At 71.5% G+C, this 57671-nt stretch carries 43 protein-coding genes and 6 pseudogenes (1 of these 49 running past the window's edge); 23 read left to right on the plus strand and 26 right to left on the minus strand.

Features of this window, described 5'->3' with window-relative positions; genetic code table 11:
* A partial coding sequence (locus tag ACIP5O_RS29925) for a DUF6531 domain-containing protein (RefSeq protein ID WP_401299070.1) occupies nucleotides 1-2720 on the minus strand: 2720 nt, incomplete at its 3' end.
* 506 nt (nucleotides 2721-3226) lie between these two features.
* Between ACIP5O_RS29925 and ACIP5O_RS29930 the strand changes: the two genes are divergently transcribed.
* From ACIP5O_RS29930 to ACIP5O_RS29950, 5 genes and pseudogenes are all read left to right on the plus strand, one after another.
* Entirely contained in the window at nucleotides 3227-3976 is a 750-nt protein-coding gene (locus tag ACIP5O_RS29930) for a transposase family protein (RefSeq protein ID WP_401298746.1), read from the plus strand.
* 119 nt (nucleotides 3977-4095) lie between these two features.
* A complete protein-coding gene (locus tag ACIP5O_RS29935) occupies nucleotides 4096-4518 on the plus strand; it encodes a hypothetical protein (RefSeq protein WP_401298749.1) in 423 nt (140 codons plus the stop codon).
* Nucleotides 4518-5036: a hypothetical protein gene (locus ACIP5O_RS29940; RefSeq protein ID WP_401298752.1), complete on the plus strand. Its 519-nt coding sequence runs from the start codon at nucleotides 4518-4520 to the stop codon at nucleotides 5034-5036. The genes ACIP5O_RS29935 and ACIP5O_RS29940 overlap by 1 nt, the downstream gene beginning before the upstream one ends.
* A 19-nt stretch (nucleotides 5037-5055) precedes the next feature.
* A pseudogene (locus tag ACIP5O_RS29945) lies at nucleotides 5056-5469 on the plus strand (2-phosphosulfolactate phosphatase); the annotation flags it as partial.
* A 145-nt stretch (nucleotides 5470-5614) separates the two neighbouring features.
* The gene (locus ACIP5O_RS29950; RefSeq protein WP_401299073.1) at nucleotides 5615-5845 is read left to right on the plus strand and encodes a Shedu anti-phage system protein SduA domain-containing protein; all 231 of its coding nucleotides are present in this window, start codon (nucleotides 5615-5617) and stop codon (nucleotides 5843-5845) included.
* Nucleotides 5846-6037: 192 nt separating this feature from the next.
* Here ACIP5O_RS29950 and ACIP5O_RS29955 read toward each other — a convergent pair.
* A pseudogene (locus ACIP5O_RS29955) lies at nucleotides 6038-7040 on the minus strand (IS630 family transposase).
* A gap of 488 nt (nucleotides 7041-7528) precedes the next feature.
* Between ACIP5O_RS29955 and ACIP5O_RS29960 the strand changes: the two are divergent.
* The gene (locus tag ACIP5O_RS29960; RefSeq protein WP_401298755.1) at nucleotides 7529-9793 is read left to right on the plus strand and encodes an FG-GAP repeat domain-containing protein; all 2265 of its coding nucleotides are present in this window, start codon (nucleotides 7529-7531) and stop codon (nucleotides 9791-9793) included.
* Between the two features lie 76 nt (nucleotides 9794-9869).
* Here the strand turns inward: ACIP5O_RS29960 and istA are convergent.
* Nucleotides 9870-10897 (minus strand): annotated as a pseudogene (gene istA, locus ACIP5O_RS29965) (IS21 family transposase); the annotation flags it as partial.
* 8 nt (nucleotides 10898-10905) lie between these two features.
* Nucleotides 10906-11723, minus strand: a pseudogene (locus tag ACIP5O_RS29970) (IS5 family transposase).
* Nucleotides 11724-12546: 823 nt separating this feature from the next.
* Between ACIP5O_RS29970 and ACIP5O_RS29975 the strand changes: the two are divergent.
* The 4 genes and pseudogenes from ACIP5O_RS29975 to ACIP5O_RS29990 all read left to right on the plus strand — a co-directional run bounded on the left by ACIP5O_RS29975 (nucleotide 12547) and on the right by ACIP5O_RS29990 (nucleotide 19873).
* A complete protein-coding gene (locus ACIP5O_RS29975) occupies nucleotides 12547-16176 on the plus strand; it encodes an NACHT domain-containing protein (protein ID WP_401298758.1) in 3630 nt (1209 codons plus the stop codon).
* Between the two features lie 199 nt (nucleotides 16177-16375).
* Nucleotides 16376-17125 carry a transposase family protein gene (locus ACIP5O_RS29980; protein ID WP_401298761.1) on the plus strand — a complete coding sequence of 250 codons (750 nt, stop codon included), beginning with the start codon at nucleotides 16376-16378 and terminating at the stop codon, nucleotides 17123-17125.
* A 65-nt stretch (nucleotides 17126-17190) separates the two neighbouring features.
* A pseudogene (locus ACIP5O_RS29985) lies at nucleotides 17191-18015 on the plus strand (radical SAM protein); the annotation flags it as partial.
* Nucleotides 18016-18244: 229 nt separating this feature from the next.
* On the plus strand, nucleotides 18245-19873 hold the full coding sequence (locus tag ACIP5O_RS29990) for an alpha/beta hydrolase (protein WP_401298764.1): 1629 nt from the start codon (nucleotides 18245-18247) through the stop codon (nucleotides 19871-19873).
* 29 nt (nucleotides 19874-19902) lie between these two features.
* Here ACIP5O_RS29990 and ACIP5O_RS29995 read toward each other — a convergent pair whose 3' ends face one another.
* Complete coding sequence (locus ACIP5O_RS29995; RefSeq protein WP_401298766.1) at nucleotides 19903-20541, minus strand: HEAT repeat domain-containing protein; 639 nt, start codon at nucleotides 20539-20541, stop codon at nucleotides 19903-19905.
* Between the two features lie 329 nt (nucleotides 20542-20870).
* Between ACIP5O_RS29995 and ACIP5O_RS30000 the strand changes: the two genes are divergently transcribed.
* The 9 genes from ACIP5O_RS30000 (at nucleotide 20871) to pssA (ending at nucleotide 31838) form a co-directional block, all read left to right on the plus strand.
* Nucleotides 20871-22652 (plus strand): 3-hydroxyacyl-CoA dehydrogenase family protein, encoded by a 1782-nt coding sequence (locus tag ACIP5O_RS30000; protein ID WP_401298769.1) that lies wholly within the window; start codon nucleotides 20871-20873, stop codon nucleotides 22650-22652.
* Nucleotides 22653-22767: 115 nt separating this feature from the next.
* Nucleotides 22768-23610 carry a TetR family transcriptional regulator gene (locus ACIP5O_RS30005; protein ID WP_401298772.1) on the plus strand — a complete coding sequence of 281 codons (843 nt, stop codon included), beginning with the start codon at nucleotides 22768-22770 and terminating at the stop codon, nucleotides 23608-23610.
* Nucleotides 23611-24040: 430 nt separating this feature from the next.
* Nucleotides 24041-25402, plus strand: coding sequence for a crotonyl-CoA carboxylase/reductase (ccrA, locus tag ACIP5O_RS30010; RefSeq protein ID WP_401298775.1), 1362 nt, complete (start codon nucleotides 24041-24043; stop codon nucleotides 25400-25402).
* A 15-nt stretch (nucleotides 25403-25417) separates the two neighbouring features.
* On the plus strand, nucleotides 25418-27430 hold the full coding sequence (locus tag ACIP5O_RS30015; protein WP_401298778.1) for a protein meaA: 2013 nt from the start codon (nucleotides 25418-25420) through the stop codon (nucleotides 27428-27430).
* On the plus strand, nucleotides 27427-28419 hold the full coding sequence (locus tag ACIP5O_RS30020; RefSeq protein ID WP_401298781.1) for an HpcH/HpaI aldolase/citrate lyase family protein: 993 nt from the start codon (nucleotides 27427-27429) through the stop codon (nucleotides 28417-28419). The genes ACIP5O_RS30015 and ACIP5O_RS30020 overlap by 4 nt, the downstream gene beginning before the upstream one ends.
* A gap of 5 nt (nucleotides 28420-28424) precedes the next feature.
* Nucleotides 28425-28949: a MaoC family dehydratase gene (locus ACIP5O_RS30025; RefSeq protein WP_030218358.1), complete on the plus strand. Its 525-nt coding sequence runs from the start codon at nucleotides 28425-28427 to the stop codon at nucleotides 28947-28949.
* Between the two features lie 2 nt (nucleotides 28950-28951).
* The gene (locus ACIP5O_RS30030; protein ID WP_366373899.1) at nucleotides 28952-30157 is read left to right on the plus strand and encodes an acyl-CoA dehydrogenase family protein; all 1206 of its coding nucleotides are present in this window, start codon (nucleotides 28952-28954) and stop codon (nucleotides 30155-30157) included.
* 168 nt (nucleotides 30158-30325) lie between these two features.
* Entirely contained in the window at nucleotides 30326-30982 is a 657-nt protein-coding gene (locus tag ACIP5O_RS30035) for a phosphatidylserine decarboxylase (RefSeq protein WP_356548859.1), read from the plus strand.
* Nucleotides 30975-31838, plus strand: coding sequence for a CDP-diacylglycerol--serine O-phosphatidyltransferase (gene pssA, locus ACIP5O_RS30040; RefSeq protein ID WP_401298786.1), 864 nt, complete (start codon nucleotides 30975-30977; stop codon nucleotides 31836-31838). Before ACIP5O_RS30035 ends, pssA begins: the two co-directional genes overlap by 8 nt.
* A gap of 84 nt (nucleotides 31839-31922) precedes the next feature.
* On the opposite strand, the gene ACIP5O_RS30045 is transcribed toward pssA, so the two are convergent.
* Complete coding sequence (locus ACIP5O_RS30045) at nucleotides 31923-32414, minus strand: GNAT family N-acetyltransferase (RefSeq protein ID WP_401299076.1); 492 nt, start codon at nucleotides 32412-32414, stop codon at nucleotides 31923-31925.
* Nucleotides 32415-32516: 102 nt separating this feature from the next.
* Nucleotides 32517-33014 (minus strand): annotated as a pseudogene (locus tag ACIP5O_RS30050) (GNAT family N-acetyltransferase); the annotation flags it as partial.
* On the opposite strand from ACIP5O_RS30050, the gene ACIP5O_RS30055 reads away from it, so the two are divergent.
* Nucleotides 33013-33846 carry an NAD-dependent epimerase/dehydratase family protein gene (locus ACIP5O_RS30055; protein WP_401298789.1) on the plus strand — a complete coding sequence of 278 codons (834 nt, stop codon included), beginning with the start codon at nucleotides 33013-33015 and terminating at the stop codon, nucleotides 33844-33846. The pseudogene ACIP5O_RS30050 and the gene ACIP5O_RS30055 sit on opposite strands and share 2 nt — an antisense overlap.
* A 7-nt stretch (nucleotides 33847-33853) precedes the next feature.
* Here ACIP5O_RS30055 and ACIP5O_RS30060 read toward each other — a convergent pair whose 3' ends face one another.
* The 5 genes from ACIP5O_RS30060 to ACIP5O_RS30080 form a co-directional block, all read right to left on the minus strand.
* The gene (locus tag ACIP5O_RS30060; protein ID WP_401298792.1) at nucleotides 33854-35119 is read right to left on the minus strand and encodes an ABC transporter substrate-binding protein; all 1266 of its coding nucleotides are present in this window, start codon (nucleotides 35117-35119) and stop codon (nucleotides 33854-33856) included.
* Complete coding sequence (locus tag ACIP5O_RS30065; RefSeq protein ID WP_401298795.1) at nucleotides 35116-36246, minus strand: branched-chain amino acid ABC transporter permease; 1131 nt, start codon at nucleotides 36244-36246, stop codon at nucleotides 35116-35118. Before ACIP5O_RS30065 ends, ACIP5O_RS30060 begins: the two co-directional genes overlap by 4 nt.
* An 82-nt stretch (nucleotides 36247-36328) precedes the next feature.
* Complete coding sequence (locus ACIP5O_RS30070) at nucleotides 36329-37219, minus strand: branched-chain amino acid ABC transporter permease (RefSeq protein WP_401298798.1); 891 nt, start codon at nucleotides 37217-37219, stop codon at nucleotides 36329-36331.
* The gene (locus tag ACIP5O_RS30075; protein ID WP_401298801.1) at nucleotides 37216-38127 is read right to left on the minus strand and encodes an ABC transporter ATP-binding protein; all 912 of its coding nucleotides are present in this window, start codon (nucleotides 38125-38127) and stop codon (nucleotides 37216-37218) included. The genes ACIP5O_RS30070 and ACIP5O_RS30075 overlap by 4 nt, the downstream gene beginning before the upstream one ends.
* Nucleotides 38124-38942, minus strand: a complete 819-nt coding sequence (locus tag ACIP5O_RS30080) for an ABC transporter ATP-binding protein (protein WP_401298804.1) — start codon at nucleotides 38940-38942, stop codon at nucleotides 38124-38126. The genes ACIP5O_RS30075 and ACIP5O_RS30080 overlap by 4 nt, the downstream gene beginning before the upstream one ends.
* Before the next feature lie 198 nt (nucleotides 38943-39140).
* Between ACIP5O_RS30080 and ACIP5O_RS30085 the strand changes: the two genes are divergently transcribed.
* Nucleotides 39141-40340 (plus strand): PucR family transcriptional regulator, encoded by a 1200-nt coding sequence (locus ACIP5O_RS30085; protein WP_401298807.1) that lies wholly within the window; start codon nucleotides 39141-39143, stop codon nucleotides 40338-40340.
* A 34-nt stretch (nucleotides 40341-40374) separates the two neighbouring features.
* Here the strand turns inward: ACIP5O_RS30085 and ACIP5O_RS30090 are convergent, their stop codons facing one another.
* From ACIP5O_RS30090 to ACIP5O_RS30120, 7 genes are all read right to left on the minus strand, one after another.
* Nucleotides 40375-41523, minus strand: coding sequence for a glycerate kinase (locus tag ACIP5O_RS30090; RefSeq protein ID WP_401298809.1), 1149 nt, complete (start codon nucleotides 41521-41523; stop codon nucleotides 40375-40377).
* A 182-nt stretch (nucleotides 41524-41705) separates the two neighbouring features.
* A complete protein-coding gene (locus ACIP5O_RS30095; RefSeq protein ID WP_356548851.1) occupies nucleotides 41706-41909 on the minus strand; it encodes a type II toxin-antitoxin system VapB family antitoxin in 204 nt (67 codons plus the stop codon).
* A 40-nt stretch (nucleotides 41910-41949) separates the two neighbouring features.
* Nucleotides 41950-42450 (minus strand): methylated-DNA--[protein]-cysteine S-methyltransferase, encoded by a 501-nt coding sequence (locus tag ACIP5O_RS30100; RefSeq protein ID WP_401298812.1) that lies wholly within the window; start codon nucleotides 42448-42450, stop codon nucleotides 41950-41952.
* Nucleotides 42451-42462: 12 nt separating this feature from the next.
* Nucleotides 42463-43938 (minus strand): AlkA N-terminal domain-containing protein, encoded by a 1476-nt coding sequence (locus ACIP5O_RS30105; RefSeq protein ID WP_401298814.1) that lies wholly within the window; start codon nucleotides 43936-43938, stop codon nucleotides 42463-42465.
* 136 nt (nucleotides 43939-44074) lie between these two features.
* A complete protein-coding gene (locus ACIP5O_RS30110; RefSeq protein WP_356548848.1) occupies nucleotides 44075-44695 on the minus strand; it encodes an L-threonylcarbamoyladenylate synthase in 621 nt (206 codons plus the stop codon).
* Nucleotides 44696-44705: 10 nt separating this feature from the next.
* On the minus strand, nucleotides 44706-46124 hold the full coding sequence (locus tag ACIP5O_RS30115; protein ID WP_401299079.1) for a phytoene desaturase family protein: 1419 nt from the start codon (nucleotides 46122-46124) through the stop codon (nucleotides 44706-44708).
* An 80-nt stretch (nucleotides 46125-46204) separates the two neighbouring features.
* A complete protein-coding gene (locus ACIP5O_RS30120; RefSeq protein ID WP_401298818.1) occupies nucleotides 46205-47041 on the minus strand; it encodes an inositol monophosphatase family protein in 837 nt (278 codons plus the stop codon).
* Nucleotides 47042-47152: 111 nt separating this feature from the next.
* Here ACIP5O_RS30120 and ACIP5O_RS30125 point away from each other — a divergent pair, with 111 nt between their 5' ends.
* Together ACIP5O_RS30125 and ACIP5O_RS30130 are read left to right on the plus strand one after the other, a co-directional pair.
* Nucleotides 47153-48208 (plus strand): biotin/lipoate A/B protein ligase family protein, encoded by a 1056-nt coding sequence (locus tag ACIP5O_RS30125; protein WP_401299081.1) that lies wholly within the window; start codon nucleotides 47153-47155, stop codon nucleotides 48206-48208.
* Nucleotides 48209-48404: 196 nt separating this feature from the next.
* Nucleotides 48405-49214: a serine protease gene (locus ACIP5O_RS30130; RefSeq protein WP_401298821.1), complete on the plus strand. Its 810-nt coding sequence runs from the start codon at nucleotides 48405-48407 to the stop codon at nucleotides 49212-49214.
* Here ACIP5O_RS30130 and ACIP5O_RS30135 read toward each other — a convergent pair.
* From ACIP5O_RS30135 to ACIP5O_RS30165, 7 genes are all read right to left on the minus strand, one after another.
* Entirely contained in the window at nucleotides 49168-50697 is a 1530-nt protein-coding gene (locus ACIP5O_RS30135; RefSeq protein ID WP_401298823.1) for an NCS1 family nucleobase:cation symporter-1, read from the minus strand. The genes ACIP5O_RS30130 and ACIP5O_RS30135 overlap by 47 nt on opposite strands.
* Nucleotides 50698-50796: 99 nt before the next feature.
* Nucleotides 50797-51798 (minus strand): TIGR03842 family LLM class F420-dependent oxidoreductase, encoded by a 1002-nt coding sequence (locus tag ACIP5O_RS30140; protein ID WP_401298826.1) that lies wholly within the window; start codon nucleotides 51796-51798, stop codon nucleotides 50797-50799.
* An 11-nt stretch (nucleotides 51799-51809) separates the two neighbouring features.
* The gene (gene hydA, locus ACIP5O_RS30145) at nucleotides 51810-53213 is read right to left on the minus strand and encodes a dihydropyrimidinase (RefSeq protein WP_401298829.1); all 1404 of its coding nucleotides are present in this window, start codon (nucleotides 53211-53213) and stop codon (nucleotides 51810-51812) included.
* 47 nt (nucleotides 53214-53260) lie between these two features.
* Nucleotides 53261-54541: an aspartate aminotransferase family protein gene (locus ACIP5O_RS30150; protein WP_401298831.1), complete on the minus strand. Its 1281-nt coding sequence runs from the start codon at nucleotides 54539-54541 to the stop codon at nucleotides 53261-53263.
* A complete protein-coding gene (locus ACIP5O_RS30155; RefSeq protein WP_356548841.1) occupies nucleotides 54538-55380 on the minus strand; it encodes a nitrilase-related carbon-nitrogen hydrolase in 843 nt (280 codons plus the stop codon). The genes ACIP5O_RS30150 and ACIP5O_RS30155 overlap by 4 nt, the downstream gene beginning before the upstream one ends.
* A gap of 219 nt (nucleotides 55381-55599) precedes the next feature.
* Nucleotides 55600-57273 (minus strand): UL36 very large tegument protein, encoded by a 1674-nt coding sequence (locus ACIP5O_RS30160; RefSeq protein WP_401298835.1) that lies wholly within the window; start codon nucleotides 57271-57273, stop codon nucleotides 55600-55602.
* Nucleotides 57274-57392: 119 nt separating this feature from the next.
* A protein-coding gene (locus ACIP5O_RS30165; protein WP_401298838.1) for a PPOX class F420-dependent oxidoreductase crosses the window boundary here: on the minus strand, nucleotides 57393-57671 show its 3' portion. It continues 105 nt past the right edge of the window; only the last 279 of its 384 coding nucleotides appear in the window; its start codon lies off the right edge, out of view; the stop codon is at nucleotides 57393-57395.

A 57671-nucleotide genomic window follows, 5' to 3' on the forward strand; every position in this document is an offset into this window, starting at 1 on the left:
CCGGTCGTCATGGAGTTGAGGGTGCCCCCGGGTTCCCGGTTGAATCCCATGTCGACGCCGGCGGTCGTCTTCGCCGACAGGCCCAGCGGCCCGTGGTGGAAGAGGGTGTCGCCGAGCTTGATCCGCTCGCTCTGATCGGTCGAGGCGTACTGACCCGCGTACGTCTTGCCGCCCACCGTGATCGACTTCAGCTGGGAGTAGTCCGTGTACGACTCCCCCGTGCGGATGTAGTCGTCCGTGGAGGCACCGGCGGTCTCGTTGCCGGCCTGGTCGTAGGACCAGGTGCCGGTGGTGGAGGACTTGGCGGTGAGTTGCTGGGCGTCGTTGTAGGTGTAGGTGGTGCCGCGGGGGCAGCCGGGGTCGGTGCCCTGGCTGGTGAGGTTGCCGGCCTGGTCGTAGCAGTACTGCCAGGAGTCGGCGATCGTGCCGTTCTTCTCGTCCTTGGCGTAGGAGAAGCGGCCTGCGCCGTCGTAGGTGTAGCTGGTCTTGTAGCCGCCGACCGCGTCGGTCTTGGTGCGGATCTTGCCGCTGTCCTTGGTGCCGTTGGCGTAGGAGTAGGTCAGGTCGACCAGGGTTCCCTGCGGTGAGGTCGTCTTGATCTTCTCGGGGCGGCTGGACTTGTCCGGGGTGACGCTCTGGACCGTGCCGCCGGGGTAGGTGGTCTTGGTGCGGGTGTCGTTGTTGTCGTACTCGTACTTCGTGACCCTGCCGGTGGGGTCTTTGAGCTCGGTGAGGTTGTTGACCTCGTTGTAGGTGTAGTCGGTGGTGCCAGCCGGGTCGGTGTAGGTGTCGACGTTGCCCGCGGGGGTGTAGGTGAGCTGGGTCTGCGAGCCGTCCTGCAGGGTGCGGACGGTTTCGCGGGAGAGCGGGTCGAAGGCGTAGGAGGTGATGCCGGAGCCGTCGGTGCGCTGGACGAGGTTGCCGTCGCCGTCGTAGGCGTAGACGACCGTGGTGGTGGGCGTGGAGACCTGGACGACGCGGTCGCGGGCGTCGTAGGTGTAGGTGGTCTTGACGCCGCGGCCGTCGGTGACGGTCTGGGGGCGGCCGAGCTGGTCGTAGGTGTAGGTGGTGGTGCCCAGCGGGGCGGGCGGGGTGACCTTGGTCAGGTTGCCCTTGGCGTCATAGGTGAACGAAGTGGACACCGACCTGCTGTCGGACAGCTTGGTCGTGGCCTTGCAGCGCTGGCCCTCGAAGCCTCCGCAGGTGGGGGTGGCCTTGTTGTGCTCGAAGGTCTGCTTGCCCCCACCGGTGCCGGTGATGGCGACGGAGGTGGTGTTGCCGGCCGCGTCGTAGGTGTAGTCGGTCTTCTCGTCGTCCGCCGTCGTCATCGAACCGGGCAGGTCGGCCCCGGCGATGGTCTGGTAGCCGGTCATGGCGGCCGTCGCACCGGTGGGCAGCTTGGTTGAGGTGGGGTTGTTGCGCCCGTCCCAGCCGTAGGTGGTGACGTTGCCGCCGGTGCCGCCCGTGCCGGTGCCCATCGCGTCGGTCGCCGTGGCCACGTTGTGGTTGGCGTCGAACGTCCTGGAGCGGGAGTGGGTCAGGGCGTCGGTGGTCTTGGTGACCCGGGCGTCCTTGTCGTGCTCGTACTTGGTCGTGTGGTTCTCCGGGTCCGTGACCGTGGTCGTGCCTGCCGCCTGGGGGCCGGTGTTGGAGTAGGCGTAGGTGTAGGTCGGGCCCGTGTGACCGGAGGCGTTGAAGCCGGTGGCCCGCAGCATGGAGCGCACCCGGTTCTGGGCGTCGTAGGTGAAGACCGTCACCCGCCCGTCGGGGGTGGTGATCTTCGTGATGCGGCCGTCGGCGTCGTGGGCGTAGAGCGTGGTCTTGCCTGCGGTGTCGGTGGTGCGGGAGAGGTTCCCGCCGCCGTCCAGCTCGTAGGAGGCGGTGCGACCGGTGTGATCCTTGGCCACCAGGTGGTTCTCGTCGGTGTAGGCGAGGTCGATCCAGCGGCCCGAGCGGGTTTCGGTGAGTTTGGAGCCGCCCTCGCGGTGCTCGACGGTGATCGTGCCCTTGTTCCGGTCGGTGACCTTGGTCAGCACCCCGTTGGCGTCATAGGTGTCCTTCGTCCCGGACTTGCGGTCGGTCAGCGTGAAGGTGTAGTCGGCATTCTCCTTCAGGTCCTTCGAGTAGCCCTTGGGCGTGGTGAAGGAGCCGTCGGACGCCTTGGCGAAGCGCAGGGTGGCACCGGTGGCATCGGTGAGGACGACCTCGTTCTCCGAGCGCCAGAAGGAGCGCTCGTACTCCTGCCACCAGCGCGGGGAGACCAGGCCGCCGGCGCCGTCGAAGGAGTTGTAGGTACGGGCCAGCCGCAGTTTCTGCCCGACACCGGCGACCTCGAAGTCGGTCGCCGCCAGCATCAGGTTGCCGGTCGACAGGTTGATCCGGGCCACCAGCGAGTCGGTGATACGGAAGTCGGTGATCTGGTGCCACGGAACCGCACCCTGGCCCCCGGGCACGGTGACCGGCTTGTCCGGATCCTCATCGGAGACGGCAGCCGGAGCCGAACGAGCCGACAGCTTGGCGGCCGAAGGGCGGACGCGGCTCTTCCGAGCCTCCTCCCAGGCCTTCTCCCCGGCCGTATCGGGAGCTTCCGCCTCGTTGGGCACCGGCCGGTTGGAGCCGACCTTGACCGGCGGCACCCCCAGGCGCGGCCCGTCCGTCTTCCCCCACACCGAGACCGGACCCGGATCGACGGCGGCCGGCTCGGCCAGAGCCGGTACCATCGACGCGGCCAGCGACAAGGCCGCCACGGCGGCGACCAGGCCGTACCGGGACGACCTGCGGGCACGCCGAAGAGACGTGCCCGAAGCACGTGAACGCATGAATTCCCCCCACGGGAAACAGCCACCGCGACCCCAGCGGTCACGCGGCGTGCACACGCTGCCACGAAACCTCCACAGCAGCCGCCGCGCTGCCCTCGAACACACGATCCACACGGCGCGGAACCAGCCAGACCGCTTCCCGCCTCATTGGTTCCGCGAATCCCCCCGCATCGGGCATGCACGGACAAGGGAGATCGTTACCGGGCGACAAGGTTTCGCATGACGAAAGAACCACGCACGTAGGTTGACCTGATCATGCCGGTGCTATCGATCGGCCCGGTCGGGGCGTCATTGAGCTTCTTCAATGTGGCCACCGATCGGGTGACGGCTCGTGAAGCGCAACGAGCAAGACCCCCGGCTGTTGATCGAGATGTCTGACGTCTCAATCACGTTGCTCGGGGGCCTCGTTGGTCATCCATCCTGCCGCACTCGACCTGCCGCATGCACTCGTGGAGTGGGTCACCATGCTGATCATCACTCCGGAGGGCGACCGGCGCTGCAAGCTCCGTCCGTCCCAGCGAGCGATGGTGGCACTGGTGTACCTGCGCGAGCACATCACTCTGGCGAAGATCGCCGCCGGGTTCGGGATCAGCGAGTCCACCGCCCACGCCTACACCAGTGCGGTCGTCGACCTGCTCGCCGCTCGTGCACCGGGCCTGCTCAAGACGCTACGCGAGCACGATCCGGACTTCGTCCTGCCCGACGGCACCCTCGTCGAATGCGACCGGGTCGGCGACGGCCGGGCCGACTACTCCCACAAACACCGACGCCACGGCGTGAACGTGCAGGTCGTCACCGAGCCCGACGGCCGGCTGCTGTGGCTCTCGCCCGCCCTGCCGGGCCGCACCCACGACCTGACCGCCGCCCGCACCCACCGAATCATCCGGATCTGCGAGCGCCAGGGCATTCCCATCGTGGCCGATCTCGCCTACCAGGGCGCCGGTCCGTGGCTGACCACGGGCATCAAGCGCAGGCCCCTGAAGGAACTGACCCCAACCGAGAAGACCCGCAACCGTGCCCTGGCCACCACACGGGCACCCGTCGAACGTGGAGTCGCCCGCCTGAAGTCCTGGCGGATCTTCCGCAGGTCCCGGTGCAGTCCCAACCGCATGACGTCAATCGCCAAGGCCGTCCTCACCCTGGAGTTGCAACGCTGAAGAAGCTCAGTGAACCCGACGCAACTGGCCAGGGAGTAGCTCCACCTGAAGGTGTCGGCGGATCGGCGTCCGGTGGAACCGCTGATGGGACAGTGTCGAGCGGAACGTCGGGAATCGAGGTGGCCACGACCTCGCTCGACGGAGCAGTGGGGCCGGATAGCCCTCCGGCGGGAACCAACGGCACCACGGTTTGCACGACAACCGGTGGGAGCCTGACAGGGAAGGTCCCGGCGCAGCCATCTCTCCTGGCCACCGATCTGCTGCGCAAGCGGTTGGCGGAACTCGCCCAGCAGGAAACGCGGCTACGTAAGGAGTACGACCGGCTGGGGCAGGAGGCCAAAGACGTCAGCCAGTTGCGCAAGATGGTGCGCGACGAGCTCGGCCAAGTTCGCAGGTATCTCAAGGCAATCCGCGAGGCCATCAAGGAGGCGGAGAACGTCGGGCAGAAGGGCCTGGACGCCCTGCCGCTGCTCGGCATCACCGCCGACATGCTGGGACTCGAGGACCACCACCTGACCGCTATCGCCAAGGAGACCGTGTGATGCTGGCCGATCTCTCCTCCGCCGAATGGCATGACCACTGGAAGCGCATGGTCGACGTCAGTCAGCGCGAGCAGCGCCGCGGAGCACATATCGCGGACATCGTGACGGTCGACGGCTGCGTGGTCGAGATCCAGCACGCATCGATGTCCCCGACGAAGATCGAGGGGCGCGAGCTGGACCACGGGCACATGGTGTGGGTGTGGGACGCGCGGCAGGCCTTCTCGTCCGGACAATTGCAGGTCACCTGCCTGAACGGGGCCGTGGTCTCATTCAGGTGGCGCAACCACCGCCGAAACCTGAGGAGCTGCCGTCGCACTCAGTTCCTGGACCTCGGCCGCCTGACCCCGGGTGGCCCGGCTGTGGTCCTTCGCATCGAGCAGTTCAACGAGGACGGCACGGGTCTGGGCAGCCTGATCTCGCACCACTCAATGCGCCTGTGGATGACATGCGGCATCAAGTACCGCCCCCTCGCCGAAGTACCGGAAATCCCCCAGCAGAGGGCGAAGACTGTGGCGTGACCGTGTAGCTAGGGCGGCCCCGGGGACGGTCGGCGCCCTTGCCGTGAAGGATGCGCCGCTGGTGCTGTGCGCCAGCTTCGTGGTGGCGGAGGCGACCGCCCGGCTCTTGCGGACACGCAAGAGCGACAGTGTCACGTTCGTGGTCACCGGCGAAGACGGACAGGCGGATGAAGATCTGGCGTGCGCTGAATACATCGCCTGCAGGTCCACTGACGCCGAGGCGGACGCTTCTGTATTCCTCCACCGAGCTGCCAAGTCGCGCGCCGCTGTCGAGCTTACGCAGGGGGTACGTCAGGGAGTGCACCCTGACGACGTTGCACTCTGCCTTGAGCTCGACCGGTTCCCCTTTGTCATGGCGGCAGCCTTGGAAGACTCGCTCATGGTCCTACGTCCGTGCGCCGTACCTGCGCACGCCGACGACCCCGCGATCTGATAAGCGACAGCCAACATCCGGTCGGGCATGAGGCATCAGGCACGTCTCGTTGGCGGTGCATCGAAGGCGGCAGGCACGCCCGCCCCCCTGATCACGATCCACAAGTCTTGACTACTGCTCGGCCCAACAACTGGTCAGCGGCCAACTGCATAGGCAGTTCCGGGACGACGGTGCCCCGACCGGCATCGAGGTCTCCACCGTCCGCCCGCGACAGGTACTCGTGATCGGAAGCCTCAACGAGTTCACCGACGGCGGCGCGGCGAAGCCCGAGAAGATGACCTCCTTCGAACAGTACAGACGATCCATCCAGGACGTCGAAGTCATCACGTTCGACGAGCTCTACAAACGGGCCTGCTTCATCGTGCAGGACAGATGAACCACGACCGAACCGAACGGGAAACTCCCGAGCCGGGAGCAGCCAGTCCGAACATCCCGGCTGGCTGCTCCCCTTCGCCAGCCGTCAGCGGGCGTCTCGGGCGATCCACCGGCCGACCGCAGCCCAAGGAAGACCTTCCGGCCTGGAAGGAGGAGCACAACCCCTCACATCGCAAAGTCCGCGCCCTATTGATCAGAAACTCATGGGGTTCTGGTCCAGGACGTAGCGGACGTGTGGGCCGCCGAAGTATCCGCGGAGGATGTGTGGCTGACGCTGGCGTCTGCGGAAGAAGCAGCGGGTCTCCGCGGCGAGTTCGGCCTGGTCCCGGGCTCGGTGCTGCTTGGGCAGGCTGTGTTTGAGGTCGGCGTTGACCAGCTCGTCAGGGTTGAGCTCGGGTGAGTACGGGGGCAGGAAGTGCAGCTCGACGTCGTCGGGATGAGCGGCGAGCCAGTCGCGGACCTTCTTGGAACGGTGAGCGGAGTGCCTGTCGACTACGAGATGGACCTTGCGGTCGAAGTGGCCGGCGAGTCGGTCCAGGAAGCGGCACATCACCTCGGCGGTGAAGCTCTCGGTGAAGACCATGAAGTGCATCCGGCCCTTGGTGCTGATCGCCGACATCGCGTTCACCGAGAAGCGGTTTCCCGTGCGCCGCACGATCGGGGTGCGGCCCTTCTCGCCCCAGGTCCGGCCGGTGACCTGGTCGGAGCGGACGCCGGCCTGGTCGGCGAACAGAATCTCACCGCCGTCCCTCTTCGCCTTCGCCCTGATCGCCGGCCAGGTCTCCTCGTGCCAGTGCCGCACGGCCTGCAGGTCCTGCTCCACGGCCCGCTTGTCCGGACGCTGGAAGGACAGTCCCCAACGCCTCAGATACTTGCCCACCCCCGGCTCGGTCAGCCGCACCCGAAACAGCTTCGCGATCAGCTCGCCCACCAGCCGCCGCGTCCACAACTGCCCGCTCAGACCCACGTCACAGGGCCGGTGGTCCAGGACCGCCTGCCGCACTTGCGGCCTGTTCGGATTCCCCGAGTACCTGGTGCACCCCGACTGGCTTGCCCCGTGGCCGCATGACCAGCGCACCACGGCCGCCCTCCTGCCACTTCACCCACCACTTGTCGACCGCCTTCAGCGGCACCCCGAACAACACCGCCACGTCCTCACGGTCCCGCCCCGCCACCAACGCATCCACTGCCCGCAACCGCAGGGCCTCCTGCGCCGACGGCGATAGATGCCGCGCGTCCCCCTGTCGGAGTACGGCCTCAGTTCCCCAGTTGCGTACGGATGAACGTCCCCAGTTGATGGCGCGAGTTAGGGGGGCTGAACTGTGCGGAGGTCACAAGATCGTCTCTGCTGTAGGCCGTCTGACCTGGTCCTGGCAGGATGCGTGGATGCAGATCCGCGACTCGCTGGCGGCGCTGACGGGCCGGGCGGCGGCCCCGTCCCGGGGCCTCTCCTCCGACCCGGGCCCGTCCGCGGAACAGCGGTAGGAGCGGGGTGACACGGGGTGGCCGGCCGGGAACGGCCGTCCGGGGCGGGCCGGTTCCGGGGCGGCCGGGTCCTGCCCCTCCGGATCGGGCCGGGCTCGCGGCGACGACCTGGGTTGTCGCTTTTCGGTCATGCCCGGGGGCGGCGCGAGGTGGGACGGAGGGGGCCGCTACTCTCCTCCTCTCTAGGGGAGGGAAATACGTGAAGCACCTTCGTGTACCCGGGCGCGTGCCCGGGCGCCGTCTGACCGCCGCGGCCGTCACCGCGGTCCTCGCTGCCACGGGCGGCATCCTGTCCACGGTCCCGGCGACGGCGACATCGGTCCCGGTGACTGCGGCCGACAGCGCGGACCAGCAGAAGACCACCGTCCCGTTCCCGCGGAACGCGGAGGTCGTCGGCGCCGGCACCACCGGCTTCCTGTCACGGACGAACGGCGCCGCCCCCGAGCTGCGCTGGACCCGCTACGCCGACGGCACCTCCACCGTGCTGCCGTCGAGCCCGCTGCGCGGCGCGGTCTCGGACGTCGTGGTGACGGGGGACCACGCCACCGACGTCACCAAGTTCCGGGTCGTGACGCTGCACGACATGGCCACGGGCGCGGCGCCCGTGCGGATCGACCTGAACACGCTGGGCGAGGACCACGTCTACCGGGGAGCCGTCGGGGCGACCCTGGTGGTCGGGGTCAAGCAGGCCGACGGCACGATGGAGGCGCGCCTCCTCACCAGGACGGGTGCCGGCCTCGACGAGCGCACGGTGACCGGACTGCCCGCCGGCACGGTGGGCTTCTCGGTGACGAGCGTCTCCTCGTCCTCGTTCGCCCTCGTCGCGGTGGCCGGACCGGTGGGCGCCCGCACGTACCACCGGCTCGCGGTGGACGTCCGTACCGGCGCGGTCACCGACGCCTACCCGACCACCGGCACCCAGCGGGTGTCGGGGGCGCTCTCGGACAGCCACCTGGTCTGGGACGAGGAGACCGGACCGTCGATCGTCATCGGCACGCGGGGAAGTACCGAGACGCGGCGGATCCCGCACGAGAGCCTCGTCCAGTACGGTCTCGTCGGCCACTGGCTGCTGACCGCGCGCCCCTACGTCCTCGGGCACGACACGCGCCGTGACGTGCAGCGGCCTCTCTCGGTGCGGTCGCTGACCGACCCCGAGGACTACGGGGACCAGCTGCTGGAGCACATGTCGTCGCTCGTCCCGGGCCCGGACGGCTCCGTGCTGGTCCGGGGCGGCACGCACGAGCACGGCGAGGGGCTCTACCGCGTCACGGTCGGTGCGGACGGGCGGCCCGTCGCCGAGCAGGTCGCCGCCACCGGGGAGCCGACCTCGGTCGGATACCTCGGCGCCGACGTTCCCGCGGTGGCCGACTTCGACCGGCGGAAGGCGGTGGACCTGCGGTGGCGCTTCTCGCGCAAGAACACCCGGGTGTACCTCAAGCTCACCCACACGGGGACGGGCGCGTCGAACGAGATCGTGATCTGGGAGCCGGGCGGCCGTCACCCCGACCTGGGGCCGGACACCGTCGGCTGGACCTGGCACGGCGAGGACCCCTGGTCCCCCTGGCTGTCCGGGGTCAGCGGCGCGTACACCTGGGAGATCGAGGCCGTGCCCCTCGACGGCGTCGGCAGGTCCGCCCGCGCGTCCGGCACGATCACCCTCGTCCGCAAGCCGACGGCGCACGACTACAGCGGCAACATCGACCCCGAGATCTTCGCGCGGGACTCCTCGGGCCGCCTCTGGGTCGCCCAGGCGAACTACGACGAGCAGTGGGGAGCGCTCGTCGAGACGCACGAGACGCCGGTCGGCTGGGGCTGGGGCGGCTACGACCGGCTGGAGTCGGTCGGCGACATCGCGGGAACGGGCACGACCGACACCCTCGCCCGCGACAAGGACGGCGTGCTCTGGCTCTACCAGGGCTCCGGCGACCCGGCGAAACCGTTCCTCGGCCGAGTCAGGGTCGGCGGCGGCTGGCAGACCTACGACCAGGTCGGCGGCGGCAGCGACCTGACCGGTGACGGCCGGTCCGACGTCGTGGCCACCGACAAGTCCGGTGTCCTCTGGCTCTACAAATCCACCGGCAGCGCCAGCAGCCCGTTCGAGACGCGCAAGAGAATCGGGGCCGGCTGGGGGATCTACAACCAGATCACCGCCGTCGGCAATCTCGCGGGCGGCCCCGCCGGAGACCTCGTCGCCAGGGACAGGGCCGGGGTGCTGTGGCTGTACCTCGGCAAGGGGGACGGCACCTTCGCCGCCCGTACCCGGATCGGCAGTGGCTGGGGCACCTACGCCGGCCTCATCGGCGTCGGCGACGTCAACCAGGACGGCCACCCCGATCTCCTCGCCCGCCCCAAGGGCTCGGAGTCGTTCCTCTACGCCGGTACGGGCGACTGGCGGGCCCCGTTCAAGCCGCGGCGGGCCGGCCAGGTGTTCACCGAGGTCTCCGGGTACAACGAGGTCTTCTGACGGGCCCGTTCCCGGACGTGCACCGGGCATCGGTCCCTGATCCCGGCCGATCCGGCCCGATCATGAAGTGACGGCCTCAGCCCTCCGCGCCGCGCTGCTCCCCTCCTCCAGGGCCAGGAAGCGGCGCGGCGCCAGGGTGAGGGGGACTGTCCCAGTGGGTCTCGTCGACGACGCGGACTCCGCGGCCCACCGCCCGCGGGTGGATCGCCAGCAGGCTTTCTCCGTCATTGCCGGGGGCGATGGAATGGATCATGGCCTGGGGCTTCGTGGCCCTGATCTCGACCAGCTGCCGGGGGTGGACCTTGCGGGCCGGCACCGAGTAGAGGTTGCCGCCGAAGGCGACCAGACAGTCCTCGCCGACCGGCCGCAGATGTCGTTCGGCCACCAGATACGGAGTCGGCGGGAGCGGCTTGAGGGCAGCGTGGTCGCGTGCCGCACGCTCCCCGATGATCTGCTGGTGAGTCCTGTGGGCCTGGGCCCGCCGCTGCGGGATCCAAGTGGTGAAAGCAGCGTCCTTCTCCTCGGTGGAGGAGAAGGACCGGCCGGACAGGACGTGGTCGCGGACGATGAGAACCTGCCGTTCGACCCTGCCCTTGCCCGTGGGCCGGTAGGCTGCCAGGACGTCGATGTCGAAGTCATAGTGGCCGGCGAACCCGACCGCCTCCGGATGCAGCGGAACGGCCTCACCTGGAGCGACGTGGCGGCGGACGACGGTCTTGGTCGGTCGTAGACGATCGCCATAGGGACGCCTCCGAAGTGGGCGAAGGCCCGGCGGTGGCACTCGAAGAAGCTCTGGAGGTCCTGGCTGGTGGTGAAGCAGCAGAACGGGTCGCGCGAGTACGACAGCGTCATGTGGAACGAGTAGACCTTCGGAATGCCCATGTGAGCGAGGATCTGGCCCTCATCGCCCCAGTCCACCTGAGCCTGAGCCCCGGGGATCACCTCGAAGCGACGGTGCATGCCCGCCAGTTCCTTCGGCGTGATGCCGAGCTCCTCGGCGATCCGGGGCCGGGCATCCTGCACGTAGAGCTTGACGCGCTGCTAGGTGCCGGTGAACCCATATTCCGATGCCAGCCACTCATGGATCACGGCGGCCTTCATAAGACCGTGTCCTATGTGGTGAGGCGGAGGAGTCGTTTGTAGCAGCAGAGGGCTGCGGCGATGCCGAGGAAGGCCAGGTAGTTGCGGGGATGGCGTTTGTATCGGTGGTTGAGCCGGCGGTAGCCGGTCAGCCAGGACATGGTCCGCTCGATGACCCATCTGCGACGCCCGAGTCGTTCGGAGGAATCGATGCCCTTGCGTGCGATGCGGACGCCGATGCGCTTGCCGCGGAGCTATTTGCGCAGTTCAGGTATGTCGTAGGCCTTGTCGGCGTGCAGACGCTGGGGTTTGAAGTTCCGTCCTCGGTGGGGGTGGTGTCTCGTTTGGTGACCGAGCACCATGGGTTTCAGGGCCTGGCTGTCGTGGGTATTGGCGGCCGAGAGGCCGACGAGGAGAGGCAGTCCGTTCGCGTCCGACAGGACGTGCATCTTGGAACCCGGCTTGCCCCGGTCCACGGGGCTCGGACCGGTGAGTTCGCCCCCTTTTTCGCCCTAACGTGGGCGGAGTCGAGGACGGCGCGTGAGAGGTCGAGCAGGCCGGCGTCGTCGAGCCGGTGCAGGATCTCCTCGTGCAGTCGGCCCCAGACTCCGGCCCGGGACCAGATCAGGAACCGGCGGTGGGCGGTCGGCTTCGATATGCCGAAGCAGGGCGGCAGGGCCCGCCAGGCGCAGCCGGAGACCAGGACGTAGATGATCGCGGCGAACAGCGTCTTATCAGGCGTGTCCTGCGTCCCACCGCCCTGCGGCCGCACCTTCGACGGCGGGATCAGCGGCTTCGCGATCTCCCACAACCCGTCCGGAACTATCCAACTCCATGTACCCCGCCCTATGACCAGCTCAACGACCGCCTCACCACATAGGACACGGTCTAAGTGGGCGAGTCGATGGTCGGCTCTGTCGCGTCGCTGCCGGAACGCGGCGCCTCGTTCCCGTTCGTCGGCGTTCAGCACCGAATCGGCCGACGCGTCCGTCAGGTGGGGGAGGGCGTCCGTCCATGCGAACCACATCCGTAGAGGTTCACCGGAACGAGGCAGCCCACATGGCTGTTGCCACGCCTCAGGAGTGAGTTCCACTGCGTGCAGGGAGGGCCGGTCACAGGTCGTGGGCCGGTGGGTGACCGGGCCGGCGGGACAGGACGTCGGCGGCGGAGTGGTGAGCCGGATCCCGTACGGTGCGCTGGTCACCCCGTTTGCCCTCCTCCGTTTCCCGTCCCGTCCGCACCGACAGCCTTCCTGTCCGGCACCAGGACGTCGTCCCCGTACAGCGCCTGGGCGGGGTTTGATCGAACTCCGTATACGTGGAAGGTGGCTGACCAGGCATGATGACGGATGCGGAGTGGCTTGACCACTGGTTGCAACGGGCTCCTGCCCTCCCCGAGGCGACCCTGGAGCGCATCGTGGAACACCTGGCCGAGGATGATGACGACTAACGAGCTCGTGCACGGTAAGCGGTGAGACGTCGAGGACTCCGGCGGGCCTGATGCTTACCTCTGTCGTCGTGGGTTTAGGTCCGCGGTCTGCTGGTGGGACAGTAGGCCGGCGAGGGCCTGGACGGTGCCGCTGATGTGCTCGCGGCGGCCGAGGTGGTGCCGGGACGTGTCACTGCCCGCCTCTACAGTTGGGAGCCGCTGATCGTTACAGCGGAGCGGAGGGTGTGAAGCGGATGCGCGGAGCAGGACTGGCCGAGGGGCGCTACCTCTACGAGCGTCTGGAGGAGAAGACGTTCCAGCGGCTGTGCAACGCGCTGCTGGCCCATGTCTTCCCCGGTACTCGGTGCTATCCGGTGGGGCACTCTGACGGAGGCAGGGACGCCACACGTGACGAGGCTGGCAAACTCATCGTCTACCAGGTGAAGTGGACCAGCAAGGCACAGCAGAATCCAGCGGCCTGGCTCAACACGGCAATCGAAGGCGAAGCCGACAACATCCGCCGCCTCGTCGACGAGGGCGCGGAAGCCTACTACCTGATGACCTCCGTGGCGGGAACCGCCGTGCCAGTCCGAGGGTCGATGGACAAGCTCGACAAAGAGCTAGCCAAGCACTCTGCCGCGTTCGGAATTCCGATCCAGGTCTGGTGGCGTGCTGACATCGACGCCCGTCTGGACGCCGCGCCCAACGAACTCAAATGGGCATACTCCGACATGCTCGCCGGGCAGGACCTCATCCGCTACCTGATCGATGGCGAGGGAGCACGTGCCCACGATCACACCTTGAGAACTCTTGCGCTGAAGGTCATCGCTACCCAGTGGGACGAAGACTCGAAGGTCAAGTTCAAGCAGGTGGAGCTCACCTCTCATCGCCTGGTAGATCTATTCATCGATGTCAAGGCCGTCCGCATGTCCATGCCCAAGGCCGTGGGGCGGCTGCTGTCCGAGCAGCTCGCGACCAACTCCCTGGGCGGTGCGGCCGACTACCTGCTGAACACGCAGCAGCCCTTCACCCTGGTAAGAGGGGAACCAGGCCAAGGGAAATCCACCCTGGGCCAGTACGTGTGCCAGCTTCATCGTGCTACGTACCTCGAACCGGCGGGAGACCTGCCGGAACGCACGAGTGGCTACACGGTCGTCGACCGACCGCGGTTCCCTCTGCGTGTAGACCTGCACGACTACGCCGCCTGGCTGGCAGGCATAGACCCCTTCGACAGCGAGATCCGCAAGCCACGCAAGCGGCTGCGTCGGCAGGGATCCGTTGAGGAGTTCCTCGCACATACCCTCACTGTGCACAGCGGGGGCATGCCGACGACCGTCAGTATTGTCACGGACATCCTCGAGCGGCTGCCGGTACTTGTCGTCTTGGACGGCCTGGACGAGGTGGCACGCCCGGAGACCCGCCAGCGTGTCGTTGACGAGATCGATCGCTTCACCGCCCGGCTTCACACCGCATTCAAGCCGCAAGTGATCGTCACCACTCGCCCGAACGTGGGCAGCTTGGCCGAGCCCACGACAGACCGCTTCGAGACGATCGCCCTGGACCGCCTCAGCGAAGACCTCCGCATGACCTATTTGCACAAATGGGCACTCGCGCGATCTGTCCCGGAAAAAGAGACCCGAAGCCTCGAGCGCATCTTCCGCCAGCGTTCGGCCGAACCTCATATTGCTCAGCTCGCCGACAACCCGATGCAGCTGACGATTCTGCTCTACCTGATGCACAAGCGGGGAAACTCCGTGCCCGCGAACAGGACCGACCTCTATACCTCCTACATGGAGACATTTCTCGACCGGGAGGCAGCCAAGACCGCTGCCGTGGACGAACACCGCACCGATCTGGAAGAAGTCACCGCCTACCTCGGATGGCACATCCAAGCTCATGCGGAAAAAGACGGCGGAAACGGCCAGCTGCCCACCAAGGAACTGAAACAAGTCATCCTGAACTACCTGTTCCTCGTCGAGAAGAACGTCACGCTCGTCAACGACTTGTTCACAGCCGTCACCGACCGGGTCTGGGCCCTGACGAGCAAAGCACAAGGCACCTTCGAGTTCGACGTACAGCCCCTTCGAGAGTACTTCGCAGCCCGATACATGTACGAGTTCGCCGGCGCCGATCAGCGCAGCTTCGACCGGTCAGAGGTCCTCAGGCACCTGGTCCGCCGCAGCTACTGGCTCAACACCAGCCGCTTCTTCGCAGGCTTCGCCCGTCCCAATGAGCTCGCAGGACTCGTTGAAGCTCTCGAAGACGAACGCGATGAGGGCGCGCACCCCCGCCAACTTCGACTGTCGGCATGGGTTCTGCTGGCTGACGGCGTCTTCAGCGGCCGCTCCAGAACCCAACGGCGTGCAGCAGACATGTTCCTGGACGACCTTAGCGTCCGATTCGTCTACGAGGCCGTAACGACCAACGACGACCTGCCCGTACCCACGGGCGACCGAGGCGCGGAGTACCTTGCCAGCAAACTGCTCGACCTGGTCGAAGGCGACCTGACATCCCGAGCGACCGACGAGCGGCTACAACTGGCCGTCTACCTTTTGGACGACACAGCCGCCTTCTACCACTGGTGGCACCCCCGGATGCAGGCCGCGCTCGGTACCCGACACGAAACAGACTGGCTCCGCCTCGGCACACCCTTCCGATGCGCCGGCCAGCTCACCCCTGAAGAGACCGCACGCGTCACCGTCGCCGACCCGACTGCGGCTCTCGCCGCTCTTCAAGCCGGCCTCAACCCGGCCCCTGGATCACCCGAAGAACGCCTCATGACGGAGGCGGTACTAGGCGGACACGCAAGCCACCTTCCCTGCACATCCCCCACGCACGCAGCAGATCTACTACGTGTGCTCCGTCCCCAGAACTTCATCCAGATGGTGTCCGCAGATATGGCCGAGCGCCTCGAGCTCGTCGGCCAGCACGTCGCAGCCCAGGCCAGTCAACATCGCCAAACCGTGCTGAGAAGGTTGAAGGAGCGCGATCCCCGATTTGCGGAACTGCAGGATGCTCTCACGTTTGGCAAGGGCCAGAAACACACCACCTCCCCCTGGAGTAACACTGCCCGTCACCTCACCGCAATCGCCGGTTCCTCGTGGCTGGCGGCGGAAATCACGGTCATCGGTGCCGCGGCCACCGAATACACCACAGGCGGCGACGTCACCGTCGGCTCCCACCCCTTGGGCCCGAACGTGGACCACGGCCGGCTCCTGGCCGAACTCCGCGTCAACCGTAACGAACGGCGATGGTGGGACGAACAGTTCACCCTCTATACTGATCCGTTGTCGCGTGCGACGTGGGCACTAGGCATCCTCGCCATCGCCGAGGAGCATGTCCTCATCGAACACCTGCCACACATCGAACAGATCCTGAGCGCACTTCCCGAAAAGATGAACCATGCGCTGCTCATGAGCTCGAGCCGCCTGGGCATCACTGTGGCTCGTTCACTTAGCCCGGCGGCACTCTCCGCGGCGACTGCTTTCTCCCCACGCACGGCACTCGCAGTGGCTCACTACGTGTGCCGACCTGACACACCTTTCACTGAGCAGAGCCACCCCTGTCTGTCCGCCGCAACGTTGGAAGACATGGCACCCTACGCTCAGGCCGCCTGGCCGGCGCACCTGGTGCTCTCCGCGCGCATGCTCACAGATCCCGCCAGCTTCGATTACAACACTCTGGCCGTGCACGGTCCCGGCGCCAGGCTGGTCGCCCGCCCGTCATTCCTGCCCGCACAGGCCGCTGCCGCCATTCTTAGCTCCCCGTTCGACTACCCCCTCCAGATCGTGAAGGCAGCGGACAGGCATGTGGGAAGAGGGCCCAACTCGTACCTTGCAGACGTAGCAGCCCAGGCCGCCTGGTTTTCGGCCTAACGAGCTCGTGCACGGTAAGCGGTGGGACGTCGAGCTCTGGATCGTCGATCATGGCTGCATGGTGGGGACCGTGACTCGTGCAGTAAGGATCTTCAGAGTGGTCACCGATCGGGTGACGGCCGTCCACGGATAGCAGGCGAGGCCTTCGGGCAGTGGTTCGAGATGTCTGACGTCTCAACCGCTGTGACCGGAGGCCTCGTTGGTCCCCTATCCTGCCGCACTCGATCTGCCGCACGCGCTCGTGGAGTGGGTGACGGTGCTGATCGTCACCCGTGAAGGTGACCGCCGGTGCAAGCTGCCGCCCTCGCAACGCGCCATCATCACCCTGATCTATCTGCGCGAACACACGGCCTACGCGAAGCTCGCCGCGGGCTTCCGGATCAGCGAGGGCACCGCCCACGCCTACGTACAGAGTGTGATCAGACTCCTCACCTCGAGGGCACCGTCCCTGACACAGGCCCTGCGCCGGACACGTCCCGAGTACGTATTGGTGGACGGCACCAACGCCGAGTGCGACCGCGTCGGCGACCGTGAACGGGACTACTCCGGCAAGGCCCGACGGCACGGAGTGAACATCCAGGCTGTCACCGGACCTACCGGCGAACTGATCTGGTACTCGCCGGCACTACCCGGCCGCACGGTCGACATCACCGCCGCCCGCACCCACCACATCATCACCGTCTGTGAACGACTACGGATCCCCGTCCTCGCCGACAAGGCCTACGTCGGAGCCGACGGCACGTTCCAGGTCCCGTTCAAACGCCATCTCGGACGGCCCCTCACCACCAGACAAGCAGCCGTCAACCGAGCACACGCACGCCTCCGCTTCCCCGTCGAACGCGCCTTCGCCCGACTCAAAGCCTGGCGGATCTTCCGCAAAGCCCGGATCAGCCCCAACCGACTCACGTCAATCACCAAAGCCGTCCTCACCCTCAAGAGACGACGCTGAAGATCCTTAGTTAACAAGCCTTCCTCATGCCTCCCGCCTCGGACACGAGAAGACACCGCGGGAGAAGCAATACCTGCGTGTACTGCTTCGCCCGCAGATCCCACGCCCATCTCGACCTCGACACCGGCCTCGGCTTCGACTCGCAGATCGTGGTCAAGGTCAACGCCGCGGAGCTGCTCGCACGCCAGCTCGCCTCCCCCCGCTGGCAGGGCGCGCACATCGCCATGGGCACCAACGTCGACTGCTACCAGCGGGCCGAGGGGCGGTACGGCCTGATGCCGGGCATCCTCACCGCCCTGCGCGACCGCGCCAACCCCTTCTCGATCCTCACCAAGGGCTCCCTGATCCTGCGCGACCTGAAGCTGCTGACCCAGGCGGCCCGGGTCACCGAGGTCGGCGTCTCCGTCTCCGTCGGCTTCACCGACCGGGAGCTGTGGCGCACGGTCGAGCCCGGCGCCCCCTCCCCGCAGAGCCGCCTCGACGTCGTCCGCGCGCTCGTCCGCAACGGCATCGACTGCGGGGTCCTGATGGCCCCCGTGGTGCCCTTCCTGAGCGACCGGCCCGAGCAGTTGCGCGCGACCGTCCGGGCGGTGGCCGAGGCCGGGGCGAGCTCGGTCACCCCGCTCGTCCTGCACCTGCGGCCGGGCGCCCGCGAGTGGTTCGCGGAGTGGCTGGGGCGCCACCACCCGGGCCTGGTGCGCCGGTACGAGCGGATGTACGCGGACGGGGCCTACGCGCCGACCTGGTACCAGCGCCGGATCACCCGCCAGGTGCACGAGTTCGCGGCCGAGTTCGGCATCGGCCCCTCGGGGCGGGGCGGGACGCGCCGGATCGCCGTACCGGAGGAACCGGACGCGGCGGCCACCCCGGAGCAGCTCACCTTCCTCTGAGAGCCGGGAACCGAGACCTCCGGGAACCGGGAACCGAAGCCTCTGAGCCCCGGGAACCGAGACCTCTGAGTCCCGGGAACCGAGACCTCTGAGTCCCGGGAACCGAGGCCCCCGGCGGCCGGGCGGATCATCGGACCGGCCCGTCTGACACGCCGTCCGATCCCCTCCTTTCGGGTCAACTCCGGGCGGAACGGGTCCCGCCGGGGCCCGTTCGAGGCACAAAGGCCCTATGACCCCACGCGCAGGAATGCTGATCGCCGCTGGAGCGCTGGTGGCCGGGACGGTCACCGCGCTGCCCGCCGCACCCGCGGACGCCGCCGACCCGGCCCCCCGCCCGCTCCCCCGGCTCGCCTGGACCGACTGCGCCACCCAGGCGTACCCGAGGCTCCAGTGCGCCGCCCTGGAGGTGCCGCTCGACCACGACGACCCGGCCGGGCGGCGGATCACCCTCGCCCTGACCCGGGTCCCGCACACCGCAGAGACCTTCCAGGGGCCGCTGCTCGTGAACCCGGGCGGGCCCGGCGGCAGCGGGCGCGGCATGGCGGGGTACGTGGCGGCGTCGCTGCCCCCGGCGGTGGCCGCCCAGTACGACGTGATCGGCTTCGACCCGCGCGGGGTCGGGAAGAGCGAGCCCGCGCTCGACTGCCTGCCCGGACACTTCGACCCGGTCCGCCCCGACTCGGTGCCGCGCGGCTCGCGGGCCGAGCGGACGGGGGTCGAGCGGGCGCGGGCCTTCGCGCGGGCCTGCGGCGAGAAGTACGCCGACGTGCTGCCGTACGTCGACACCGTGAGCGCGGCGAAGGACCTGGACGCGATCCGGGACGCGCTCGGCGCGCCGAAGCTCACCTACCTCGGCTACTCGTACGGCACCTACCTGGGCGCCGTGTACGCGCGGCTCTTCCCCGACCGGGTGCGGCGCATGGCGCTCGACTCCGTCGTCAACCCGCACGGGGTCTGGTACGAGAGCAACGTCGCCCAGAACTCCGCCTTCGACGCGCGCCACAAGGACTTCATGGCGTGGGTGGCCCGGTACGACGCCACGTACCGGCTCGGCACCGACCCGGCGGCGGTCGAAGCCGCCTGGTACCGGATGCGCGACGCGGTGCGCGCGGAGCCGGCCGGCGGGAAGGTCGGGCCGGGCGAGCTGGAGGACACCTTCCTGCCCGGCGGGTACTACGACGGCTACTGGCCCAAGCTCGCGAGCGCCTTCTCCGCGTACGTCAACGCGGGGGACTCCGGGCCGCTGGTCGAGGCGTACGAGCGGTACGGGGAGGCCGACGCGGCCGCCGACAACGGCTACTCGGTCTACGCGAGCGTGCAGTGCCGGGACGCGGGCTGGCCCCGCGACTGGAACGTCTGGCGCGAGGACGCGTGGAAGACGCACGCCAAGGCGCCGTTCTCCACCTGGAACAACACCTGGTACAACGCGCCGTGCGCGTTCTGGCCGGTGGAGTCCCTGACCCCGACGGACGTCCGCAACGACCGGCTGCCGCCGGTCCTCGTCCTCCAGGCGACGGACGACGCGGCGACGCCGTACGAGGGCGCGGTGGCCGCGCACCGGCTGCTGCGCCGTTCCAGCCTGGTCGTGGAGGAGGGCGGCGGCAACCACGGCGTGACGCTGGCCGGGAACGACTGCCTGGACGAGCACCTGGCCGCCTACCTGGCCACGGGCAGGGTGCCGCGCGGCGAGGACGGCGCCGAGGCGGACGCGGTCTGCGCCGCGCTCCCCGGGCCGGAGCCCGAGCCCGTCGTCACGAACGGCTCGAAGCCCCCGGAGAAGGGCGGCACGCGCGCGGGCACCGGGCGGACGGCACCGGCCGGCACCACCCTGCACGGCCTCCTCGGGCACGTGCGCTGAGCGGCCTTACGCGTCGAACTCCCCTTCCCTCAGGCGCGGTCGGCCGCGCGCTCCGGGCCGAGCAGGCCCAGTGAGCGCGCGGCCGCCGGGCCGAGGCGCGGGTGGGGCAGGGCGGCCTCCAGGGCGGGGCGGGCCCGGAGGTCGCCGAGGGTGCCGAGTCCCTCGACGCAGGCGAGGCCGACCCGCCAGTGGGGGTCGTCGGCCGGGAGGCGCCGTTCGAGGACGGCGATGAGGGCCGGTACGGACTCGGGGGCGCGCAGTTCGGCGAGGAGCCGGACCGGCAGCAGGGCGTAGGCGGCCCGGAGTTCGTTGGTGGCGAGGGCGGCGGCCGCGCGGGCGGTGCGGGGGTCGCCGAGCCGGGCCAGGGCGTGGGCGGCGGTGACGCAGCGCTCGGGGTCGCGGTGGTTGAGGAGGAGGACGAGGGCCTCGAAGGCGCGCGGGTCGCCGGCGACGCCGAGGGCGTAGGCGGCGATCTCGCGGGCCCAGAGCGGCTGTCCGGGCGCGGTGAGGAGGCGGTGCAGCTCCTCGGGGTCGCCGGGCAGTTCCGCGGGGTCGCCGGTTTCCGCGAGCCGGCCGAATGCCGCCGGGACTTCTCCGGTGCCATTCCCGATCTCGTCGCGCAATCGATCGATCATCGAGCAGAATTCCGGATCCTCGGCGTATTCCATGAATCCGAGCCTATCCGCGATCCAGATCACATCTTCTCGACTTCCCGGGACTGGCGCGCTCGTTACCCGCCGGTTAGTCTCGGGTGAGCGGGTCAACCCTCGCTTCTCACAACGGCCTGGTGACGCAGCCGTGGTGAGCGTACGTCGGTTCGGCAGTTTCGACGCGGCTCCGGGACAGAGCCCGTCACTCCTTTCTCCACCGGGCGCCGCCCCTTTCCGCGGGCTCCTTCCCGTGTGTTTCCCGCGATTCGCCCCGCGCTCGCGCAATTCCGCGGCACCACCCGCACGCACTGCCCTCAGTCGTCACTCTTCCTCTCTGGAGTCCCCTGATGGACACCCCTCTCTCCACCATCGCCGTCGTCGGTCTCGGCACCATGGGCGCGGGCATCGCCGACGTCCTCGCCCGGGCCGGCCGCGAGGTCATCGGCATCGACGTCAGCGACACCGCCGCAGCCCGGGCCGTCGCCGCCCTGGAGGCCTCCACCGCCCGCGCCGTGGCCCGCGAGCGGATCACCGAGGAGGAGCGGCAGGACGTCCTGGCCCGCTTCCGCACCTTCTCCGACCTCCAGGCGGCCGCCGGCGCCGACCTCGTGATCGAGGTCGTGCCGGAGTCGTACGAGGCGAAGCAGGAGGTCTTCCGGGCCCTGGACGGCATCGTCCGGCCCGACGCGATCCTGGCCACCGGCACCAACGCGCTCTCCGTCACCCGGCTCGCGGCCGACTCGGCGCACCCCGAGCGGGTCCTCGGCCTGCACTTCTTCACCCCGGTCCAGGCCATGAAGCTGGTCGAGGTGGTCTCCTCGGTGCTGACCGACCCGCGGGCCGTCGACGCCGTCACCCGGCTCGCCCAGGACCTCGGCAAGGAGCCGGTGGCGGTCGGGGACCGGGCCGGTTTCATCGCGGACGGGCTGCTGTTCGGCTACCTGAACCAGGCCGCCGCCATGTACGAGGCCAAGTACGCCTCCCGCGAGGACATCGACGCGGCGATGAAGCTGGGCTGCGGCCTGCCGATGGGCCCCCTTGCGCTGCTCGACCTGATCGGCGTGGACACGGCCCGTACGGTCCTGGAGGCCATGTACGCCTCCTCGCACGACCGGCTGCACGCCCCGGCCCCGATCCTCAAGCAGCTCAGCGAGGCGGGCCTGACCGGCCGCAAGGCGGGCCGCGGCTTCTACACGTACGCGGCGCCGGGCTCCGACGAGGTGGTGCGCGACGCGCTGACCCCGCTGACCTCGGCGGAGGGCGGCGGTGGCCGCGAGGTCCGCTCGGTCGGCGTCGCCGGCTCGGGCACCATGGCCTCCGGCATCGCGGAGGTCTTCGCCAAGGCCGGGTACGAGGTCGTGCTCGCCGCCCGCTCCCAGGAGAAGGCGGACACCGCCAAGGCCCGGATCTCCAAGTCCCTGGAGCGTTCGGTGTCCAGGGGCCGGATGACGGCCGAGGCCCGTGACACCACGCTCGCGCTGATCACCCCGGCCGGCACGCTCGACGCCTTCGCCGAGGTCGACCTGGCGGTCGAGGCGGTGGCGGAGGACCTGGAGGTCAAGCAGGACCTGTTCGCGCGGCTCGACAAGATCTGCAAGCCGGGCACGGTGCTCGCCACCACGACCTCCTCGCTGCCGGTCGTGGCCTGCGCCCGGGCCACCACGCGCCCGCAGGACGTCATCGGGATGCACTTCTTCAACCCGGCGCCCGCGATGAAGCTGGTGGAGATCGTCCGCACGGTCCTGACCGGCGACGACGTCCACGCCACCGTCCGCGAGGTCACCGCGAAGATCCGCAAGCACCCGGTGGACTGCGGCGACCGGGCCGGCTTCATCGTGAACGCGCTGCTCTTCCCGTACCTGAACAACGCGATCAAGATGGTCCAGGAGCACTACGCGACCCTGGACGACATCGACGCCGCCATGAAGCTGGGCGGCGGCTACCCGATGGGCCCGTTCGAACTGCTCGACGTGGTCGGCCTGGACGTCTCGCTCGCGATCGAGCAGGTCCTGCACCGCGAGTTCCGCGACCCCGGCCTCGCCCCGGCCCCGCTCCTGGAGCACCTGGTGGCGGCCGGCTGCCTGGGGCGCAAGACGGGTCGCGGCTTCCGCGAATATGCCCGACGCTGAGCCCCGCACCCCCGGCTGGGGCGGGCTCCTGAGCCCCTCGGGCACCCCCGGTGCCCCGGGGGGTTCCCCGCCCCCACCTGGGCACACTTCCCCTCCGATGCAGTACGTTCGGACCATGCCCAAGGCCGCGAAGTCACCCCGTGCCACGTCCCCGTCCGACGCTCCGGAGAGCGCGGCGGGCACCCGAGCCGCCGCTCAGCGGCTCAAGATGCGCCGGGAGCTCGCCACCGCCGCGATGGAACTCTTCGCGACCAAGGGGTACGAGGCCACCACGGTGGACGAGATCGCGGCCACGGCCGGGGTCGCGCGGCGGACCTTCTTCCGGCACTTCCGGTCCAAGGAAGAGGCGATCTTCCCCGACCACGACGACACCCTGGTGCGGGCGGAGGCGGTGCTGAACGCCGCGCCGCCGCACGAGCACCCGCTCGACACGGTGTGCCGGGGCATCAAGGAGGTCATGAAGATGTACGCGGGGTCCCCCGCGGTCTCCGTGGAGCGCTACCGGCTCACCCGCGAGGTGCCGACCCTGCGGGAGCGGGAGATCGCCTCGGTGGCCCGCTACGAGCGCCTCTTCACCCGCTACCTCCTCGGGCACTTCGACGAGCGCGACCACCACGACGGCAACGACGACCCGTTGCTCGCCGAGGTGGCCGCCTCCGCGGTCGTCACAGCCCACAACCACGTGTTGCGCCGCTGGCTGCGGGCGGGCGGCCGGGGCGACGTGGAGGCCCAGCTCGACCACGCCTTCGCGATCGTCCGGGAGACCTTCGGGTCGGGCATAGGCGCCGGCCGACCGGCTCCGTCCACCGCCTCCTCCGCCGCTCCGGAGGAGACCGCCCCGGCCGCCCCCGCCGTCCGGGCCTCCACCACCGGCGACGTGGTGGTCGCCGTGGCGCGCACGGACGCGCCCCTCGACGAGGTCATGCGGACCATCCAGAAGGCGCTCGGCACCGCCTGAGCCCTTCCCTCCCCCTCCGGAGCCTTTTTCGCCGTGTGGGCCGTTCCCGGGATCCGGGGACGGCCCACACGGCGTTTGCCCAGGTCGGAGCGGTTTGAGGGGCCGATTCGATCGATCATCGCTCATGTGTGACCGCCAGATTGCATCTGAGTGAAATTGTTGGCACGCAGTGCCTTGTCAGGTGACACGGCGTGCCATACGTTGATGTTGTCCGGGCGGCCGGCGCGCAGAGACCAACCTCGTGCGCCGGCTGTCCCCACAAGCCGACGGCTCGTGCGCCCGGACGCCTGCGTCACAGGCAACCCCGCGCCCGACCGGCGCCGCGCTAACCGCACGACCCAGCCGAACCGACGGCACACCTCCACAGCAGCACCCACCGCCGTAACCCTCAGGCGTCCTCCCCTCGGACGCTCACCGCCGGAGGCAACCCGTGAAGGAAATCCTGGACGCGATCCAGTCCCAGACTGTGACATCGAGCGGCTCCGCCGCGGTCACGTCCGCCGACTTCGCGAACATCAAGCTCCCCGAGTCGTACCGCGCCGTCACCGTCCACAAGGACGAGGCGGAGATGTTCACCGGACTCGCCAGCCGCGACAAGGACCCGCGCAAGTCGCTCCACCTGGACGACGTCCCGCTGCCCGAGCTCGGCCCGGGCGAGGCGCTCGTCGCCGTCATGGCCTCCTCGGTCAACTACAACTCGGTCTGGACCTCGATCTTCGAGCCGGTCTCGACCTTCGGCTTCCTGGAGCGCTACGGCCGGCTCTCCGAGCTCACCAAGCGCCACGACCTGCCGTATCACGTCATCGGCTCCGACCTCGCGGGCGTCGTGCTGCGCACCGGCCCGGGTGTCAACTCCTGGAAGCCGGGCGACGAGGTCGTCGCGCACTGCCTGTCGGTCGAGCTGGAGTCCTCCGACGGCCACAACGACACGATGCTCGATCCCGAGCAGCGCATCTGGGGCTTCGAGACCAACTTCGGCGGCCTGGCGGAGATCGCCCTGGTCAAGTCCAACCAGCTCATGCCCAAGCCCGGCCACCTGAGCTGGGAGGAGGCGGCGGCCCCGGGCCTGGTCAACTCCACCGCCTACCGCCAGCTCGTCTCCCGCAACGGCGCCGGCATGAAGCAGGGCGACAACGTCCTGATCTGGGGCGCCAGCGGCGGCCTCGGCTCCTACGCCACCCAGTTCGCCCTCGCCGGCGGGGCCAACCCGATCTGCGTCGTCTCCTCCCCCGAGAAGGCCGACATCTGCCGGTCCATGGGCGCCGAGGCCGTCATCGACCGCAACGCCGAGGACTACAGGTTCTGGAAGGACGAGCACACCCAGGACCCCAGGGAGTGGAAGCGCTTCGGCAAGCGCATCCGCGAGCTGACCGGCGGCGAGGACATCGACATCGTCTTCGAGCACCCGGGCCGCGAGACCTTCGGCGCGAGCGTGTACGTCACCCGCAAGGGCGGCACCATCACCACCTGCGCCTCCACCTCCGGCTACATGCACCAGTACGACAACCGCTACCTGTGGATGTCGCTCAAGCGCATCATCGGCTCGCACTTCGCCAACTACCGCGAGGCCTGGGAGGCCAACCGCCTCATCGCCAAGGGCAAGATCCACCCCACCCTGTCGAAGGTCTACTCCCTGGAGGAGACCGGCCAGGCCGCCTACGACGTCCACCGCAACCTCCACCAGGGCAAGGTCGGCGTCCTCGCCCTCGCGCCCCAGGAGGGCCTGGGCGTGCGCGACCACGAGTTGCGCGCCAAGCACATCGACGCCATCAACCGCTTCCGCAACATCTGATACCCGGGACCACAGATGACTGAGCGCCAGAAGGACCGGCCGTGGCTCATGCGGACGTATGCCGGTCACTCGACCGCCGAGGCGTCCAACGAGCTGTACCGGCGCAACCTCGCCAAGGGTCAGACCGGTCTCTCGGTCGCCTTCGACCTGCCGACGCAGACCGGGTACGACCCCGACCACATCCTCGCCCGCGGCGAGGTCGGCCGGGTCGGCGTCCCCGTCTCGCACCTCGGTGACATGCGCCGGCTGTTCCAGGACATCCCCCTGGAGCAGATGAACACCTCGATGACGATCAACGCCACGGCGATGTGGCTCCTGGCGCTCTACCAGGTGGTCGCGGAGGAGCAGGGCGCGGACGTCACCAGGCTCCAGGGCACCACCCAGAACGACATCGTGAAGGAGTACCTGTCGCGCGGGACGCACGTCTTCCCGCCCGGCCCCTCCCTCCGCCTCACGACGGACATGATCACCTACACGGTGAACAACATCCCGAAGTGGAACCCGATCAACATCTGCAGCTACCACCTGCAGGAGGCCGGGGCCACCCCGGTCCAGGAGATCTCGTACGCGATGTCCACCGCCGTCGCGGTGCTCGACGCGGTCCGGGACTCCGGCCAGGTCCCGGAGGACCGCTTCGGCGAGGTGGTCGCCCGCATCTCGTTCTTCGTGAACGCGGGCGTCCGCTTCGTCGAGGAGATGTGCAAGATGCGCGCCTTCGGGCGCATCTGGGACAAGGTCACCCGGGAGCGGTACGGCATCGAGGACGCCAAGCAGCGCCGGTTCCGCTACGGCGTCCAGGTCAACTCGCTCGGTCTGACCGAGGCCCAGCCGGAGAACAACGTCCAGCGGATCGTCCTGGAGATGCTGGCCGTCACCCTCTCCAAGGACGCCCGCGCGCGGGCCGTCCAGCTCCCCGCCTGGAACGAGGCCCTCGGCCTGCCCCGGCCCTGGGACCAGCAGTGGTCGCTCCGCATCCAGCAGGTGCTCGCCCACGAGTCCGACCTGCTGGAGTACGAGGACATCTTCGCCGGCTCGCACGTCATCGAGGCCAAGGTGGACGCCCTGGTCGAGGAGTGCCTGGCCGAGATCGACCGGATCCAGGAGATGGGCGGCGCGATGGCCGCCGTCGAGTCCGGCTACCTCAAGTCGCAGCTCGTCTCCTCGCACGCCGAGCGGCGCGCCCGGATCGAGGCCGGCGAGGAGAAGATCGTCGGCGTCAACATCTTCCAGTCGACCGAGGAGAACCCCCTCACCGCCGACCTGGACACCGCGATCATGACGGTGGACCCGGCGAACGAGGCGCGGGTGGTCGCCGCCCTCCACGAGTGGCGCGACAACCGCGACGAGACCCGCGCCCAGGAGTCCCTGGCGGCGCTGAAGGCGGTGGCGGCCGGCGACGGCAACCTCTTCGCCGCCACCCTGGAGTGCGCGCGTGCCGGCGTCACCACCGGGGAGTGGTCCTGGGCGCTGCGGGACGTCTTCGGCGAGTTCCGCGCCCCGACGGGCGTCTCCTCCGCCCCGGTCGCGGTGACGGCCGAGGCGGGCACGCCGCTGGCCCTCGTGCGCGAGAAGGTGGCGCGGACCGCCGAGGAGCTGAACGCCGGGCGGCTGCGGCTGCTCGTCGGCAAGCCCGGTCTGGACGGGCACTCCAACGGGGCCGAGCAGATCGCCGTACGCGCGCGTGACGCCGGTTTCGAGGTGGTCTACCAGGGGATCCGGCTGACCCCCGAGCAGATCGTCAACGCGGCCCTGGCCGAGGACGTGCACTGCGTGGGCCTGTCGATCCTCTCCGGCTCGCACGCCGAGCTGGTCCCGGACGTCCTCGACCGCCTCCGCGAGGCGGGCGCGGCCGACATCCCGGTCATCGTCGGCGGGATCATCCCGAACGCCGACGCCGCAGAACTGAGGCGCGCGGGCGTGGCCGCCGTCTTCACACCGAAGGACTTCGGCATCACGGAGATCATCGGCCGTATCGTCGACGAGATCCGGAAAGCGAACAAGCTCGATCCCCTGGAGGTCCCCGCATGACCAGCCCCGCGTCCCCCGTGAACCGGTTGCGCCCCCGCCGTTCCTGCCTGGCGGTCCCCGGCTCCAACCCGCGGTTCCTGGAGAAGGCCCAGGGCCTCGCCGCCGACCAGGTCTTCCTGGACCTGGAGGACGCCTGCGCCCCGCTGGCCAAGCCCGAGGCCCGGCACACCATCGTGAAGTTCCTGAACGAGGGCGACTGGACCGGCAAGACGCGCGTGGTCCGCGTGAACGACTGGACGACCCACTGGACGTACCGGGACGTCGTCACGGTCGTCGAGGGCGCCGGCCAGAACCTCGACTGCATCATGCTGCCGAAGGTCCAGGACGCGCAGCAGATCGTCGCGCTCGACCTGCTGCTCACCCAGATCGAGAAGACGATGGGCTTCGAGGTCGGCAAGATCGGCATCGAGGCGCAGATCGAGAACGCCCAGGGCCTGACCAACGTCAACGCGATCGCGCAGGCCTCCCAGCGCGTCGAGACGATCATCTTCGGCCCGGCCGACTTCATGGCCTCCATCAACATGAAGTCGCTGGTCGTGGGCGAGCAGCCGCCCGGCTACCCGGCGGACGCCTACCACCACATCCTGATGAGCATCCTGATGGCCGCCCGCGCCAACAACCTCCAGGCGATCGACGGCCCCTACCTCCAGATCCGCAACCAGGAGGGCTACAAGGCCGTCGCGCAGCGCGCCGCCGCCCTCGGCTTCGACGGCAAGTGGGTGCTGCACCCGGACCAGGTCGCCGCCGCGAACGAGATCTTCTCGCCCTCGCAGGAGGACTACGACCACGCCGAGCTGATCCTCGACGCGTACGACTACTACACGTCCGAGGCCGGCGGGAAGAAGGGCTCCGCGATGCTCGGCGACGAGATGATCGACGAGGCCTCCCGCAAGATGGCCCTGGTCATCTCCGGCAAGGGCCGCGCCGCCGGCATGCAGCGCACCAGCAAGTTCGAACACCCCTCGACGGAGAAGAAGGCGGAGGCCTGAGTCCCATGCAGTTCGGCCGAACGTACGAGGAGTTCGAGGTCGGTGCCGTCTACAAGCACTGGCCCGGGAAGACGGTCACGGAGTACGACGACCACCTCTTCTGTCTGCTCACGATGAACCACCATCCGCTGCACATGGACGTGAACTACGCCGAGAACACGACGGACTTCGGCAAGAACGTCGTCGTCGGCAACTACATCTACTCGCTGCTGCTCGGCATGTCCGTGCCGGACGTCTCCGGCAAGGCCATCGCCAACCTGGAGATCGAGTCGCTGCGGCACGTGGCGCCGACCTTCCACGGCGACACGATCTACGGCGAGACCACGGTCCTCGACAAGACCCCGTCGAAGTCGAAGAACGACCGCGGGATCGTGTACGTGGAGACCAAGGGCTACAAGCAGGACGGCACCCTGGTGTGCGTCTTCCGCCGCAAGGTGATGGTCCCCACCGAGACGTACATCAAGGAGCGCGGCGGGGAGCAGCCCGGCCGCCCCACGCTCGTCGAGCCCTCCAAGAAGTCGGAGAAGTAGTCATGGCGCGACTCGCCCAGACCCACGGTCTGACCGATGTCCAGCAGGAGATCCTCGCCACCGTCCGGGACTTCGTCGACAAGGAGATCATCCCGGTCGCGACGGACCTGGAGCACCGCGACGAGTACCCCCAGCAGATCGTGGACGGGCTCAAGGAGCTCGGCGTCTTCGGCCTGATGATCCCCGAGGAGTACGGGGGCCTGGGCGAGTCGCTGCTCACCTACGCGCTGTGCGTGGAGGAGATCGCCCGCGGCTGGATGTCGGTCTCCGGCATCATCAACACGCACTTCATCGTGGCGTACATGCTCAAGCAGCACGGCACGCAGGAGCAGAAGGAGTACTTCCTCCCGCGGATGGCGGCCGGCGAGACGCGCGGCGCGTTCTCGATGTCGGAGCCGGCCCTCGGCTCGGACGTGTCGGCCATCACGTCGAAGGCGGTGAAGGACGGCGACGAGTACGTCCTCAACGGCCAGAAGATGTGGCTGACGAACGGCGGAACGTCCTCGCTCGTGGCCGTTCTGGTCCGGAGTGACGAAGGACACCCCGAGGGCACCGCGCCCCACAAGTCGATGACGACCTTCCTCGTGGAGAAGGAGCCCGGCTTCGGAGAGGTCCGACCCGGCCTCACCATCCCCGGGAAGATCGACAAGATGGGCTACAAGGGCGTCGACACGACCGAGCTCATCATGGACGGACTGCGCATTCCGGCCAATCGTGTACTCGGCGGGGAGACCGGCCGGGGGTTTTACCAAATGATGGACGGTGTCGAGGTCGGGCGCGTGAACGTGGCGGCCCGTGGCTGCGGCGTCGCTCAGCGTGCGTTCGAACTGGGCGTCTCGTACGCCCAGCAGCGCCACACCTTCGGCAAGGCCATCGCCCAGCACCAGGCCATCCAGTTCAAACTGGCCGAAATGGCTACCAAGGTCGAGGCCGCTCATGCGATGATGGTCAACGCAGCACGCAAAAAGGACTCCGGGGAACGAAACGACCTCGAAGCAGGGATGGCGAAGTACCTCGCCTCCGAGTACTGCAAGGAGGTCGTCGAGGACGCCTTCCGTATCCACGGTGGATACGGGTTCTCGAAGGAGTACGAGATCGAGCGCCTCTACCGCGAGGCGCCGATGCTGCTCATCGGCGAAGGTACCGCCGAGATCCAGAAAATGATCATTGGTCGTCGGCTGCTCGAGGAGTACCGATTCCAGGGATGATTGTCGCTTTTGAGCCGGTTGGGCCGCGAAGAAGATCACACCCTGTGTTCGTCTTCCGGCCTCCGACTCGGTTCCTGGCTTGCCCAGTTGCGCCCCGCAACCGATAGCATCGCCGGAAAGCCGCCGTCCCCGTTGCCTGCGCGGCATCATCCGCTACGAAGGTCATCCATGCCCCACAGCCAAACCTCTGCACACCGCGACAGCCTCAAGGGCGTTCGCCTCGCGCGCGGAGCATCGCCGTGGCTCCTGCCGACCGTCGCCACCGCGGCGCTCAGCCTCGTGCGCGCCCGCAGCTCGCGGCGCGCCGCGGCCATCGCCGTGCCGACCACCGCTCTCGCGGCCGGCATGCTGTGGTTCTTCCGCGACCCCGAGCGCGAGATCGCTCAGGGCCGGGTCGTCTCCCCCGCCGACGGCGTGGTGCAGAGCATCATGCCGTGGAAGGACGGGCGCACCCGGGTCGCCATCTTCATGAGCCCCCTGAACGTCCACGTCAACCGCGCGCCGCTGGCCGGCACGGTGACGTCCGTGGAGCACGTCCCCGGTGGGTTCGTCCCGGCGTTCAACAAGGAGAGCGAGAACAACGAGCGCGTCGTCTGGCACTTCGACACCGAGCTCGGCGACATCGAGATGATCCAGATCGCGGGCGCCGTCGCCCGTCGCATCGTGCCGTACGTCCCCCAGGGGACGAAGGTGGAGCAGGGCGACCGCATCGGCCTGATCCGCTTCGGTTCGCGCGTCGACATCTACCTCCCCGAGGGCGTCGAGGTCGCGGTCGAGGTCGGGCAGGTCACCACGGCGGGGGTGACTCGCATTGACCGTGATTGATCCCGACACACGGGCGGCCGACTGGGCCGACGCCGAGACCGACGCGGCCGAAGAGGCCGAGGAGATGCCGCTGTCGCTGAGGCTGTCCATAGCGGACGCCCTCACGCTCGGTAACGCCACGTGCGGGTTCATGGCGGTGTACTTCACCACCACCGGCATCCTCATCCCGCACCTGACGGGCAGCACCGAGACCGGCATGGCGCGCAACAGCGCCGCCACCGCCGTGATCCTGATGCTGTGCGCGGCGATCTTCGACCTCTTCGACGGGATCGTGGCGCGCAAGCTCCGCTCGTCCCCGATGGGCGCCGAGCTCGACAACCTGTCGGACCTGATCAGCTTCGGCCTGGCCCCGGCCTACTTCGTGCTCGTGTACGGGATGGTCGCGGACGACGCGCAGCAGAAGGTCTCGGCGGTGGCCGCGATCGTGGTGCTGCTCGCGGTGGTGCTGCGGCTGGCGAGATTCTCCTGCGTGACCATGAAGGACGGCATGTTCCAGGGCATGCCGAGCCCCTTCGGCGCGCTGACGGTGGTCTCGATCGTCCTCCTGGAGCTGCCGTTCATCCCGACGCTCCTCGCGATCATCGGGGTGGCCTGGCTGATGGTGAGCCGGGTCGAGTACCCGAAGCCGCGCGGCGTGCTCGCGGTGGCGATGCTGAGCTGGATCGTCGGCGCGATGGGCATGCTGGCGGCCTGGGCGTTCGACGCCCCGGGCGGCCAGTTCCTGCTCCAGACCGGCTGCGCGCTCCAGGTCGTGATGGGCGCCGTGATCCCCCTCTTCGCGACGGCCCGCCGGGTGAACACCTTCCGCGGCAACCGGCGCGAGAGCCGGGAGGCGCGGGCGGCCCAGCTGCCGTAGCGGACGGTACGCGTACGAAGGGCCCCGGGAGGCGATCAGCCTCCCGGGGCCCTTTCGCGTGTCCTGGGTCCTGTGGATCAGGGCCTAGCCGAGCCGCTTGTAGTACAGCGTGGTCGCGCACAGGACCCCGGCCGGGTCGGCGGCGAAGTCCGGGATCGTCCCGGCGGCCGTCCAGCCCGCGCCCCGGTAGAGGCGCTCGGCCGGGCTGCCGGTCTGCGTGTCCAGGACGAGGAGGGTCAGGCCGGTGGCGGCGGCGTGCGCCTCGGCCGCCGCGAGCAGCCGCCGCCCGAGGCCCCGGCCCCGGGCGGAGCGGTGGACCAGGAGCCGGGCGATCTCGCCCCGGTGCCGGCCGTTGGCGGCGGAGGCGCGGACGAGGGTGACGGCCCCGGTCGGACGCCCCGCGCCGTCCAGGGCCGCCCACACCTCGCGTACGCCCTCCTCGGCCTCCCCGGCGGCCCGGAGCCACCAGGAGGCCGCCTCGGTGGCGTCCAGGGGCGCCGTGAAGCCGACGGAGGCGCCTCCGTCCACGGCGTCCACGAGGAGCGCGGCGAGGCCGTCGGCGGCGTGGGCGCGCACGGCGTCGGGAGCGAGGAGCTCGACGCGGTCGGCCGCGAGCGGCTTCTCCAGGCAGAGGAGGCCGGGGCGGGGGTCCCAGGAGGGGACGGTCTCGAAGCCGAGGTTCCGGTAGAGGGCCAGCGGCTCCCGGCGCCAGTCCCAGACCGTGAGGCGCACGGAGGGTGCCCCGAGGGCGGCGGCCCGGCGCAGGGCCTCGGCCACGAGGGCCCTCGCGAGGCCCTTGCGGCGGGCCCCGGGCACGACCCAGAGCCGCTTGACCTCGGGCGCGCCCCCCGCGCGGGGGGCCTTCAGGACGACGCAGCCGGCCGGTCCGTCCGCGCCGGGCGGGGTGGCGAGCAGGACCGTGTCGGCGGCGAACGCGGCGGCCGGGTCCTCGGCCTCCGCGCGGTATGCGGCCGGGAGCCCGGCGACCGTCGCCACGGGCGTCCCCTTCTCCTCCTGGTTGGCCAGGTGGTAGGCGCCCAGGAGGTCGGCGAGGTGCGGGTGGGAGCGGTTCTCCTCGATGAGGGGAGCGATGTGCGGCGTCATGGGCCCGAGCTTCACACCGGCGTGTTTCCGGGAGGTGACGACCTTCCCGGGGGCTTCTAGGGTGGCGCCCATGCGTGTACTGGTCGCGGGCGCCACGGGCGCCGTGGGTCGTCAGCTCGTGCCGCGTCTGGAGGCGGCGGGTCACGAGGTCGTGGGGATCTCCCGGCGCGGTCCGCGCCCGGTGGACGTGCTGGACGCGGAGGCGGTGCGGCGGGCGGTGGCCGGGGTGGCGCCGGACGCGGTGGTGCACCAGCTCACCGACCTGGGCGGGGCGGACGGGGCCGCGAACGACCGGGTCCGCGTCGAGGGCACCCGGAACCTGGTGGACGCGGCGCGGGAGGCCGGGGTCGGGCGGATCGTGGCGCAGTCGATCTCCTGGGCGCACGCGCCCGGGGACGCGCCCGCCGACGAGTCCGTGCCGCTCGACCCGGCGGAGGAGCTCCCCCGGGCCCGGGTCGTCGCCGGGGTGCGCGCCCTGGAATCGGCGGTGGCCGAGCTGCCGGAGGCGGTGGTCCTGCGGTACGGGATCCTCTACGGGCCCGGCACCTGGTACGCGCCGGGCGGCGCCGTCGCCGCCGCGCTCGCCGGGGACCCGGGGGCGCGGTTCCTGGGGAGCACGGCGGCGGACGGTTCGGTGAGCTCCTTCGTGCACGTCGGGGACGCCGCCGAGGCGGCCGTACGGGCCCTGGAGTGGCCCCCGGGCGCGTACAACGTGGTGGACGACGAGCCCGCGCCCGGTCACGCCTGGCTGCCGGTCCTCGCGGAGGCCCTGGGCGTACCGGCGCCCGGCCGGACGGAGGGGCGGGTGCCGTGGGCCCGGGGCGCGGCGAACGCCCGGGCCCGTGCGCTCGGCTGGGCCCCGGCCCGTCCGTCCTGGCGGACGGGGTTCGCGGACCAGGGCTGACGACGGTCTACGGGGTGTAGCTCTTCGCCGCGTCCGAGACGAAGGGCCGCCGGACCGTGCGCATGCCGCCGGGGACGGACTTGTCGGGCTGGATGATGACGGACTCGCGGGACGAGGGCGCCTCCGGGTCGCCGAGGTCGTGGGTCATGCCGAAGCCGGCGTCGTGGGCGGTCAGGGTGAGCAGCGCCCTTCCGACGCCCTCGCGGGTGAGGTCCTTGCCGGCGCAGGCCTTCTTCAGGGCCTCGCCGAAGACGCTCGCGGCGGTCCAGCCGGCGACGATGCCGTTGTCGAGGGCCTCGCCCGGGTAGGCGGCCCGGTAGTCCGCCACCAGTTTCTTCGCGACCGGGGTGTCCGCGCCGACGGGGAGGCTCGGGGAGGCGAACCAGTACGTCTTCTCCAGGGCGGGTCCGGCCTGGGTGCCGAGGAGCTGCGGGGCGAAGGCCGAGTTGTTGCCGATGACCGGGACCTTCAGGCCGGTGGCGGCGGCGACGCCGACGAGGGAGGCGGCCTGGCGGGGGCCGGCGCTGACGACGACGGCCTTGACCCCGGCCTGCTTGAGCGCGGCGACCTGCGCGGACATGTCGTTGTCGGTGGGCTTGATCCTCTGCTCGACGACGGTCAGGCCGGCCTTCTCCGCCGCGTACTTCGAGCCCTTGAGGGCGTTCTCGCCGTAGTCGCCCTCGAAGTAGACGTGGCCGAGCCGGTCCCCGGCCCTGAGGCCCTTCTCCTTCAGGAGGAAGTCGACGGCGTTGATCGTCTCGACGTCGTACGTGGAGCCCAGGACGCGGATGTACGGGGAGCCGAGCAGCGAGGCCGACCAGGCCTGCGGGAGGACGAGGCCCTTGTCCCGGGCGTCGACGCGCTGCTTGACGGCGGCGACGAACGGGGAGCCGATGAACTGGGCGTAGCCGACGACCCCGGGCTCCAGCTCGGTGTAGGCGGCGAGCGCCTTCTGCGGGTCGTAGCCGTGGTCGCGGACCGTGAGCTCCAGCTTCCGGCCGCAGATCCCGCCGGCGGCGTTGACCTGCTTCACGTAGAGCTGCTGGGCCCGGGTGACGCTCTTGCCGAGGGTGGCGTACACGCCGGTCATGTCGGTGAGCGCGCCGAGCGTGATCGTCTCGTCGGTGACGCCCTTTCCGGTCTTCACCCCGCCCGCGCCGGTCTGCTTTCCGTCGCCGGTCGTCGCCTTGGAGCTGCATCCGGCGGCGGTGAGGGCGACCAGTGCGGCGAGCGCGGCGGCCAGGCCCCGCACGGCCTGTCGTCTGTGGTTCATCGTGTCTCTCCCGGGGGTTCGGTGGACGTGGAGGTCTCGGGTGCCGTGGACGTCTCGGGTGCCGTGGCGGCCCCGGGCGTCCGGGCGGCGAGGCGGGCCAGGCCGCCGGGCAGGAACAGCACCACCGCGACGACGGCGGCGCCGTACAGGTAGCGGGCGGCCTCCCCCGGTGCGATCCCGCCCGTCCCGGGGGCGGAGACCAGGGGCAGGGCGTCGCCGTAGCGGGTGAGGAGCTGGGGCAGGAGGGAGACGAAGACGCCTCCGGCGACCGCCCCCGCGACCGAGCCGAGGCCGCCGATGACGATCATGGCCAGGTACTCCAGGGAGAGCGCCATGCCGAAGTACTCCGGGACGGTCCGCTGGAAGACCAGGGCGAGCAGGACGCCGGCCAGGCCCGCGTACATGGAGGACAGGACGAAGACGGCGGCGCGGTGGCGGGCCACGGGGACGCCCAGGACGCCGGCGGCGATCCGGTGGTCGCGGATGGCGTTCATGGCGCGCCCTGGGCGGCCCCGGAGGACTCCCCGGGCGAAGAGCACCCCGCCGAGGAGCAGCGCGAGTCCGAGGTACCAGAGCTTCTCGACGGCCCCGAAGGGGACCTGGGCGACGAGCAGTTCGGTGTCGTCGAAGGTGAGGCCGAGGAGGGAGAGCGGGGGGACGGCCCGGCCGTTGTAGCCGCCGGTGAGGTGGTGGGCGTTGAAGAGGACGTGCTGGCCGATGAAGATCAGGGCGAGGGTGGCGATGCCGAGGTACGCGCCGTGCAGGCGTCCCGCGATGGGGCTGAACACCCCGCCCGCCAGGCCCGCGAGGGCGACCGCGAGGACGGCGGCGAGCCAGCCGGGCAGCCCGAGCCCGGCGAGGCCGTCGGCGCCGTCCCCGGCGAAGGCGCAGTAGCCGTAGGCGCCGACGGCGAGGAAGAAGGCGTGGCCCATGGAGAGCTGGCCGGTGGCGCCGGTCAGCAGGTTGATCCCGAGGGCGCCGAGGGCGGCGGCCATGGCGAACAGGCCGGCCTGGAGCCAGAAGCGGTCCAGGTAGAAGGGCGGGACGAGCAGGACGAGGCCGGCGGCGGCCCCTCCGTACAGCGCGGGGCGGATCCGGAGGCGGGCGCGGGCGGGGGGCTCGGACACGGGCGGGCTCCTTCGTGCCGCCGGGGCGTGCGGGGCCTCGGACGCGGACCGGACTCCCCGGACCGCCGGGCGGGCGGGGGGCTCAGACACGGGCGGGCTCCTTCGTGCCGAAGAGGCCGGAGGGGCGGATCAGGAGCACCGCGACCATGACGAGGTACGGGGCGAGGTCGCCGATCCCCCGGCCGAGGAACGCCAGGTCGCCCTGGTAGCCGGTGGCGAGGGACTCGGTGACGCCGACGAGGAGGCCGCCGACGAGGGCGCCCGTGGTGGAGTCGAGGCCGCCGAGGATCGCGGCCGGGAAGGCCTTGAGGGCGGCGAGCGAGGTGGCCCGTTCCAGGCCGGGGGTCGGGAAGACGGTGAGGAAGAGCGCGGCGACCGCGGCGAGGCCGCCCGCGACCGCCCAGGCGCCGAGCGAGACCCGGCCGAGCCGGATGCCCATGAGGGCGGCGGTCTCCTGGCTCTCGGCGGCGGCCCGCATGGCGACGCCCCAGGAGGTGTACCGGAAGGCGAGCAGGAAGGCGGTGATGAGGAGGGCCGCCGCGAGGAGGGCGGCGATCCGGGTCTGGGCGATCGTGACCGGTCCGACGGTGACGACGGCGTCGCCCCAGGGGTCGCCGAGGGCGAGGATGTCGGTGCCGATCCGGCGGGTCAGCTCGGTGGCGAGCAGGATGTCGACGCCGATGGTGACGATCGCGAGGACGCTGTGGTCGGAGCCCCGGTGGCGGCGCACGACCAGGAACTCGACGGCCGCGCCGACCACCGCCGCGCCCGCGATCCCGGCGAGCAGGGCGGGCCAGAAGCCGATCTCGTCGTGGAGGACGGCGGTGACGTAACCGCCGGCCAGGAGGAGGGACGCGTGGGCGAAGTTGACGACCTCGGTGGCGCGGAAGATGACGACGAAGCCGAGGGCGACGAGGGCGTAGACCGATCCCAGGGAGACGCCGTTGATCAGGAACTCCGCGAAGGTGCTCACGCGGCGGGCTCCTCTCCGAGGTAGGCGCGGACGACCGCCGGGTCGTTCTGCACGTCGGCGGGCGTCCCGTCGGCGATCCGGCGGCCGAAGTCGAGGACGGTGACGGAGTCGGCGAGCCGCATCACCAGGCCCATGTCGTGCTCGACGAGGAGGACCGAGATGCCGAGGCCGTCGCGGACCCCGGCGATGACGGAGGCGGTGCGGCGCCGCTCGTCGGCGGTCATCCCGGCGACGGGCTCGTCGAGGAGCAGGAGACGGGGTTCCGTGCAGAGGGCGCGGGCGAGTTCGGCGAGCTTCTGCTGTCCGTACGGGAGGGAGCCCGCGGGTCTGGCGAGCTCCCGCTCCACGCCGACGAAGGCGGCGATCTCCCGGACCCTGGCCCGGTGCCGGGCCTCCTCGCGGGCGGCGGAGGGCAGCCGGAGCCCGGCGGCGAGGAAGCCGGTGCGGGTGAGCCGGTGGCGGCCGAGCATGAGGCTGTCCTCGACGGTGGCGCGGGACGGCAGGGCCAGGTTCTGGAAGGTCCGGCCGACGCCGAGGGCCGCGATCCGGTGCGGGGGCAGGCCGGTCAGCTCGCGCTCCCCGAGGCGGACGGAGCCGGAGGTGGCGCGGTGGACGCCGGAGAGCACGTTGAAGCAGGTGGACTTGCCGGCGCCGTTGGGGCCGATGAGGGCGTGGACGGTGCCGGGCCGGACGGTGAAGCCGACGGCGTCGAGGGCGGTGAGCCCGGCGAACCGGACGGTCAGGTCGCGGACGTGGAGGGCGGGGACGTCGGAAGCGCCGGGGGCGGGCGCGGCGCCGGGGGCGGGCGCGGCGCCGGGGGCGGTGCCGGGCGCGGGCGCGGTGCCGGGGGCCGGTGCGGGTTCCGGACCGGTTCCCGCCGGTGGGGGCTGCGGTGGCTGCGGTCTCATCGGGGTTCCTCCCAGCGGGTCAGGACCGGGTGGGCGGTGGCGGCGCGGGCCGCGTCGGCGGCGGCGTCCTCGTCGACCACGCCCAGGTAGCGGCGGCGCACCTCGTCGGAGGCGGCGAGTGCGGCGGCGGGGCCGGAGAGGGTGACCTCGCCGACCTCCAGGACGTACGCGAGGGAGGCGAGCCGCAGCGCGAGCGCCGCGTTCTGCTCGACGAGGAGCACCGCCGTCCCCCGGGCGTTGATCTCGCGGACGGCGTCCGCGATCCGGGCCGCCATCAGCGGGGCGAGGCCGAGGGAGGGTTCGTCCAGGAGGAGCAGGCCCGGGGCGGCCATCAGGGCGCGGCCGACGGCGAGCATCTGCTGTTCGCCGCCGGAGAGCAGCCCGGCCGGCCGGCGGGCGCGCTCGGCGAGGACCGGGAAGAGCTCGTGGACCCGGCGGAGGGCGGCGGCCCGGGAGGCCCGGCCGCCGCGCCGGCCGAGCGCCCCGGCCCGCAGGTTGTCCTCGACCGTCATCCGGGCGAAGACCTGGCGGCCCTCGGGCACCTGGGAGACGCCGGCGGCGACGACCCGGTCGGGCGGCAGTCCGTCGAGCGGCCGGCCGTCGCGGCGCACCGTGCCGGAGACCACGGCGCCGCCGTGGAACCGCAGGGTGCGCGAGACCGCCCGCAGCAGGGTGGACTTGCCGGCTCCGTTGCCGCCGAGGACGGTGACGACGGCGCCCGCGGGCACGGTCAGCGACACCCGCCGCAGCGCGCGCACCGGTCCGTATCCCGCCGTCAGGTCCGTGACCTCCAGGGCGGGTGCGGTACCTCCCATGGTTCCCCCTTCCCGGGCCGCGCACGTCGGCCCGGCCGTTCGGTGGCGCTCACCCCAGCACCGCACCGGACCGCGCGTCCACGCCCGGCGGCCGAATCGCTGCCGGTGACCAGCGGGCGCGGCGGAGGGCTGTGCACGGGCACAACGGTGCGCGTCAGGGGGTGTGCGAAGGGGGCGGGGGCGGGGGATCCTCCCGGCATGGGACGGCGCAGACGGCGGACCGGTGACGACTGGAAGGTGCTCGCGCGGGCGTGCACGGAGCTTCTGGAGCGGGTGCCGGAGCTGGTGGACGAGCATCTGAGGGAACTCCACGCGTACGAGCCCGCCTACGGGCGGATCCTGCCGTACGACCAGCACTGGCAGGAGGCCCACGAGGCGATGCGGATCGGGATCGAGATGATCTCGGCGCCCCGGAACTCGCCCCGGCGGGACCTGGAGCACGCCGACGGGATGGGCCGGCGGCGGGCCGCGCAGGGCATGCCGCTCGAACTGGTCGTGCACGCCTACCGGCACGCCGGGCACCTGGTGTGGGACGCGCTGATCGAGGGGGCGGGGGCGGACGCGGTCCGCCTTGCGGCCCTGATGCAGTCGGCGACGACGGTGTGGTCGGCGGTGGACGCGCAGGCGGACACGGCGTCGGAGGCGTACCGGGAGACGGAGCTGGAGCTGCGCAGCCGTACGGACGAGCAGTTGCAGGCGCTCCTGGACGCGCTGCTCCAGGGGCAGCGCTCCCCCGAGCTGGTGGCGCGGGCGGCGGCGGGCCTGGACCTGGCGGAGCAGGGGCGGTACGCGGTGGTGGTGCTGCGCTACGACCGGCGGGAGGAGCGGGAGGCGTTCCACCGGCAGGTGCAGGGCGAGGGGGTGCGGTTCCTGTGGCGGATGGGCGCGGACTGCGAGCTGGGGGTGGCCGCGCTCGCCGGTGACACCGGTCTGGACGCGCTGTCGGAGCTGCTCGACGGGCGGTGTCCGGGGCCGGGCGGGATCAGTCCGGTGGTGGTGGGCCTGACCGAGCTGGGCCGGGCGCGCCGGCTCGCGGAGCTGGCGCTGCGCACGTGTCCGCCGGGCAGCCGGCGGATCGTGCGGCTCGACCGGCGGATGACGGGGGCGCTGGTGGTGGGCCAGCCGGAGATGGCGAGCCTGCTGGTCTCGGACGTCCTGGGCGGTCTCCTGGAGCTGGATCCGGCGGACCGGGCGGTGCTCCTGGAGACGCTGGACGCGTGGCTGGAGTGCGAGGGGTCGGCGGGGCGGGCGGCCGGGCGCCTGTACTGCCACCGCAACACGGTCTTCAACCGGCTGCGGCGGCTCGAACAGCTCACGTCGCGGTCGCTCTCGCGCCCGCGGGACCTCACGGAGATGACGCTGGCGCTCGACGCGTTCCGGCTGACGGGGCCGGGCTGACCGGGCCCGTCTCCGTACCCCTCCGGCCCGGGGGTCAGCTCAGGAAGTCCCGGGCGATGTCCGCCGCCGCCTCCTCCAGGAGCGGGCCCGCGTTCGCCATGGACTTCGCGGGGTCCGGCTCCAGGGCGGTGAGGGGGTAGGCGCGGCGGATCCCGGCCCTCCCCAGGGCCTCGGCGGGGAGGGCGAGGCGGCCGCAGACCGCGACGACCTCCTTGCCGGCCGCGCGGGCCGCGGCGGCGACGCCCGCCGGGGCCTTGCCGTGGAGGGTCTGCTCGTCGAGGGAGCCCTCGCCGGTGATGACGAGGGTGGCGCGCTCCAGGGCGGGGGCGAAGCCGAGGACCTCCAGCATCAGCTCGATGCCGGGGCGGAAGCTCGCGCCCAGGATGAGGGCGCCGTAGCCGATGCCGCCGGCGCCGCCCGCGCCGGGCGCGAGGGCGGCCTCGGCCGCCTTGGGGCCGACGGCCTTCTCCAGGACGGTGGCGTAGTGGGCGAGGGCCGCGTCGAGGGTCCGGACGTCGTCGGGGGTGGCGCCCTTCTGCGGGCCGTAGACGGCGGGGGCGCCCTTGGGGCCGGTGAGCGGGTTGTCGACGTCGCTCGCGAGGATCAGGTCGACCTCGGCGAAGCGGGGGTCGAGGCCGGTGAGGTCGGCCGTGGCCAGGTCCGCGAGGGCCGCGCCGCCGGGGCCGACGGGCTCGCCGGACGCGTCGAGGAAGCGGGCGCCGAGCGCGGCGAGCATGCCGGCGCCGCCGTCGGTGGTGGCGCTGCCGCCGACGCCGAAGACGACGGTGGTGGCACCGGCGTCCAGGGCGGCGCGGAGCAGTTCGCCGGAGCCGTACGTGGTCGCGGTGAGCGGGGCGAACTCGCCGGCCGGGAGGAGCTGGAGTCCGGAGGCCTCCGCCATCTCGACGACCGCGGTGGTGCCGCGCAGCGCGAACGCGGCGGTGACCGGTTCGCCGACCGGTCCCGTCACCGTCGCCTCGTGGCGCTCGAACCCGGCCGCGACGGCCGCCGCGACGGTGCCGTCGCCGCCGTCCGCGACGGGGAGCGTCTCCACCTCCAGGTCCGGGACGACCCGTCGCAGACCCGCCGTGACCCGCTGCGCGACCTCCACGGCCGTGAGCGAACCCTTGAACTTGTCGGCCGCCACGAGCACGCGAGCGACCGTTGCTGCTCCGTCCGTCACCTTGCATCCCTTGCTTTCGAACGTGCAGTCGCGCCGCCGCCGACCCTATCCGGACCGCCGGACGCCGTGCCACCCCCCTGATGTGCGGATATTCCGCACCATAGGAGGGTCGCACGCGTACGGAACCGGGCGGGGCGGCGACCGCCACCCCGCACTGCGGCGCGCGGCGAGGGCCGGCGGCCTCAGCCCTGCTGCGGTTCCGGCGGGACGATCTCGCCGGTGCGCACCGGTTCGTCGCGGCCGGCGGTGCGGGCCTCGGTGCGGTGGCCGCGGGCGATGTAGTCGCGGACGACCGCCTCGACGGCGTCCTGCGGGTTGTTGATCCCCCCGAGGACCATGACTTCCACGACGAGTTCGGCGTCGAGCGCGATGTTCACCTTGGCCATGCCGGGAACCTAACACCCGGGCGGCGGGAGGACACCGGGTTCAGAACAGGGCGTCGGGCTCCTTCGCCCCCGACTCGAAGGCCAGGAGCCGCTGCTTGCGGTCGAGGCCGCCGCCGTAGCCGGTGAGGCCGCCGCCGGCGCCGATCACCCGGTGGCAGGGGACGACGATGCTGACGGGGTTCTTGCCGTTGGCCAGGCCGACGGCGCGGGAGGCGCCGGGGCTCCCCAGCTCCTCGGCGAGTTCGCCGTACGTCCGGGTCTCCCCGTACGGGATGAGGCTCAGGCGTTCCCAGACGCGGAGCTGGAACGGGGTGCCGACCAGGTGCAGGGGCAGGTCGAACGCGGTGAGTTCGCCGGCGAAGTAGGCGTCGAGCTGGCGGACCGCCTCTCCGAAGGGGCGCGGGTCGGGCTCGCCGAAGGTCTCCTCGGGCGGGCGGTGGCGCTGGCCGGTCATGTGGACGCGGCTGAGGACGCCGTCGACGGCGACGAGGGTCAGCGGCTCGTACGGGCTGTCGACGACGGTGTGCCGGACGGTGGGCACGGGGTGACCTCCTCAGGAGGGCAGGTGGTTGATCGGGTGGGTGTCGGTGGCCCAGAGGTACTGGACGGCGTAGGCGCGCCAGGGGCGCCAGTGCGCGGCGCGGGCGGTCAGCGCGGCCGGGGTGGCGGGCAGGCCGAGGCCTTCGGCGGCGCGGCGGACGCCGAGGTCGCCGGGGAGGAAGGCGTCGGGGTCGCCGAGGGCCCGCATGGCGATGATCTCCGTGGTCCAGGGGCCGAAGCCGGGCAGGGCGAGCAGCCGGGCGCGGGCCTCCTCGCGGTCGTCGGCGGGGCCGAGGGGCAGCGAGCCGTCGGCGAGGGCGCGGACCAGGGTGAGCAGGGTGGTGCGGCGGCTGCGGGGCAGGGCCAGCGTCTCGGGGTCGAGGGCGGCGAGCGCCCCGGGCTCCGGGAAGAGGTGGGTGAGGCCGCCCTCGGGGTCGTCGACCGGGGTGCCGTGGGCGGCGACGAGCCGGGCGGCGTGGGTGCGGGCGGCGGCGGTGGAGACCTGCTGGCCGAGGACGGCCCGTACGGCGAACTCGGCGGGGTCGACGGAGCCGGGCACCCGGCGGCCGGGGGCCGCGTCGACGAGGGGGGCGAGCAGCGGGTCGGCGCGCAGCCGCTCGTCGACGGCGACGGGGTCGGCGTCGAGGTCGAGGAGCCGGCGGCAGCGGCTGATGGCGCCGGTGAGGTCGCGCGGGTCGGTGAGGGAGAGCCGGCAGGCGATGTGGTCGGCGCGCGGGGCGAGGGCGACGGTGCCGTGCCCGTACGGGAGGTTCAGGGTCCGGCGGTAGGCGCCGTCCCGCCACTCCTCGACGCCGGGGACGGCGGTGGCGGCGAGGTGGCCGAAGAGGTTGGAGGGTTCGAGGGGGGCGCGGAACGGCAGCCGGAGGGTGATCGCGCCGGAGGCGGGGGCCTGCCTGCCTGCCGGGCGGGCGGCGCGGGCGCGCAGCTCGCCGGGGGTGAGGGCGAAGACCTCGCGAACGGTCTCGTTGAAGGCGCGGATGGAGGAGAACCCGGCGGCGAAGGCGACCTCGCCCAGGGGCATCGGGGTCGTCTCGACGAGGACCCGGGCGGTCTGGGCGCGCTGGGCGCGGGCCAGGGCGAGGGGTCCGGCGCCGAGTTCGGCGAGGAGCTGGCGCTCGATCTGGCGGGTGGACCAGCCGAGCCGCCGGGCGAGCCCGGGGACGCCCTCGCGGTCGACGACGCCGTCCTGGATGAGCCGCATCGCGCGGGCGACGGCGTCGGCCCGGACGTTCCACTGGGGGGAGCCGGGGCTGGTGTCGGGCCGGCACCGCTTGCAGGCCCGGAAGCCGGCGCGCTGGCAGGAGGCGGCGCTGGGGTGGAACTCCATGTTCTCGGGCTTGGGCGGGGCGACCGGGCAGCTCGGCCGGCAGTAGATCCGGGTGGTGCGGACGGCGGTGAAGAACACGCCGTCGAAGCGGGCGTCCTTCGACCGGACCGCCCGCACGCAGCGCTCGGTGTCGGTGTGCATGGATCCATGATCGGGGGCGGACGGCGCCGGGGCTGGCGGAAAAACGACATGGCCGTCCGGGCCGGGGTCCGTCCGGTGCCGATCCGCCGGCCGGGCCCCGGGGGCCTGGGCACGGGGCCTGGGGGCCCGGGGCCCGCTACTCGAAGCGGGTGGTGTCCCCCGCTCCCCGGCGGACGATCTCGGGCTCGCCGCTGGAGAAGTCGACGACGGTGGTGGGTTCGGTGCCGCAGTCGCCGGAGTCGAGGACCGCGTCGACCTGGTGGTCGAGCCGCTCCTTGATCTCCCAGCCCTGGGTCAGCGGCTCGTCCTCGTCGGGCAGGAGCAGGGTGCTGGAGAGCAGCGGCTCGCCGAGTTCGGCGAGGAGGGCCTGGGTGGCGACGTGGTCGGGGATGCGGACGCCGACCGTCTTCTTCTTGGGGTGGAGGAGCTGGCGCGGCACCTCCTTGGTGCCGGGCAGGATGAAGGTGTACGGACCGGGGGTGGCCGCCTTGACGGCGCGGAAGACGTCGTTGTCGATGTGCACGAGCTGCCCGAGCTGGGCGAAGTCCCTGCACATGAGGGTGAAGTGGTGCCGGTCGTCGAGGTCGCGGATCGCCCGGATGCGGCCGATGCCGTCGCGGCTGCCCATGCGGGTGCCGAGCGCGTAGCAGGAGTCGGTCGGGTACGCGACGAGCGCCCCGTTCCGGATGCTGTCGGCCACCGCGGAGATGGTGCGCGGCTGCGGGTTGTCGGGGTGCACGTCGAAGTACTTGGCCATGGGGGCCAGTCTAATTTTCGCGGGCGGAGGCGCGCAGGCGCCGCCAGACCGCCTTCGCCGCGTTGTGTCCGGACATGCCGTGCACGCCGGGGCCGGGCGGGGTGGCGGAGGAGCAGAGGAAGACCGCGGGGTGCGGTGTGTCGTAGGGGCGCAGCGACAGGGTGGGGCGCAGCAGGAGCTGGAGGCCGCGGGCGGCGCCGCAGGCGATGTCGCCGCCGACGTAGTTGGCGTTGTGCGCGACGAGTTCGGCGGGTCCGGCGGTGGCGCGGGCCAGGACGCGGTCGCGGAAGCCGGGGGCGAAGCGCTCGATCTGGCGCTCGATCGCCCCGGTGAGGTCGCCGCGCCAGTTGTTGGGCACGTGCCCGTACGCCCAGAAGACGTGCTTGCCCCCGGGGGCGCGGGAGGGGTCGACGAGGCTGGGCTGGGCGGTGATGAGGAAGGGGGCGTCGGGGGCGGTGCCGGAGGAGGCCTGGTTCAGGGCGGTGCCGATCTCCCCGGCGGTGGGGCCGATCTGGACGGTCCCGGCGCGCCGGGGCTCCTCGGCGGTCCACGGCACGGGCCCGTCGAGCGCGTAGTCGACCTTGAAGACGGCGGCGCCGTACCGGTAGTGGTCGTAGTGGCCGCCGAGGCCGGCGATGCGGGCGAGGGCGGTGGGCGAGGTGTCGAAGACGTAGGCGCGGGCCGGCGGCAGGTCGTCGAGGCGCTTGACCTCGAAGTCGGTGTGGACGGCGCCGCCGAGGTCCTTCAGGTACGCGGCGAGGGCGTCGGAGATCGACTGCGAGCCGCCCCGGGGCAGCGGCCAGCCGCCGGCGTGGGCGGCGAGCGCGAAGACGAGGCCGACGGCGCCGGTGGCGAGGCCGTCGAGCGGGGCGATGACGTGGCCGACGAGCCCGGCGAGGAGCGCGCGGGCCTTCTCGTCCCGGAAGCGGCGCATCAGCCAGGTGGAGGGCGGCAGTCCGGCGAGGCCGAAGCGGGCGAGGGTGACCGGGTCGCGGGGCAGCGCGGTGAGCGGGAGCTGCATGAAGTCCGCCGCCAGGGTGTCCCACTTGCCGAGGAAGGGGGCGACGAGCCTGCGGTACGCCCCGGCGTCGCGCGGTCCGAAGGAGGCGGCGGTCTCGGCGACGGAGCGGGAGAGGACGGCGGCGGTGCCGTCGTCCCAGGGGTGGGCCATGGGCAGTTCGGGGTGGAGCCACTCCAGGCCGTACCGGTCGAGCGGCATGGTCTTGAAGACGGGCGAGCCGGCGCCGAGGGGGTGCACGGCGGAGCAGGGGTCGTGCCGGAAGCCGGGGAGGGTGAGCTCCTCGGTCCTGGCGCCGCCGCCGACGGTGGACTTCGCCTCGAAGACGGCCACGGAGAGGCCCCTGCGGGCCAGTTCGACGGCGGCGGTCAGTCCGTTGGGCCCCGCCCCCACGACGACGGCGTCGAGCATCGGCGTCCTGTGCGTCACCTGCGGGCTCCTTCGTCAGCCGGTGGCCGGGTTCTCAGGATAGGGGGCCGGGTGCGGCGGTCTCACCGCCCCCCGAGGAGGGTCCGTATCCGCTCGGCGGTCGCCGCGTCGCGGGCCGCGGTGAACGGCAGCGCGTTGCCCCCAGTGACGCGGAAGGGTTCCCCGGAGACGGTGGTGTCCGTGCCGCCCGCCTCGGCGACCAGGAGGAGTCCGGCCGCGTGGTCCCACGCGTACTCCCAGGAGAAGGCGACCCCGGAGAGCGCCCCGCGCGCCACGGCGAGGTACTCGAGTCCGGCGGAGCCGCAGGGGCGGGGCCGGACGCCGTCGGTGTCCAGGCCGAGCAGGGCGCGCTTCTGCTCCGGGGTGGTGTAGTCGGGGTGCGAGGAGGCGACCTCCAGGACCTCGCCGGGCGCGGGCGAGCCGGAGCGCAGCGGTTCTCCGTTCAGCGTGGCGCCGCGGCCGCGGACCGCGACGGCCATCTGCTCCAGTGCGGGCGCGTACGTCCAGGAGGCGAGGACCTCGCCGTGCCGGGCGAGGGCGACGAGGGTGCAGAAGGCGGGGTCGCCGTGGACGAACTGGCGGGTGCCGTCGACGGGGTCGACGATCCACACGGGCGCGTCGCCGCCCAGCGCGTCGTAGACCGCCGGGTCGGCGTGGACGGCCTCCTCGCCGACGACCACGGAGCCGGGGAGGAGCGCGGTGAGGGAGGCGGTGAGGTGGGCCTCGGCGGCCCGGTCGGCGACGGTGACCAGGTCGTGCGGGCCGTTCTTCTCGACGATCTCGTGGGCGGCGAGCTGCCGGAAGCGCGGCATGACCTCGGCGGCGGCGGCCTTGCGGACCGCCTCCTCCACCTCGGTCGTACCGCCGGCGAGGACGTGCTCAAGGAAGTCTTCGATCATGCGTCCAGCCAAGCACGCCGCTCTGACGAACGGTACGGCGCATCCGTCACCGGGCGTTTCCCCGGGGAGTACCCTTTGGCCGAGTTCATCCCTTACCCGCAGGAGGAGCCCGTGCACGGCGAGTACAAGGTCCCGGGCGGAAAGCTGGTGGTCGTCGACCTCGACGCCGAGGACGGCGTCCTGCGGAACGTCCGGGTCGCGGGGGACTTCTTCCTGGAGCCCGACGAGGCGATCCTCGCGATCGACCGGGCCCTGGAGGGCGCGCCGGCCGACACCGACGCCGCCGGGCTCGCGGCGCGGATCGACGCGGCGCTGCCGCCGGGCACGCACATGTTCGGGCTGACGTCGGAGGGGGTCGGGATCGCGGTCCGCCGCGCCCTCGCCCACGCCACGGACTGGACCGACTACGACTGGCGGTTGATCCACGAGCCGCCGCGGTCCCCCGCCCTGCACATGGCGCTCGACGAGGTCCTGACGGCCGAGGTGGCGGCCGGCCGCCGCCCGCCGACCCTGCGGGTGTGGGAGTGGGGCGCCCCGGCGGTGGTGATCGGCAGCTTCCAGTCCCTGCGCAACGAGGTCGACCCGGAGGCGGCCGAGCGGCACGGGATCCGGGTGGTGCGGCGGATCAGCGGCGGCGGGGCCATGTTCATCGAGCCGGGCAACACCATCACGTACTCGCTCTCCGTCCCCGACGCCCTGGTGCAGGGCCTGTCCTTCGTCGACAGCTACGCCTACCTGGACGACTGGGTGCTCGGCGCGCTCGGCGACATGGGGGTCCGGGCCTGGTACCAGCCGCTCAACGACATCGCCACGGACGCCGGGAAGATCGCGGGCGCCGCGCAGAAGCGGGTCGTCACGGGCGGGGGCGCGGTGCTGCACCACGTGACGATGGCGTACGACATCGACGCGGACAAGATGACGGAGGTGCTCCGCATCGGCCGGGAGAAGCTCTCCGACAAGGGCACGAAGAGCGCGAAGAAGCGGGTGGACCCGCTGCGGCGCCAGACGGGCCTGCCGCGCGAGGCGGTGATCGAGCGGATGATCGCCTCCTTCCGGAACCGGTACGGCCTGTCGGAGGACCGGCTCACGGAGGAGGAGCTGACGCGGGCGGAGGAGCTCGTGGCGTCCAAGTTCGGCACGGAGGAGTGGACGGCCCGGGTGCCGTAGCCCGCTCCGTAAGGACACCGCCGGGCCCGTCCGGACACCACCGGACCCCGCCCGAACGCCAGTCCGGTCATCGTGCCCGGGTGACCGGAGCGCGTCCGGTTCGTTGATGCCGACGCGGGCCGGTGGGCGTGCGGAGGAAACGTCTTTGCACACGGCCGGCCCCGGGGAAGACGGTGTCGACGGTTCGGAGTTCTCCATGGGATGGGCGCGGAAGCTCGTGGCCGCGGTCGCGGGTGCGGTGATGGGCGCGGGCCCGCTCGGGATCGCACCGGCGCACGCGGTCGTCGGCGGCCGGGAGGCCCGGCCGCACCAGTATCCGTTCATGGCGGGGCTCGTGGACCTGAGGGAGCACCGGGTGATGTGCGGCGGGGCGCTGATCGGCGACCGGTACGTGCTGACCGCCGCGCACTGCCTGACGGGCTCGTACGGCAGCACGGCGCGGGTGGGGGTGCTGCTCGGCGACCACGACCTGACCACCGGGGACGACAGTCCGAACGCGCTCCTCGCGGCCCCGGCCCGGTTCCTGACGCACCCGGAGTACGACCCGGAGACCCAGCGGAACGACATCGCGCTGATCCGTCTTTCCGAGCCGGTCGCGTCCGGCCGGGACGTGCGCCCGGTCGCCCTCCCCGGCGCGTCCGCGCACGGCACCTTCGACCACACGCAGGTCGAGGCCCCCGGCTGGGGCGCCACCTCGTTCGGCGGACCGACCTCCGACGTCCTGCGGACGGTGACCCTCGGCACCATGAGCAACCGCACGTGCGCCTCCCGGGGCATGTCCCGGGTGACGCCCGCCCAGCTCTGCACGTACGCCCCCGGCCGCGACACCTGCCAGTACGACTCCGGCGGCCCCCTCGTCCACACGGCGGCCCGGGAGCCGTACCTGGTGGGCCTGGTCTCCTACGGGCGCGGCTGCGCCACCGACACCCCCGCCGTGAACACCCGCGTCCGGTCGTACCTCACCTGGATCGGACAGGTGACCGGGCTGCCGTCCCGCGCCTCATGAGGGCGGTGTACAGGAGCAGCGAGGCGGCGAGGCCCACCGCCCAGCCGTAGTCGGCGAGCGGCTCCAGGAAGGGGATCAGGCCGTCCTCGGGGAACGGGCCGGTGCCGGGGGCCGAGTGGGAGCCGCCCACGGCGAGGACCCCGCCGACGGCGAAGGCGAGGACGGCGACCGGGTTCCAGCCGCCCCGGTACCAGTAGGGGCCGTCGGCCCGGTAGAGCCCGGCGAGGTCGAGGACGGTGCGGCGGACGAGCCAGTAGTCGGCGATGAGGATGCCGGCGACCGTCCCGAGGAGCCCGCCGACCAGACCGAGCCAGGTGAAGATGTAGAGCTCGGGGGTGGCGGTGAGCTTCCACGGCATGATGACCACGCCGACGACGCCGGTGATCAGCGCGCCCGTGCGGAAGCCGATCAGCTTCGGGGCGAGGTGGGCGAGGTCGTACGCCGGGGAGACGACGTTCGCCGCGATGTTCACCGACAGGGTGGCCACCAGGACCGTCACCAGGGCGAAGAGGAGCCCGAAGACGTTGTCGGTCCTGGCCGCGAGGACGACCGGGTCCCAGACGGGCGCCCCGTACACGGCCTGCGAGCCGGAGGTGACGAGCACCGAGAGCAGTGCGAAGAGGGTCATGGTGGTGGGCAGGCCGAGGGTCTGGCCCCACACCTGGGCGCGCTGGCCCGCGCCGAAGCGGGTGAAGTCGGGGATGTTGAGGCTGAGGGTGGCCCAGAAGGCGATCATGCCCATCAGGGACGGGAAGAAGACGGGCCAGAAGTCGGCGCCCCAGCCCAGCTTCGAGGGCTGGTCGAGGAGCGGGCCGAGGCCGCCGGCCTTGGCGGAGACCCAGACGAGGAGGACGAGCGCGCCGACGATGACGAAGGGCGCGGCCCAGTTCTCGAAGCGGCGCAGGGCTTCCATGCCGCGGTGGATGATGGCGAGTTCGAGGGCCCAGAAGAGGACGAAGCAGAGCCACAGGGTCCAGGGCTGGCCGCCGATCCGCGAGGCCTCCGACCAGCCGCCGAAGACCTTGTCGAGCAGGACGAAGACGCCCTGGCCGCCGATCCAGGTCTGGATGCCGAACCAGGCGCAGGCCACCCCGGCGCGGATCAGCGCGGGCAGGTTGGCGCCGCGCAGCCCGAAGGAGGCGCGGGCGAGGACGGGGAAGGGGATGCCGTACTTGGGCCCGGCGTGCCCGGTGAGCAGCATCGGGAGGAGGACGATCACGTTGGCCAGGGCGATCGTCAGGACGGCCTGCTTCCAGTCCATGCCGAGGGCGACGAGACCGGAGGCGAGCATCCAGGAGGGTATGTTGTGGGCCATGCCGACCCAGAGGGCGGTGAAGTTGTACGTGGTCCAGCGGCGCCGTTCGACGGGGACGGGGAGCAGGTCGTCGTTGACGAAGCGGGGGTCGGCCGGGACCGTGCCGGGCGCGAGCTCGACACGGCCGTCGGTTATGGCGGGTCTTCCCGCGGGGGAGGTGGCGGTCATGGCGGCGGAACCCTTCGTTCGTTCGGCGGGGGACGGAACGAGCCGTGCGGGGCATGGGGGGTCCGTGCGGGGCGCGGGGCTACGGAAAGGGGCGCGGGGCTACGGGGCGAGCGCCGGGATGACCTCGGAGCCGTACGCGTCGATCGTGGACTCCTTGGCGTCGTGCATCGCGTACACCGCGAACTGGTCCACGCCCATGTCCCGGAGCCGTCGCAGCTTCTCGACGTGGGCCTCGGCGGGGCCGAGGAGGCAGAAGCGGTCGACGATCCCGTCGGGGACGAAGTCGGTGGAGGGGTTTCCGGCGCGGCCGTGGTGCGAGTAGTCGTAGCCGTGCCGGTTCTTGATGTACGCGGTGAGCTCCTCCGGGACCATGCCCGAGTGCTCGCCGTACTTCTCCACCAGGTCGGCGACGTGGTTGCCGACCATGCCGCCGAACCAGCGGCACTGTTCCCGGGCGTGGGCCAGGTCGTCACCGACGTACGCGGGGGCGGCGACGCAGATGGTGAGGGCGTCGGGGTCGCGGCCGGCGTCGGTGGCGGCCTGGCGGACGGCCTTGACCATCCACTCGGTGAGGAAGGGGTCGGCGAGCTGGAGGATGAAGCCGTCGGCCTTCTGCCCGGCGAGGGCCAGGGCCTTGGGGCCGTACGCCGCCATCCACACCGGCAGCTTTCCGTTCTTGATCCAGGGGATGCGGATCGGGTTGCCGTCGACCTCGGCCTCGCGGCCCTCCGCCAGGTCGCGGATGACGTCGATGGCCTCGCCCAGGCGGGCCAGGGTGTTGGGCTTGCGGCCCGCGACCCGCATCGCCGAGTCGCCGCGCCCGATCCCGCAGACCGTGCGGTTGCCGAACATGTCGTTGAGGGTGGCGAAGGTGGAGGCGGTGACCTCCCAGGTGCGGGTGCCCGGGTTGGTCACCATGGGGCCGACGCGGAGCTTGGTGGTGTGCTCCAGGATCTGGCTGTAGACGACGAAGGGTTCCTGCCACAGCACGGCGGAGTCGAAGGTCCAGCCGTAGCGGAAGCCGTTGCGCTCCGCCCGGCGCATCAGGCCGACGACCTGCGAGGCGGGCGGGTCGGTCTGCAGGACGAGTCCGAAGTCCAAGGCGCGGTCTCCTAGTTCAGGTATTGGCAGGTGGAGCGGGGGGTGAAGACCCCGTGCCCGGCGCGGCCGACGTACTTCCGCTGGTCGATGACGACCTCGCCCCGCGAGAGGACCGTCTCGACCTGCCCGGTGACGGTCCTCCCCTCGTACGCCGAGTAGTCGACGTTCATGTGGTGGGTCCCGGCCGAGAGGGTCTGCGTGGCGTGCGGGTCGTAGACGACGACGTCGGCGTCCGCGCCGGGCGCGAGCGTGCCCTTCTGCGGGTAGAGGCCGAACATCCTCGCCGGTGTCGCGCAGGCGATCTCGATCCAGCGGCGCCGGGAGATGTGCCCGTCGACGACGGCCTGGTGGAGCAGGTCCATGCGGTTCTCCACCCCCGGCAGCCCGTTGGGGATCTTGGAGAAGTCGCCCCGGCCGAGGTCCTTCTGGCCGGTGAAGCAGAAGGGGCAGTGGTCGGTGGAGACCACCTGGAGGTCGTTGGTGCGCAGGCCCCGCCACAGCGCCGCCTGGTGCTCCTTCGGCCGCAGGGGCGTGCTGCACACGTACTTGGCGCCCTCGAAGCCCGGCTCCGCGAGGTTGTCGGTGGACAGGAAGAGGTACTGGGGGCAGGTCTCGCCGAAGACCGGCAGCCCCATGTCCCGGGCCGCCGCCAGCTCCGCCACCGCCTCCTGGGCCGACACGTGCACGACGTAGAGCGGGGCGCCGGCCACCCGGGCGAGCTGGATCGCCCGGTGGGTGGCCTCCGCCTCCAGGAGGGCCTTGCGGACCTCGCCGTGGTACCGGGGATCGGTCTCGCCCCGGGCCAGGGCCTGTTCGACGAGGACGTCGATGGCGATGCCGTTCTCGGCGTGCGTCATGATCAGCCCGCCGTTCTCGGCGGAGCGCTGCATGGCGCGCAGGATCTGCCCGTCGTCGCTGTAGAAGACGCCGGGGTACGCCATGAAGAGCTTGAAGGAGGAGATCCCCTCCTGGACCAGCTTGTCCATCTCCTTGAGCGTGTGCGCGTTGACGTCGGACAGGATCATGTGGAACGCGTAGTCGATCGCGCAGACGCCGTCGGCCTTGGCGTACCAGGTGTCGAGCCCCTCGCGCAGGGTGCGGCCCACGGTCTGGACGGCGAAGTCGACGACGGTGGTGGTGCCGCCCCAGGCGGCGGCGCGGGTGCCGGTCTCGAAGGTGTCGGAGGCGGAGGTGCCGCCGAAGGGCAGTTCCATGTGGGTGTGGACGTCGACGCCGCCCGGGATGACGTAGCGGTCGGTGGCGTCGACGGTCCGGTCGGCGGTCCAGCCGGCCGCCGCGTCCGAGCCGTGGGCCGCGAGGGCGGCCACGCGGCCGTCCTCGATCAGCACGTCGGCGTGGACCTCGTCGGCGGCGGTGACGACCAGGCCGCCCCGGATGAGGGTACGGGTGCTCACGGGACTCTCCCTGTCTCTGGGGCGGGACTGCGGGGCGGCCGGCGGGACTACAGGGACCGGAGGGCCGCTTCGAGGAGCGCGGCGCCCTCCTCTGCCTCGGAGACGGTGAGGGAGAGCGGCGGGGCGATGCGCAGGGTGCTGGTGTCGTGTCCGCCGCCCTTGCCGATGAGCAGGCCGTTCTCGCGGGCGGCCTCCAGGACGGCGGCGGCCGCGTCGGGGTCGGCGCGGTCGGTGCCGGGCTCGGTGAGTTCGATGCCGATCATGAGCCCCCGGCCGCGCACCTCCCGTACGGCGGGGATTCCCGCGCAGGCGGCCCGGACGCGCTCGATGAGGAGGCCGCCGACCCGGCGCGCGTTGCCCTGGAGGTCGTGCTCCAGGAGGTACGAGAGGTTGGCGAGCCCGGCGGCCATGGTGACGGGCGAACCGCCGAAGGTGGAGATGGAGTTGGCGTCGAGGCAGTTCATGACCTCGGCGCGGGCGACGACCCCGCCGATCGACATGCCGTTGCCGATGCCCTTGGCGAAGGTGAGGATGTCGGGCGGCCCGGCCTGGCCGTGGGCCTGCCAGCCCCAGAAGTGCTCGCCGGTGCGGCCCCAGCCGGTCTGCACCTCGTCCGCGATCCACAGGATGCCGTGCCGGTCCAGGACGCGGCGGAAGGCGGCGTACAGGCCGTCGGGCGGGGAGGTGAAGCCGCCGACGCCCTGGATGGGCTCCGCGATGAGGGCGGCGGCGTTCCGGGTGTGCCCGAGGAGGTCTTCGAGGTCGGCGACGCAGGCCTCGACGAACCGCTCGTCGTTGTACTCGGCGTAGGGGCCGCGGGTGCGGACGCCGCCGTGCACGTAGAGCGTCTGGAGCGGGGAGAGGCCGGTGGGCGACCAGGCGCGGTTGCCGGTGATGCCGACGGTGGAGAAGGAGCGGCCGTGGTAGCTGTTGCGCATCGCCAGGATCTGGTTCGAGCCGCGGTACGCGGTGGCCAGGAGGAGCGCGGTGTCGTTGGCCTCGGTGCCGGAGGTGGTGAAGAAGACGCGGGCGTCGGGGATGCCGGAGAGCCCGGCGATCCGTTCGGCCAGCTCCACCATGGGCCGGTTGAGGTAGAGCGTCGAGGAGTGGATGATCCGCCCGGCCTGCTCGGCGACGGCCTTGGTGACCTCGGGCAGGGCGTGGGCGGTCATGGTGGTGAGGATGCCGCCGAAGAAGTCGAGGTACCTGCGGCCCTCGGCGTCCCAGACGTGGCGGCCCTCGCCGTGGGTGATCTCGAGGGGGTCGCGGTAGTAGAGGGCGACCCAGTCGGGGATGACGGCCTTGTGCCGGTCGTAGAGGTCGTTCACGGCTTCACCAGCCCGTCGTAGGCGTCGGGGCGGCGGTCCCGGTAGAAGGCCCACTGCTGCCGGACCTGCTCGATGAGGCCGAAGTCGAGGTCGCGGACGACGAGTTCCTCGGTCTTGTCGGAGGCGACGTCGCCGACGAAGCGGCCGCGCGGGTCGACGAAGTAGCTCGTGCCGTAGAAGTCGTTGTCGCCGTACTCCTCGACGCCGACGCGGTTGATGGCGGCGACGAAGTACTCGTTGGCGACGGCGGCGGCCGGCTGCTCCAGCTGCCAGAGGTGGGCGGAGAGGCCGCGGTGGGTGGCGGACGGGTTGTAGACCAACTGGGCTCCGTTGAGTCCGAGTTCGCGCCAGCCCTCCGGGAAGTGGCGGTCGTAGCAGATGTAGACGCCGACCTTGCCGACGGCGGTGTCGAAGACCGGCCAGCCGACGTTTCCCGGGCGGAAGTAGTACTTCTCCCAGAAGCCCTCGACCTGGGGGATGTGGTGCTTGCGGTACTTGCCGAGGTAGCTGCCGTCGGCGTCGATCACGGCGGCGGTGTTGTAGTAGAAGCCCTCGCCCTCGACCTCGAAGACGGGGACCACGATCACCATCCCGGTCTCGCGGGCGAGGTCCCGCATCCGGCTGACGGTCGGGCCGTCGGGGACGGGCTCGGCCCAGCGGTAGTGCTCGGCCTCCTGCACCTGGCAGAAGTAGGGGGCGTTGAACACCTCCTGGAAGCCGATCACCTTGGCGCCCTGCCGGGCGGCCTCCCGGGCGTGCTCCTCGTGTTTGGCGATCATGGATTCGGTGTCGCCGGTCCAGGTCGCCTGGACGAGCGCGGCGCGTACGACGTCGGACATGAGCTGCTCCTTCGGCACGGCGTCAGAGAGCCTCTACGCACGTAGACGCGATGCGTAGGAGGAGAACGTAAGCCCCGTCACATCCCGGAGCAAGACCGCCGCCGGGAACCGACCGGGTCGATCATGTTTCATACCCGACTGGTCCACATCGGACACGTACCGACACGTGAGGGACGCGTACGGGGAAGACCCGCGACCCGTACGGGCACGGACCCCCGGTCATCCGGTCGCCAGGCCCGCCACGCGGAGGGCGTGGAGGAGGTCGCGCTCGCGGCCGGCGGACACCGCCCGGGCCGCGTGGAGGAGTTGGGGGACGAGGCCGCGCGGATCCGCACCCGCGAGACGGGCCGCGTCCTCGGGGGCGCGGACGCGGACGAAGGCGGTCAGGAGGGCGTGGGCCTCGCGGTGGTGCTCCTCGGCGCGCAGGGCGGCGCAGGCCCCGGCCAGCTCCTCGACCGGGCGGGCCACCCCCTGGCGGAGGAGCTGCTCGCAGTCGGCCGCCCGGCCCGCGTCCGCGAGGACGCCGGCGACGGCGGCGAGCCGGTCGGGCGGCAGCGAGGCCGCCTCCCAGAGCAGGGTGGACCAGTCGGCGCCGAGACCGGCCCGGTGCAGCTCGTCGGCGAGGGCGGGCAGCCGGGCGGGCGGGCCGCCCAGCGCCTCGCAGAGCAGGGCGTGGGCCTCGCCGCCGCGGCCCCGGGCGCGGAGCCTGCGGAGGGCGTAGACGGCGTTCGCCGCGGCGCGGGCGGCCTCGGCGGGGTCCTCCGCCGGGCCCCCGGCACGCCTCCCGGCCGACTCCCTGCCCGGTCTCCCGCCCGGCGCCCCGGGCCCGGCGGCGCCGCCGAAGCGGGCGCCGCGGGGTGCGGCGCCCCCGGCCGGGAGCACGGGCACGGACGCGCGTACGGGTGCGGGTGCGGCCTCCGCCTCCTGCGCCTCGTCGCCCTCCTCCAGCCAGGCGTACCGGGCGCCGCGGGGTCGGCGCTTGGCCTTGGCGGTCCTGGCGGTCTCGGCGGCCTTCCCCACGTGCTCCGGCTCCGCCGGGGAGCCGGAGGCGGCCGAGGAACCAGGCACGGCCGGAGAGCCAGGGGCGGCCAAGGAGTCGGGCGCGGCCGGGTAGTCGGGCGCGGCCGAGGAACCGGACACGGCCGAGGAACCGGACACGGCCGAGGAACCGGGCACGGCCGGAGAGCCAGGGATGGCCAAGGAGCCGGGCGCGGCCGGGTAGTCGGGCGCGGCCGAGGAACCGGACACGGCCGGAGAGCCAGGGGCGGCCGAGGAACCGCGCGCGGCCGGAGAGTCAGGCGCGAAGGACGCGGTCGGTGCGGGCGCCACGGCCGCCGCCGGGTACGGCGCCTGACCCGACACCGGAGCGGCGGCCGGAGCCGTCGCGGCCCGCCCCCACTCCCCCGTCCCCGCCAGCCGGGCCGTGAGTTCCGCGACCCGGGCGGCGGCCCTGGCCCGGTCGTCCCGGACCCAGGCGAGGTCGCGCTCCAGGCGGGCGGCCTCCTCGGGGCCGGGGGCCGGGACCGCGCCGAGCCGTTCGCCCAGTTCGCGGGCGCGGGAATCGGCGTACCGGCGTTTGCGCTCCATCAGCTCCCGGCGTTCGGCGAGCGCCGCCGCGCCGGGCCCGCGGTCGTGGGCGCCCGCGGCCGCCACGTACAGCGCGCGGCCCCGGGCGGCGAAGGGCCCGCCGGCGGCTTCTCCGGCGTCCTGGAGCAGGGACGAGACGACGTCCCAGGGCAGGAGTTCCACACCGTCGAAGCAGGCGCGCAGGCCCTCCGGATCGCGTGCGGCGAAGACCCCGTACCAGCCGGCGTCCGGCCGGAGACGGGCCGCGAGACCCGTCAGCCAGTGGGTGAACTCGGCCACTTCCGCCGGGTATCGAGTCACCGTCATGCGTCACGCACCTGCCCCGCAGTCGACTGGAACCGTACGGTCCGCGGGTATTGGACCGCAGTCGTGTTACGGGACGACTACGGACCGTTTTCGTGCGGGTGCCCGCCCCCTCGCGGGCTTCACGGAAAGCGCACGACGATCCCGGTGTGCGGCCGCTTGCCGAGCCGGAAGAGCGTGGCCGGCACGTCGAGGAACCAGAACTGCCAGGTGTACTTGCGCAGGAGCAGCTTCCGGACGCGGCGCAGCTCCTCCCCCGTCACGAGGCGGGCCTCGCCGGTCACGCGCTCGGCCCCCTCGGGGACGTTGCCGCGCACGTCGCAGACGGCGGCCACGACCCGGGGGTCGTTCCGCAGCCGCTTGACCTTCCAGGAGTCGGTGCGGGTCCAGGCGTACAGCTC

Source organism: Streptomyces sp. NPDC088915 (genome assembly GCF_044749825.1).
In the GTDB taxonomy this organism is placed as follows: domain Bacteria; phylum Actinomycetota; class Actinomycetes; order Streptomycetales; family Streptomycetaceae; genus Streptomyces.

Coding starts and splice junctions, on each gene's coding strand:
- ACIP5O_RS30105 (WP_401298814.1), bottom strand. CDS start 43,938: ATGCACACCGACACCGAGCGCTGCGTGCGGGCGGTCCGGTCGAAGGAC.
- ACIP5O_RS29940 (WP_401298752.1), top strand. CDS start 4,518: ATGCTGGCCGATCTCTCCTCCGCCGAATGGCATGACCACTGGAAGCGC.
- ACIP5O_RS30030 (WP_366373899.1), top strand. CDS start 28,952: ATGGCGCGACTCGCCCAGACCCACGGTCTGACCGATGTCCAGCAGGAG.
- ACIP5O_RS30130 (WP_401298821.1), top strand. CDS start 48,405: ATGGGATGGGCGCGGAAGCTCGTGGCCGCGGTCGCGGGTGCGGTGATG.
- ACIP5O_RS30110 (WP_356548848.1), bottom strand. CDS start 44,695: ATGGCCAAGTACTTCGACGTGCACCCCGACAACCCGCAGCCGCGCACC.
- ACIP5O_RS30035 (WP_356548859.1), top strand. CDS start 30,326: ATGCCCCACAGCCAAACCTCTGCACACCGCGACAGCCTCAAGGGCGTT.
- ACIP5O_RS30155 (WP_356548841.1), bottom strand. CDS start 55,380: ATGTCCGACGTCGTACGCGCCGCGCTCGTCCAGGCGACCTGGACCGGC.
- ACIP5O_RS30075 (WP_401298801.1), bottom strand. CDS start 38,127: ATGAGACCGCAGCCACCGCAGCCCCCACCGGCGGGAACCGGTCCGGAA.
- ACIP5O_RS30020 (WP_401298781.1), top strand. CDS start 27,427: ATGACCAGCCCCGCGTCCCCCGTGAACCGGTTGCGCCCCCGCCGTTCC.
- ACIP5O_RS30135 (WP_401298823.1), bottom strand. CDS start 50,697: ATGACCGCCACCTCCCCCGCGGGAAGACCCGCCATAACCGACGGCCGT.
- ACIP5O_RS30080 (WP_401298804.1), bottom strand. CDS start 38,942: ATGGGAGGTACCGCACCCGCCCTGGAGGTCACGGACCTGACGGCGGGA.
- ACIP5O_RS30000 (WP_401298769.1), top strand. CDS start 20,871: ATGGACACCCCTCTCTCCACCATCGCCGTCGTCGGTCTCGGCACCATG.
- ACIP5O_RS30005 (WP_401298772.1), top strand. CDS start 22,768: ATGCCCAAGGCCGCGAAGTCACCCCGTGCCACGTCCCCGTCCGACGCT.
- ACIP5O_RS30055 (WP_401298789.1), top strand. CDS start 33,013: ATGCGTGTACTGGTCGCGGGCGCCACGGGCGCCGTGGGTCGTCAGCTC.
- ACIP5O_RS29990 (WP_401298764.1), top strand. CDS start 18,245: ATGACCCCACGCGCAGGAATGCTGATCGCCGCTGGAGCGCTGGTGGCC.
- ACIP5O_RS30120 (WP_401298818.1), bottom strand. CDS start 47,041: ATGATCGAAGACTTCCTTGAGCACGTCCTCGCCGGCGGTACGACCGAG.
- ACIP5O_RS29995 (WP_401298766.1), bottom strand. CDS start 20,541: ATGGAATACGCCGAGGATCCGGAATTCTGCTCGATGATCGATCGATTG.
- ACIP5O_RS30025 (WP_030218358.1), top strand. CDS start 28,425: ATGCAGTTCGGCCGAACGTACGAGGAGTTCGAGGTCGGTGCCGTCTAC.
- ACIP5O_RS30015 (WP_401298778.1), top strand. CDS start 25,418: ATGACTGAGCGCCAGAAGGACCGGCCGTGGCTCATGCGGACGTATGCC.
- ACIP5O_RS30060 (WP_401298792.1), bottom strand. CDS start 35,119: ATGAACCACAGACGACAGGCCGTGCGGGGCCTGGCCGCCGCGCTCGCC.
- ACIP5O_RS30095 (WP_356548851.1), bottom strand. CDS start 41,909: ATGGCCAAGGTGAACATCGCGCTCGACGCCGAACTCGTCGTGGAAGTC.
- ACIP5O_RS30085 (WP_401298807.1), top strand. CDS start 39,141: ATGGGACGGCGCAGACGGCGGACCGGTGACGACTGGAAGGTGCTCGCG.
- ACIP5O_RS30160 (WP_401298835.1), bottom strand. CDS start 57,273: ATGACGGTGACTCGATACCCGGCGGAAGTGGCCGAGTTCACCCACTGG.
- ACIP5O_RS30115 (WP_401299079.1), bottom strand. CDS start 46,124: ATGCTCGACGCCGTCGTCGTGGGGGCGGGGCCCAACGGACTGACCGCC.